General features: G+C 30.6%; 58 protein-coding genes (2 of these 58 running past the window's edge). 31 read left to right on the top strand and 27 right to left on the bottom strand.

What is annotated here, in order from left to right; all coding sequences use genetic code 11:
- Positions 1-535 carry the beginning of a Pycsar system effector family protein gene (locus MPF19_RS03560; protein WP_249986790.1) on the bottom strand. The gene continues 662 nt to the left of window position 1, outside the view, so the window shows 535 of its 1197 coding nt (coding positions 1-535); its start codon is at positions 533-535; its stop codon lies off the left edge, out of view.
- Between the two features lie 191 nt (positions 536-726).
- Here MPF19_RS03560 and msrB point away from each other — a divergent pair, with 191 nt between their 5' ends.
- The 15 genes from msrB (at position 727) to MPF19_RS03485 (ending at position 21339) form a co-directional block, all read left to right on the top strand.
- The gene (gene msrB, locus MPF19_RS03555) at positions 727-1173 is read left to right on the top strand and encodes a peptide-methionine (R)-S-oxide reductase MsrB (RefSeq protein WP_249986789.1); all 447 of its coding nucleotides are present in this window, start codon (positions 727-729) and stop codon (positions 1171-1173) included.
- A 95-nt stretch (positions 1174-1268) separates the two neighbouring features.
- Positions 1269-1805 carry a peptide-methionine (S)-S-oxide reductase MsrA gene (gene msrA, locus MPF19_RS03550; RefSeq protein WP_249986788.1) on the top strand — a complete coding sequence of 179 codons (537 nt, stop codon included), beginning with the start codon at positions 1269-1271 and terminating at the stop codon, positions 1803-1805.
- A 65-nt stretch (positions 1806-1870) separates the two neighbouring features.
- Positions 1871-3277: an FAD-dependent oxidoreductase gene (locus MPF19_RS03545; RefSeq protein ID WP_249986787.1), complete on the top strand. Its 1407-nt coding sequence runs from the start codon at positions 1871-1873 to the stop codon at positions 3275-3277.
- 1 nt (position 3278) lies between these two features.
- Complete coding sequence (locus MPF19_RS03540) at positions 3279-3515, top strand: glutaredoxin family protein (RefSeq protein WP_249986786.1); 237 nt, start codon at positions 3279-3281, stop codon at positions 3513-3515.
- The gene (locus MPF19_RS03535; RefSeq protein WP_249986807.1) at positions 3515-5071 is read left to right on the top strand and encodes a protein adenylyltransferase SelO; all 1557 of its coding nucleotides are present in this window, start codon (positions 3515-3517) and stop codon (positions 5069-5071) included. Before MPF19_RS03540 ends, MPF19_RS03535 begins: the two co-directional genes overlap by 1 nt.
- A 65-nt stretch (positions 5072-5136) precedes the next feature.
- Positions 5137-6081 carry an aldo/keto reductase gene (locus tag MPF19_RS03530; RefSeq protein WP_249986785.1) on the top strand — a complete coding sequence of 315 codons (945 nt, stop codon included), beginning with the start codon at positions 5137-5139 and terminating at the stop codon, positions 6079-6081.
- Positions 6072-6590: a peptide-methionine (S)-S-oxide reductase gene (locus tag MPF19_RS03525; RefSeq protein ID WP_249986784.1), complete on the top strand. Its 519-nt coding sequence runs from the start codon at positions 6072-6074 to the stop codon at positions 6588-6590. The genes MPF19_RS03530 and MPF19_RS03525 overlap by 10 nt, the downstream gene beginning before the upstream one ends.
- An 11-nt stretch (positions 6591-6601) precedes the next feature.
- Complete coding sequence (locus MPF19_RS03520) at positions 6602-7819, top strand: bifunctional alpha/beta hydrolase/OsmC family protein (RefSeq protein ID WP_249986783.1); 1218 nt, start codon at positions 6602-6604, stop codon at positions 7817-7819.
- A 16-nt stretch (positions 7820-7835) separates the two neighbouring features.
- Positions 7836-8105: a hypothetical protein gene (locus MPF19_RS03515; RefSeq protein ID WP_249986782.1), complete on the top strand. Its 270-nt coding sequence runs from the start codon at positions 7836-7838 to the stop codon at positions 8103-8105.
- A 225-nt stretch (positions 8106-8330) separates the two neighbouring features.
- Complete coding sequence (locus tag MPF19_RS03510) at positions 8331-13274, top strand: translocation/assembly module TamB domain-containing protein (RefSeq protein WP_249986781.1); 4944 nt, start codon at positions 8331-8333, stop codon at positions 13272-13274.
- A 7-nt stretch (positions 13275-13281) separates the two neighbouring features.
- Positions 13282-15570 carry a translocation and assembly module lipoprotein TamL gene (gene tamL, locus MPF19_RS03505; RefSeq protein ID WP_249986780.1) on the top strand — a complete coding sequence of 763 codons (2289 nt, stop codon included), beginning with the start codon at positions 13282-13284 and terminating at the stop codon, positions 15568-15570.
- Positions 15571-15631: 61 nt separating this feature from the next.
- A complete protein-coding gene (locus tag MPF19_RS03500) occupies positions 15632-16651 on the top strand; it encodes an XdhC family protein (RefSeq protein ID WP_249986779.1) in 1020 nt (339 codons plus the stop codon).
- A gap of 4 nt (positions 16652-16655) precedes the next feature.
- The gene (locus MPF19_RS03495; RefSeq protein ID WP_249986778.1) at positions 16656-17255 is read left to right on the top strand and encodes a nucleotidyltransferase family protein; all 600 of its coding nucleotides are present in this window, start codon (positions 16656-16658) and stop codon (positions 17253-17255) included.
- A gap of 14 nt (positions 17256-17269) precedes the next feature.
- On the top strand, positions 17270-20953 hold the full coding sequence (locus MPF19_RS03490; RefSeq protein ID WP_249986777.1) for a metallophosphoesterase: 3684 nt from the start codon (positions 17270-17272) through the stop codon (positions 20951-20953).
- Positions 20954-20958: 5 nt separating this feature from the next.
- Positions 20959-21339: a DUF423 domain-containing protein gene (locus tag MPF19_RS03485; RefSeq protein ID WP_203394302.1), complete on the top strand. Its 381-nt coding sequence runs from the start codon at positions 20959-20961 to the stop codon at positions 21337-21339.
- A gap of 53 nt (positions 21340-21392) precedes the next feature.
- Here the strand turns inward: MPF19_RS03485 and MPF19_RS03480 are convergent, their stop codons facing one another.
- The 3 genes from MPF19_RS03480 to MPF19_RS03470 are packed head-to-tail and all read right to left on the bottom strand — an operon-like array spanning position 21393 to position 22616.
- Positions 21393-21944 carry a 5-formyltetrahydrofolate cyclo-ligase gene (locus MPF19_RS03480; protein ID WP_249986776.1) on the bottom strand — a complete coding sequence of 184 codons (552 nt, stop codon included), beginning with the start codon at positions 21942-21944 and terminating at the stop codon, positions 21393-21395.
- Between the two features lie 52 nt (positions 21945-21996).
- Entirely contained in the window at positions 21997-22251 is a 255-nt protein-coding gene (locus MPF19_RS03475; protein ID WP_249986775.1) for a DUF3781 domain-containing protein, read from the bottom strand.
- The gene (locus MPF19_RS03470; protein ID WP_249986774.1) at positions 22248-22616 is read right to left on the bottom strand and encodes an MmcQ/YjbR family DNA-binding protein; all 369 of its coding nucleotides are present in this window, start codon (positions 22614-22616) and stop codon (positions 22248-22250) included. Before MPF19_RS03470 ends, MPF19_RS03475 begins: the two co-directional genes overlap by 4 nt.
- A 75-nt stretch (positions 22617-22691) precedes the next feature.
- On the opposite strand from MPF19_RS03470, the gene MPF19_RS03465 reads away from it, so the two are divergent.
- Complete coding sequence (locus tag MPF19_RS03465) at positions 22692-23675, top strand: CorA family divalent cation transporter (RefSeq protein ID WP_203394298.1); 984 nt, start codon at positions 22692-22694, stop codon at positions 23673-23675.
- 9 nt (positions 23676-23684) lie between these two features.
- Here MPF19_RS03465 and MPF19_RS03460 read toward each other — a convergent pair whose 3' ends face one another.
- The 4 genes from MPF19_RS03460 to ruvC form a co-directional block, all read right to left on the bottom strand.
- Positions 23685-24434: a cyclase family protein gene (locus MPF19_RS03460; RefSeq protein WP_249986773.1), complete on the bottom strand. Its 750-nt coding sequence runs from the start codon at positions 24432-24434 to the stop codon at positions 23685-23687.
- 126 nt (positions 24435-24560) lie between these two features.
- A complete protein-coding gene (hemW, locus tag MPF19_RS03455) occupies positions 24561-25688 on the bottom strand; it encodes a radical SAM family heme chaperone HemW (protein WP_249986772.1) in 1128 nt (375 codons plus the stop codon).
- A 36-nt stretch (positions 25689-25724) separates the two neighbouring features.
- Entirely contained in the window at positions 25725-26090 is a 366-nt protein-coding gene (locus MPF19_RS03450) for a four helix bundle protein (protein WP_249986771.1), read from the bottom strand.
- A gap of 87 nt (positions 26091-26177) precedes the next feature.
- The gene (gene ruvC, locus MPF19_RS03445; RefSeq protein ID WP_249986770.1) at positions 26178-26732 is read right to left on the bottom strand and encodes a crossover junction endodeoxyribonuclease RuvC; all 555 of its coding nucleotides are present in this window, start codon (positions 26730-26732) and stop codon (positions 26178-26180) included.
- 106 nt (positions 26733-26838) lie between these two features.
- On the opposite strand from ruvC, the gene MPF19_RS03440 reads away from it, so the two are divergent.
- Together MPF19_RS03440 and MPF19_RS03435 are read left to right on the top strand one after the other, a co-directional pair.
- Positions 26839-27756 carry a hypothetical protein gene (locus MPF19_RS03440; RefSeq protein WP_249986769.1) on the top strand — a complete coding sequence of 306 codons (918 nt, stop codon included), beginning with the start codon at positions 26839-26841 and terminating at the stop codon, positions 27754-27756.
- A complete protein-coding gene (locus MPF19_RS03435; protein ID WP_249986768.1) occupies positions 27753-28934 on the top strand; it encodes a glycosyltransferase in 1182 nt (393 codons plus the stop codon). The genes MPF19_RS03440 and MPF19_RS03435 overlap by 4 nt, the downstream gene beginning before the upstream one ends.
- A 163-nt stretch (positions 28935-29097) precedes the next feature.
- On the opposite strand, the gene MPF19_RS19310 is transcribed toward MPF19_RS03435, so the two are convergent.
- From MPF19_RS19310 to MPF19_RS03425, 3 genes are read right to left on the bottom strand one after another with little or no spacing between them, the layout of a single operon-like run.
- Positions 29098-29229: a hypothetical protein gene (locus MPF19_RS19310; RefSeq protein ID WP_284041359.1), complete on the bottom strand. Its 132-nt coding sequence runs from the start codon at positions 29227-29229 to the stop codon at positions 29098-29100.
- A gap of 21 nt (positions 29230-29250) precedes the next feature.
- Positions 29251-29916, bottom strand: coding sequence for a tRNA (5-methylaminomethyl-2-thiouridine)(34)-methyltransferase MnmC2 (gene mnmC2 / locus MPF19_RS03430; RefSeq protein WP_249986767.1), 666 nt, complete (start codon positions 29914-29916; stop codon positions 29251-29253).
- Positions 29917-29921: 5 nt separating this feature from the next.
- Complete coding sequence (locus tag MPF19_RS03425) at positions 29922-30434, bottom strand: DUF4920 domain-containing protein (protein WP_249986766.1); 513 nt, start codon at positions 30432-30434, stop codon at positions 29922-29924.
- A gap of 121 nt (positions 30435-30555) precedes the next feature.
- On the opposite strand from MPF19_RS03425, the gene MPF19_RS03420 reads away from it, so the two are divergent.
- The 11 genes from MPF19_RS03420 (at position 30556) to MPF19_RS03370 (ending at position 42683) form a co-directional block, all read left to right on the top strand.
- Complete coding sequence (locus tag MPF19_RS03420; protein WP_203394288.1) at positions 30556-31611, top strand: branched-chain amino acid aminotransferase; 1056 nt, start codon at positions 30556-30558, stop codon at positions 31609-31611.
- 411 nt (positions 31612-32022) lie between these two features.
- Positions 32023-32478 (top strand): 50S ribosomal protein L13, encoded by a 456-nt coding sequence (rplM, locus tag MPF19_RS03415; RefSeq protein ID WP_203394287.1) that lies wholly within the window; start codon positions 32023-32025, stop codon positions 32476-32478.
- Positions 32478-32864 (top strand): 30S ribosomal protein S9, encoded by a 387-nt coding sequence (rpsI, locus tag MPF19_RS03410; RefSeq protein ID WP_203394286.1) that lies wholly within the window; start codon positions 32478-32480, stop codon positions 32862-32864. The genes rplM and rpsI overlap by 1 nt, the downstream gene beginning before the upstream one ends.
- 145 nt (positions 32865-33009) lie before the next feature.
- On the top strand, positions 33010-33819 hold the full coding sequence (gene rpsB, locus MPF19_RS03405) for a 30S ribosomal protein S2 (protein ID WP_203394285.1): 810 nt from the start codon (positions 33010-33012) through the stop codon (positions 33817-33819).
- 24 nt (positions 33820-33843) lie between these two features.
- Positions 33844-34815, top strand: a complete 972-nt coding sequence (gene tsf / locus MPF19_RS03400; RefSeq protein ID WP_203394284.1) for a translation elongation factor Ts — start codon at positions 33844-33846, stop codon at positions 34813-34815.
- Between the two features lie 147 nt (positions 34816-34962).
- Positions 34963-35673 carry a UMP kinase gene (gene pyrH, locus MPF19_RS03395; protein WP_249986765.1) on the top strand — a complete coding sequence of 237 codons (711 nt, stop codon included), beginning with the start codon at positions 34963-34965 and terminating at the stop codon, positions 35671-35673.
- Positions 35674-35699: 26 nt separating this feature from the next.
- A complete protein-coding gene (frr, locus tag MPF19_RS03390) occupies positions 35700-36254 on the top strand; it encodes a ribosome recycling factor (RefSeq protein WP_203394282.1) in 555 nt (184 codons plus the stop codon).
- Positions 36255-36349: 95 nt separating this feature from the next.
- Positions 36350-38725: an efflux RND transporter permease subunit gene (locus MPF19_RS03385; RefSeq protein ID WP_249986764.1), complete on the top strand. Its 2376-nt coding sequence runs from the start codon at positions 36350-36352 to the stop codon at positions 38723-38725.
- A 379-nt stretch (positions 38726-39104) separates the two neighbouring features.
- Entirely contained in the window at positions 39105-40541 is a 1437-nt protein-coding gene (gene asnS, locus MPF19_RS03380; protein WP_203394280.1) for an asparagine--tRNA ligase, read from the top strand.
- Between the two features lie 85 nt (positions 40542-40626).
- Complete coding sequence (gene rpoN, locus MPF19_RS03375; RefSeq protein WP_203394279.1) at positions 40627-42084, top strand: RNA polymerase factor sigma-54; 1458 nt, start codon at positions 40627-40629, stop codon at positions 42082-42084.
- Positions 42084-42683: a hypothetical protein gene (locus tag MPF19_RS03370; RefSeq protein ID WP_249986763.1), complete on the top strand. Its 600-nt coding sequence runs from the start codon at positions 42084-42086 to the stop codon at positions 42681-42683. The genes rpoN and MPF19_RS03370 overlap by 1 nt, the downstream gene beginning before the upstream one ends.
- Here MPF19_RS03370 and MPF19_RS03365 read toward each other — a convergent pair.
- From MPF19_RS03365 to MPF19_RS03340, 6 genes are all read right to left on the bottom strand, one after another.
- Positions 42678-43355 carry a porin family protein gene (locus MPF19_RS03365; protein ID WP_249986762.1) on the bottom strand — a complete coding sequence of 226 codons (678 nt, stop codon included), beginning with the start codon at positions 43353-43355 and terminating at the stop codon, positions 42678-42680. The genes MPF19_RS03370 and MPF19_RS03365 overlap by 6 nt on opposite strands.
- 122 nt (positions 43356-43477) lie before the next feature.
- Positions 43478-43939, bottom strand: a complete 462-nt coding sequence (locus MPF19_RS03360; RefSeq protein WP_203394276.1) for an ExbD/TolR family protein — start codon at positions 43937-43939, stop codon at positions 43478-43480.
- A gap of 18 nt (positions 43940-43957) precedes the next feature.
- Complete coding sequence (locus MPF19_RS03355) at positions 43958-44578, bottom strand: ExbD/TolR family protein (protein WP_249986761.1); 621 nt, start codon at positions 44576-44578, stop codon at positions 43958-43960.
- Positions 44579-44582: 4 nt separating this feature from the next.
- The gene (locus MPF19_RS03350) at positions 44583-45038 is read right to left on the bottom strand and encodes a hypothetical protein (protein ID WP_203394274.1); all 456 of its coding nucleotides are present in this window, start codon (positions 45036-45038) and stop codon (positions 44583-44585) included.
- Positions 45039-45046: 8 nt separating this feature from the next.
- The gene (locus MPF19_RS03345) at positions 45047-45769 is read right to left on the bottom strand and encodes a MotA/TolQ/ExbB proton channel family protein (protein WP_203394273.1); all 723 of its coding nucleotides are present in this window, start codon (positions 45767-45769) and stop codon (positions 45047-45049) included.
- 212 nt (positions 45770-45981) lie between these two features.
- Entirely contained in the window at positions 45982-47028 is a 1047-nt protein-coding gene (locus MPF19_RS03340; protein WP_203394272.1) for an asparaginase, read from the bottom strand.
- A gap of 95 nt (positions 47029-47123) precedes the next feature.
- Here MPF19_RS03340 and MPF19_RS03335 point away from each other — a divergent pair, with 95 nt between their 5' ends.
- Positions 47124-47822, top strand: a complete 699-nt coding sequence (locus tag MPF19_RS03335; protein WP_249986760.1) for a zinc metallopeptidase — start codon at positions 47124-47126, stop codon at positions 47820-47822.
- Positions 47823-48172: 350 nt separating this feature from the next.
- Here MPF19_RS03335 and lepA read toward each other — a convergent pair whose 3' ends face one another.
- A complete protein-coding gene (gene lepA / locus MPF19_RS03330) occupies positions 48173-49969 on the bottom strand; it encodes a translation elongation factor 4 (RefSeq protein ID WP_203394267.1) in 1797 nt (598 codons plus the stop codon).
- A gap of 180 nt (positions 49970-50149) precedes the next feature.
- Positions 50150-50425 carry an EF-hand domain-containing protein gene (locus MPF19_RS03325; RefSeq protein ID WP_249986759.1) on the bottom strand — a complete coding sequence of 92 codons (276 nt, stop codon included), beginning with the start codon at positions 50423-50425 and terminating at the stop codon, positions 50150-50152.
- Between the two features lie 186 nt (positions 50426-50611).
- On the opposite strand from MPF19_RS03325, the gene dusB reads away from it, so the two are divergent.
- Positions 50612-51610 (top strand): tRNA dihydrouridine synthase DusB, encoded by a 999-nt coding sequence (dusB, locus tag MPF19_RS03320; protein ID WP_249986758.1) that lies wholly within the window; start codon positions 50612-50614, stop codon positions 51608-51610.
- Between the two features lie 42 nt (positions 51611-51652).
- On the opposite strand, the gene MPF19_RS03315 is transcribed toward dusB, so the two are convergent.
- The 8 genes from MPF19_RS03315 to atpD all read right to left on the bottom strand — a co-directional run.
- A complete protein-coding gene (locus MPF19_RS03315) occupies positions 51653-52855 on the bottom strand; it encodes an ABC transporter permease (RefSeq protein WP_249986757.1) in 1203 nt (400 codons plus the stop codon).
- 14 nt (positions 52856-52869) lie between these two features.
- Entirely contained in the window at positions 52870-53265 is a 396-nt protein-coding gene (rbfA, locus tag MPF19_RS03310) for a 30S ribosome-binding factor RbfA (protein WP_165734310.1), read from the bottom strand.
- A 20-nt stretch (positions 53266-53285) separates the two neighbouring features.
- Complete coding sequence (locus tag MPF19_RS03305) at positions 53286-53930, bottom strand: response regulator transcription factor (protein WP_203394263.1); 645 nt, start codon at positions 53928-53930, stop codon at positions 53286-53288.
- On the bottom strand, positions 53927-54679 hold the full coding sequence (locus MPF19_RS03300) for a sensor histidine kinase (RefSeq protein ID WP_249986756.1): 753 nt from the start codon (positions 54677-54679) through the stop codon (positions 53927-53929). The genes MPF19_RS03305 and MPF19_RS03300 overlap by 4 nt, the downstream gene beginning before the upstream one ends.
- A complete protein-coding gene (locus tag MPF19_RS03295; protein WP_215602580.1) occupies positions 54655-55281 on the bottom strand; it encodes a hypothetical protein in 627 nt (208 codons plus the stop codon). The genes MPF19_RS03300 and MPF19_RS03295 overlap by 25 nt, the downstream gene beginning before the upstream one ends.
- Before the next feature lie 8 nt (positions 55282-55289).
- Entirely contained in the window at positions 55290-55916 is a 627-nt protein-coding gene (locus MPF19_RS03290) for a hypothetical protein (RefSeq protein WP_203394260.1), read from the bottom strand.
- 334 nt (positions 55917-56250) lie between these two features.
- Complete coding sequence (locus MPF19_RS03285; RefSeq protein WP_203394259.1) at positions 56251-56544, bottom strand: FoF1 ATP synthase subunit delta/epsilon; 294 nt, start codon at positions 56542-56544, stop codon at positions 56251-56253.
- A gap of 79 nt (positions 56545-56623) precedes the next feature.
- A protein-coding gene (atpD, locus tag MPF19_RS03280) for a F0F1 ATP synthase subunit beta (RefSeq protein ID WP_203394258.1) crosses the window boundary here: on the bottom strand, positions 56624-57671 show its 3' portion. 461 nt of this gene lie beyond the right edge of the window; 1048 of the gene's 1509 nt are visible here — the last part of the coding sequence; its start codon lies beyond the right edge, outside the window; it ends in the stop codon at positions 56624-56626.

Raw genomic sequence — 57671 nt, 5'->3', positions numbered from 1 at the left:
TTTTTAATGCATAGGCTGTATAATAACGATGTCCTTGAGTTAAAAAATCGACATTTAATGTAATCCATTTTGTATCCGAAAACTTCTTATTTTCTATATTTTCCCATTCTTTTCTTAACAACTCTAATTTGTCTTCAAAACCTTTACTGCCTAAATGAGCACAATCTGCATCCATCATAATTCGCTCTAAATCATTATCAGGTTTATACCCCATTTTAGTAGCTAATATCAGCTTAGAAATCACCCTTACCCTTTCTGCTTCAATATTTTTATCTTTTAAAAAGTGTGTAAGAATTTTCACACTTTCTTCTTCATGATTTGTTGCTCCTTTTATAAAACCAGTATCATGAAACAATGCTGCAAGTTGTAAATTCTCTTTAGAAACTTCATCAACCTCTAAGTTTTCTGCAAGCTCTATAACATAAGCAACAACATTTTGCGTATGTGTAATATTATGATACACATAAGTAGCATCTAATTCTTTGTTTAATAAATTAAAAACGTGCTTTTCTGCAGCAACAATTAATGTTTTCATTGTAAAATTATTTTATAAATAAATAGGAAGAAATGATCATTCGTTCTGCTACTTTATCATTATTGGTCGTAAATTTATGTTTTGCTTTCAACGGGTTACAAATTAACAATTATTTGTAAGGTAACAAGTGTTTTTACGTCTAAAAAAACTGATAGCATTATAGTACTAATTTAAAAAGAAAGGAAACAAATATGCTTACTTGGAAAGAAATTATCAACTTTAGTGTAAAAGGAAATCCAACTCCAGATAAAAGAGTTGAGAAATCCGAAAAGGAATGGAGAGCTCAATTAACGGCAGAACAATTTAGAATTACAAGACAAAAAGGAACAGAAAGACCAAATTCTGGTGCTCTGTGTAGTATTTATGATGAAGGCCAATATAACTGTGTTTGTTGTAATACGCCTTTATTTGATTCTACCATAAAGTTCGATTCTAGTTCTGGATGGCCAAGTTTTACGCAACCTATTAAAGAAAATGCCATAAAATATTATAAAGATGTTTCTTTTGGTATGGTTAGAGTTGAAGTGATGTGCAATACGTGCGATGGACATTTAGGACACGTTTTCCCTGACGGACCAGAACCAAGCGGTTTACGTTATTGCATTAACTCTGAATCGATGGTTATTGATAAAAAATAATTTAATTTAAAAACAATCTAAGGTCATTCTAAACGAGGAGGAATCTCAAAATCATCGAGATTATTGGTATCGTCTAAATGACAAGGAACATATAAATGAATAAAAACTTACAAATAGCCACTGTAGGAGGTGGATGTTTTTGGTGTACAGAAGCTGTATTCCAAGAAGTAAAAGGCGTAGAAAAAGTAGTTTCTGGTTATGCTGGTGGTAATGCTCCAGGCAAACCAACCTATAGAGAAATTTGTTCTGGTTTAACGGGGCATGCAGAAGTTATTCAAATTACTTTTGATGCAGATATTATTTCTTACGAGGATATTTTGGTCGTTTTTATGACTACGCATGATCCTACAACAATGAACCAGCAAGGTGCAGATAGAGGAACTCAATATCGTTCTGTGATTTATTATCATGATGAAAATCAGCAAAAAATTGCAACAGAGGTGTTGAAACAAATTCAACCGTATTATACAGGTACTATTGTTACCGAATTAACTGCATTACCTATATTTTATGAAGCTGAAGATGCGCATCAAAATTATTATAGAGAAAACACACAACAAGGATACTGCAGTTTTGTTATTGAGCCAAAATTGGCTAAATTGAGAAAGTTACATGCCGATAAATTAAAATAATAAAAAAAGGTTCTTAGGTTATTTACTACTTAAGAACCTCTTTTTTAACCAACAACTTAATTAAAATGACTGAAATTTCACTATACGGCGCAGATTGGTGTCCAGATTGCAGAAGAGCAAAAACGTATTTAAATGAGAATAATATCGATTTTACGTTTGTTGATGTAGATTTAGATAAGGAAGCAACTGCAAAAGTAGAAGCTATTAACAACGGTAAACGTATTATTCCTACACTTATAATTAGAGGAAAATCATACACAAACCCTAACAACTTAGCATTGGCTTCCGTTTTAGGAATCAACGAAGTTGGTAACGTTCAGTTATTTGGTGCAGATTGGTGTCCAGATTGTAGAAGAGCAAAAAGCTTTTTAACAGATAATGGTATCAATTTCGATTTTGTGGATGTAGACAAATACGATTGGGCAACTAAAAAAGTAGAAGAAATTAACAACGGAAAACGCATTATTCCTACCGTTTTAATTGATGATGTACCATACACAAACCCAGATAATGTAGAATTAACAGAACTTCTTTCTATCAATGTAGAAAAGGAGCATAAAATCTTTGATACGATTATTATTGGTGGTGGAGCTGCAGGTTTAACAACTTCTATTTATGCACAAAGAGATCGTTTTGATACGTTAATTTTAGAGAAATCCACCATAGGAGGAAATGCTTTTTTAACAGAAAAAATTGAAAACTATCCTGGTTTTACTTCTATTTCTGGTCCTAAATTAATGGAAAAGATGGAAGAGCAAGCGAAAACATACGGAGCCGTTATTAAAACAGGTGAAGAAGTTGTCGGTATCGAAAAAAAGGATAATTTATTTTTAATAGAAACAAAAGGAACTACCTATTTAGGTAAATCGGTTGTTTTATCAACAGGTTCTACATATAGAAAACTAGGCATCCCTAATGAGGAAGAATTAGTTGGTTCTGGAATCCATTTTTGTGCAACCTGCGATGGCGCATTTTATAGAGACAAAGATATTATTGTAATTGGTGGAGGAAATTCTGCTTTAGAAGAAGGTATCTTTTTAGCTGGCTTTTGTAAAAGTGTAAAAATAGTGCACAGATCAGAACATTTTTCTGCATCAGAAACCTATGTAGAAAAATTAGCGAGTATTAATAATATTTCTACCTATATGAATAAAACTTCTTTAGAATTTATTTCTGATGAAAAAGAATTATTTAAGGCTTTAAAAGTTAAAGACAATGCAACCAACGAAGAGTCTTTATTAGAAGCAGATGGTGTATTTATTTTTATTGGATTGATACCAAACACACAATCTTTTAAAGGAATTGTAGATTTAGACAGAAGAGGTTTTATACAAACTACCGCATTGGCACAAACTTCTGTTGATGGAATTTTTGCTGCCGGAGATTGTAGAGAAGGTGCAATTGCTCAAGTAGCTGCTGCCACCGGAGAAGGTGTTTTAGCGAGTTACGGAATTAGAAGTTTTTTAAAATAAAATGATTAAATTATTTGGCACAGAAAGCTGCCATAAAACCCAATATTATAAAACATTCTTAGAAACGCGTAATTTAAATTACGCGTTTTTAGATGTAAAAAAGAATGAACTTTTTGCAGAAGAATTACGTAACTTGTATGAAAATAGAAAGCTAAATTTTCCTACAATTACTATTAATGATAAAAAACTAAGAAATCCTTCTGATAAAGACTTGATTAAATGGATTGACATATTATGATGAAATTAAATATAAAAGACACTTTTACTTCAACATTACCTTCAGATTCTAATTTAGAAAACTCAAGGAGGCAAGTAGAAAATGCTGCCTTTTCTTTTGCTAATCCTAAGAAAACAGCAAAACCACAAGTTTTACACGTATCACCAGAAATGGCTAATGAATTGGGTATTTCTGAAGAAGATTTAAAATCAGAATTTTTTAAAAACATCCTTACCGGAAATGAAATTTATCCGGACACAAAGCCTTTTGCTATGTGCTATGGCGGACATCAATTTGGCAATTGGGCAGGACAATTAGGAGACGGAAGAGCCATTAATTTATTTGAAGTTGAACATCAAAATAAGAACTGGAAAGTACAATTAAAAGGTGCAGGCGAAACTCCGTATTCTAGAACTGCAGATGGTTTGGCGGTTTTACGATCATCCGTAAGAGAATATTTATGTGCAGAAGCTATGTTTCATTTAAACGTACCAACCACAAGATCTTTGTCTTTAAGTTTATCTGGAGATCAAGTTTTGCGTGATGTTTTATACGATGGAAATCCGGCATATGAAAAAGGGGCAATTGTTTCTAGAATTTCGCCAAGTTTTTTACGTTTTGGAAGTTTTGAGATTTTTGCAGCTAGAAAAGACACAGAGAATTTAACGAAGTTAGTTGATTACACCATAAAACATCATTTTACGCATTTAGGAGCTCCATCAAAAGAAAGTTATATCAACTTTTTTAAAGAAGTTTCTGAGAGAACTTTAAAGATGATTATCGATTGGCAACGTGTGGGTTTTGTACACGGAGTAATGAATACGGACAATATGTCTATCTTAGGTTTAACCATAGATTTTGGACCTTACGGATGGTTGGAAGGTTTCGATTTTGGCTGGACACCAAATACAACCGATAGTCAACACAAACGCTACCGTTACGGAAATCAACCAAATATTGGTTTATGGAATTTGTATCAATTGGCCAATGCTTTGTATCCAATCATTGAAGAAGTAGCACCGTTAAATACAATCTTAGAGCAATATAAAATCGATTTTGAAATACAATCTTTACAGATGATGAAATCGAAGTTAGGTTTGGTCTCTTCGGATGAAGACGATTTAAAATTGATACAAGAATTAGAAGATACTTTGCAATTGGTAGAAACAGACATGACTATTTTCTTTAGAAATTTAAGTAATTTTACGGAGGAAAAATCAGGTTTCAAATTGATAGAAAATGCTTTTTACGATTTAGAAAATATTTCTGAAGAAGTAAAAAACAGATGGAATACTTGGTTTAAAAAATATGCTGATAGACTTGCTATAGAACACGTTTCATCCGAAGAAAGAAAAGAACAAATGGATTTGGTAAATCCTAAATATGTGTTACGTAATTACATGTCTCAAATGGCAATTGATGAAGCTGATAAAGGAAATTACACTTTAATAGATGAATTATTTCAACTCTTAAAAGAACCATATGCAGAACAACCAGCAAACGAAAAATGGTTTGCAAAAAGACCAGAATGGGCGAGAAACAAAGTAGGTTGCTCTATGTTATCTTGTAGCTCTTAAAACTATATACAATTAAGACCTCACAGGTTTTAAAAACCTGTGAGGTCTCTTAAAATAATACAAATATGAAATTAGGATTAGGAACCGCAGCTTTAGGAAGACCACAATACATTAATGTCCGAACAGAAAGCTGTGACAACTCCAACTTAGCTGAATTTAGAAAACACAGTTTTTCTGTATTAGAAGAAGCGTATAATTTAGGAATTCGATATTTTGATACCGCTCCTGGTTATGGTTTGGCAGAAGAATTATTATTAGAATGGGTGCAAACTAAAAACGACAACACTATTGAAATCGCCACAAAATGGGGCTATACCTACACGGCCAATTTTGATGTTAACGCAACGGTTCATGAAGTAAAAGAACATAGTTTGTCTAAGTTAAATGAGCAATGGGATTTTTCTAAACAACTCCTGCCCTATTTAAAAGTGTATCAAATTCATTCTGCAACTTTAGAAACTGGTGTTTTAGAAAATAAAGAAGTCTTAGAATATTTAGCTTATTTAAAAAAAGAATTCAACCTAAAAATAGGATTGACCACCACAGGAACCAACCAGGTTGAAGTAATTAAAAAAGCACTGAATGTTTTGGTTGATGGAGAGCAAGTATTTGATGTATTCCAAGTAACTTATAATTTCTTAGACCAAAGTTTACAAAAAGTAATTGCCGAATTAACTCGTCAGAATAAATCGATTGTCATTAAAGAAGCTTTGGCTAATGGACGAGTTTTTAAGAATGAAAGCTATCCGAATTACAATAAAATGTATGCAACTTTAGAAGGTTTAGCTAAAAAACACCAAGTTGGTGTTGATGCTATTTCTCTAAAATATTGCGAGCAAACAATTCCGGAAAGTATTGTTTTAAGTGGAGCAAGCACAACAGAACAACTAAAAGAAAATCTAAAACTGAATTATTTTACCTTGTCTGCTGATGAAATTGAAGTCTTAAATACTTTAAAAGTTGATCCAGAATCTTATTGGTCAGAAAGGAAACAACTGACATGGAATTAACCAAAATTGCTTTTGGTAGTGGTTGTCATTGGTGTACAGAAGCTGTTTTTCAAACTTTAATTGGAGTTGAAAAAGTGGAACAAGGTTGGGTTGCATCCATAGAAAAAAATAATACATTTTCTGAAGCTGTTATTGTTCATTTTGATCTTGAAAAAATCAATTTAAAAACATTGATTGAAATCCACTTATTAACGCATAAAAGTACAAGTAATCATTCTATGAGAACAAAATATCGTTCTGCCGTATATTATTTTACACATCAACAAAAAGAAAAAAGTTTAAAAATAATAGAAAAGTTACAAGTCAGTTTTAAAGATAAAATAATAACAAAAGTATTAACGTTTAAAGAGTTCAAACCGAATACCGCTGAATTTCAAAATTATTATCAATCAAATCCAGATAAACCTTTTTGTAAGAATTACATCAACCCAAAGTTGACATTCTTATTACAAAAATTCTCAAAGAACATTGACAAACGTAAAGTTAGTCACCTTATTCCGACTACCTAAAAAACAGAAGCATGAACACTATTAGATTAGAAATTGAAAATAAAAAAGGCTTAAAATTACAAGCGTATTTAGAATTACCTGCAAATGAAAAACCGAATCAATTTGCCATTTTTGCACATTGTTTTTCTTGCAATAGTAATTTTAATGCCGTAAAAAATATCAGTCGTTCTTTGTCTAATCATGGTTTTGGCGTTTTACGTTTCGATTTTACAGGACTAGGAAGAAGTGAAGGCGAATTTGCTGAAAGTCACTTTTCTGCCAATGTAGAAGACTTATTAGCGGTGAATGATTTTTTAGAAAAAAACTATAAAGCACCTTCTTTATTAGTCGGTCATTCTTTGGGTGGAGCAGCTGTTATTGTAGCAGCTTCAAAATTAGCAAACATAAAAGCGGTTGCCACTGTTGGCGCACCTGCAACTGTTGGGCATGTAACCCATTTATTTTCACATGGAACAGAAGAAATTCCAGAAAAAGGAGATGTTGAAGTAAAAATTGGAGGTCGTCCTTTTAAAATAAATCAAGAGTTTGTAAACGATTTTGGCAAAACCGATTTACCTAAAATCATTAAAAACTTACGCAAGCCAATTTTGGTAATGCACGCTCCTTTCGATAAAGTAGTCGGAATAGAAAATGCACATGAAATTTATCATAATGCCATGCACCCAAAGAGCTTTATAAGTTTAGACGATGCAGATCATTTATTGTCAAAACCATCTGACAGTATTTACGTTGGTAATATGATTGGTACTTGGGTGGAGCGCTATTTTGAACCTGAAGAGAACAATATGATTTCTACCGAAGGTGAACAGTTGGTTGGACATTTAAACTTATTAGAAGATAATTTCACAACATCAATTCAGACTAAAAAACACTCGTTTATTGCTGATGAACCTGCAAGTGTTGGTGGTGATGATTTTGGTCCTTCTCCGTATGACTTTTTAAGTGCAGGTTTGGCTGCTTGTACTGTAATGACCTTAAAAATGTATGCCGAACGTAAAAAATGGGATTTACAAGAGGTTTTTGTTTATATCACCTATTCTAAAAAACATAGTGACGATTTAAATATTGATGTAGAAAAACCAACTCATTTTGATCATTTAAAGAAGAAATTAAAGTTTGTTGGCAATCTAGATGATAAACAAAAGCAACGTTTAAAGGAGATTGCTGCTAAATGCCCTGTTCATAAAACCTTGTTAAGTGATATTATTATAGAAACAGAAATCGTATAACCAAAAACCACAATTTATGAGCATTCTAACAAATATTAAAAATTACTTTAACGATAAAGCGGAAGGAAATACTACAAAAAAAGCACCTGTTGGTCTTTGCCCAAATTGTTGGGAAAAACAAGAATGGGAAGGAGAATTCTACAAGCAAAATAAAGGAAACAAATTACTAGGAGATGATCAAACCTATAATAATTTTATAAATAAAATTGTAGAAAATAATATTAGTGGCATTACTATAAATAAAGACACGTATCAGTGTGAAACTTGTAAAATTGGCTATAAATAGCAGGTTAAAATATATTACCACCGTTTTAAAAGACCTATAATCGTTAAATTTTAGCAAAAGAGTTAAAAGTTTATGATATAAGGATAATTTGAATAGAAATAGCAAGTTACATTTGCTCAACTAAAATTGTATGTAACAGTGTCTAAAAAAATAAAGAATAAAAAATATCGCTTTTTAAGAAGATTCTTGCGAGTCCTTTCAGGCTTTTTTATTTTTATTACGCTATTGATTCTATTTATTAGAAGTCCGTGGGGACAAAGTATTATTGTTGATAAAGCAATAAACTATGTTACCGGTAAAACAAACACTAAAATTACTGTAGACAAACTATTTTTAACTTTTAAAGGTGGTTTGCAATTAGACGGTTTGTATGTGGAAGACACCAAAGGAGATACGTTGTTGTATTCTAAATCTTTAGAAGCAAACCTACCTCTTTGGGGAATGATTAAAGGAGGTGCTGTTGGTGTAGACAATTTAGAATGGAATGGTTTACGTGCCAATATTATAAGAAAAGACAGTCTTTCTGGGTACAACTTTCAGTTTCTAATAGATGCATTTGCATCAGAAGAACCAACTCCTGTTGTTGAAGAAACAACTTCGGAGCCTATAGATATTGTTCTTGGAAATATTAATTTATCAAAAATTAATGTTGTTTTTAAAGATGATGTAATAGGAATTGACAGTCATTTTAAAATTGGATATCTAACGGCCAATATGGATAAAGTTGATTTGCGAAAAATGATTTTTAATGCTGATGAAATTTCTCTTTCTGATACAAATATTAAACTAATTCAGAAAACAGTAGCTCAAGACACCACAACTACAGCATCTGTTTTACCTTTTTTATCAGCGAATAAAATTTCTTTAAATAAGGTAAAAGCGTATTACGAAAACCCTGATGATAAATTAATTGTTGATGTATATATTGATGACTTTTATACAGAAATCCCAGGAATTGATTTATCAACAAACAAGATTAACCTTACTACTTTACAACTAAAAAACGCTGATATTCTTTTAAAAACTGTTTCAACTAATTCGGCTGTTTCAGAAACAACTACAAATAATACTGATTTTGTTTGGCCAGATTTTGAGGTTCAAATAGACGATATTAATATAGAAAACAACAAGATTCAGTATTTTGTAAATAATGAAAAGGTTGTTAAAAACACTTTTAATCCGAATGCGATCGTTTTAGAAAACTTGACACTAAAAGTTGCTGATATTTTCTTAAAAGACAGAAAAGCAGGTTTACAATTAAATGCATTTAATTTTGAAGAAAAATCTGGATTCAATTTAAAAGAATTCGCATTAAACACAAAACTTAGTGACAACGAATTTGAAGTTTCAGATATAAATATTCAGATTGACAAAAATAAAATCTCTGGTTTTACAAAAGCAAATTACAAATCAATTTCGCAATTAATTTCATCACCAGAAAAAACAAATATTCAATTAAAAATACCATCGTTTAGTCTTTGGTTAGAAACTCTTTTTAAGTTTCAACCAACATTAAAAGAGAACGAATACATTAATAAACTAAGTAAAAGAAGCCTTACCGGAACTGTAAATATTGATGGTTCTTTGGCTGATGTAAACATTTCTAACACCAATATTAATTGGGGTAATTTCACAAAAATTTCTTTAGACGGAAACTTTAAAAACGTTACCGATACAGATAAATTACAACTGAACATTTCTAACTTTAAAGCAAAGACAAAACGAAATGATCTTTTACAAATTGTAGATGAAAAAGCATTAGGTATTCATTTACCGGAAGACATTTTAATAACGAGCAACATCAATGGTACTTTAAGTAATATTAGTACTAATACACAAATAAAGACATCGCAAGGTATTGCTACAATTAAAGGAAACTTTAAAAACGGAACTAAAATCAACTATACTACCGATATCCAAATTGAAAATTACAATGTTGGTACTCTTTTAATGAACCCTAAGTTTGGTGAATTAAGCATTACTCTAAACTCTAAAGGAAGTGGTAAGAATATTCAGGATTTGGACGCCACTTTAAAAACGACTATTTCTAAGTTTCAATTAGAAAACTATCCCCTTAAAGACCTAAATATAGAAGCCGAATTAAAAAACGGTAAAGGAACATTTTCTTCCAACTATAAAGATGATAATTTAAACTTAGACCTAAATGCGAATGTAAATTTAGATTCTATAAACACCAAAGCAACTGTAAATCTAAATCTAATTGGTGCAGATTTAGAGGCGCTTGGTATCATGCAGCGTAAGGTAAAGACCGGATTAAAACTTTCTTTAGATTTTAAAGGAAACGCCGAAAGTTACACGCTAAAAAGCAATATAAAAAATGGTGTGGCCGTCTATAATAATAGCACCTTTTTGGTAGGAGACTTCACTGCAAATACCTTTGTAGACAAAGACACAACAGCTGTTTCTATCAAAAATAAGATGATTGATTTAAATTTAGAATCAAACACAGACCCACAAACTTTTAGCACCGCTTTACAACGTCATGTTGCTAGTTATTTTTATAGAAATGTTACTGTTTCTGACACTATTAAAAGCCCTGTAAATTTAAAATTAAAAGCAAAAATTTCTCAAACGCCACTTTTAAGAGATGTCTTCTTGGTTAATTTAAAAGATTTAGACACCATAAATATTGATGTGGATTTTAAAGAGAAAGAAAGAAAACTGATTGCTAATATTACGGCTCCTCACATTAATTTTAGCGATAATGAACTAGACAGTTTGGCTTTTTCTATGCATACAGATAAAGAGGATTTCAACTTTAATTTAGGATTTAAGGAAATTACCGCAGGCCCTTTAAATGTGCCAAAAACTATAATTACCGGAACCCAAAAAGACAACGAATTATCTCTTAATTTTTTAGGTTTTTATAAGGGAGAAAAATTGATGAATGTAAACACGTCCATCACTGGAAATAGCGATAAATTAAAGTTTACCATAGACAAAGACAGTTTATTATTGAATAGCAATAATTGGAAAATCCCTAAAACCAATGCCATTATTTTTGAGAATGATAAACTAACATTTTCCGATTTTAAAATAAATCTTGGAAATCAATCTATAGAAATTACAGATGAAATTCCGCGTATTGCTAATGATCATATTGCCATCAATTATAAAAACTTTGAGATCAATGAAGTTTTCAATTATTTAAGTCCCGAAAAAGAAATTACAACCGGAGTTTTAAATGGCGATTTTATTTTAGAACAACCTTTTGGTGATACTGGTATTATTGCCAATCTAAGCATTAGTAAACTACAAGTTTTAAAAACAGACTTTGGTAAATTAAGTGTAGATGCAAAGTCTTTAGAAAACGGAAAATATGATTTTAACGCATCCTTAAAAGAAGGAACAGTAGATTTAGATTTAAAAGGTGACTATTTGGTAGAAAATAATGATGCTAGTTTAAATTTAGATTTACTAATTAACGATTTTAAAATGAAAGCTTTAAACACACTTTCATTAGGCGAAATTAAAGAAACTTCTGGTAGTTTTTCTGGAGATTTTAAAGTAACCGGAAAAACATCTGACCCAAAATATAAAGGAAGTTTACATTTTACAAATGCAGCTTTTAAAGTTGCAAAATTAAATGCAAAATTCAATTTAAAGGATGAAACTTTACAGGTAGATAACAGTGGTTTTAACATGTCTAATTTTACCATATTAGATGCAGAAAAAAACGCACTCGTAGTTTCTGGAGACATTAAAACCAAGAGTTTTATAAACCCTACATTTAATTTAGATATTAAAGCCAATAAATTTAGAGTGCTAAATGCAACAAAAGAAGACAACGAATCTCTTTACGGAAAAGTATCTTTTAATGTGGATGCAAAACTAACTGGAAATTTGCAAGTCCCTAAATTAAATGCAAAATTAGTAGTTGGCTCAGATACCGATGTTACTTATGTGTTGCCTTCTAGCTATACAAATATAGAAGAAAGAGAGGGGGTTGTTGCTTTTGTAAATAGAGAGAATCCTGATGCAATTTTAACACAAAAAGAAGAACAAACTGCAACCGTTACCGGGTTTGATGTAAAAGCATTCCTAAAGATTGATAAAAAAGCAGCCGTTAAAGTTATCATTGATAAAAATACTGGCGACAACTTTAAGGTTTCTGGTGATGGTGATTTCATCTTTCAAATGACGCCAAATGGGCGTTTGTCTTTAACAGGTGCTTATGAAGTTGCAAGCGGACACTATGAACTTAACTTATACAATGTTGTTGATAGAAAATTTGTTTTAGTTCCAGGAAGTAGAATTTCTTGGTCCGGAGATCCTTTTGATGCCAAGCTAGATATTCGTACAACGTATACTTTAAAAACCTCAGCGTCTGATATAATGGCCTCACAAATTTCAGGGGAAGATTCATCAACAAAAAATAAGTACAAACAAGTATTGCCTTTTAATGTGTATTTAAATATTGGTGGCGAATTGTTACAACCAAAAATATCTTTTAATTTAGACATGCCAGAAGAGCAACAAGGTGCCATTGGCGGTCAGGTTTACGAACGTGTGCAACAAGTTAATCAACAAGAAGACGAGTTAAATAAGCAAGTTTTTTCTTTACTTGTTTTAAGTAGATTTTACCCAGATACGAGTAGCGATGGTAGCTCGGGTGGTTTTGCTACAATTGCTAGAAATAATTTAAATGATGCTGTTTCAGGGCAATTAAATGCTTTTTCCGATAAAATTTTGGGAGGTTCTGGTATCGAATTAGATTTTGGATTAAATAGTTTTACAGATTACCAAGGAGACGCGCCAACAGATAGAACACAATTAGATGTTGCTGCTCAGAAAAAATTATTTAATGATCGTTTAACCGTAAGAGTTGGTAGCGAAGTAGACATACAAGGAAGTAGTTCTACGGAAGAGAAATCTCCATTAATTGGTAACGTGAGTTTAGAATACAAAATTACAGAAGACGGTAGATATAGACTTAAAGGTTTTAGAAAAAGTGAATTCGAAAATGTAATAGACGGCCAAATAATTGTAAACGGAATTGCCTTAATTTTCACCAAAGAATTTAATGAATTTCAGCAACTTTGGAATTCTATTTTACGTTCGAAAAAGGAAAAAGAGAACACAAATAAAAAGGAAAACAAAACAGCGCCAAAAACAAGTAACGCTGATAATTTAGAAAATAAAAAGTAACTAAATTTTGAAAGCATCCTATAAAAAATATAGCATTATATTAGTACTATTCGTGTTTATTTACGGTTGTGGTATTAAAAAGTACATACCAGAAAATAAACGTTTATACACGGGTGCTTCTATAGAGATTAAAGCAGATTCTACGGTACAGAAAATACCTGAATTAAAACAAGATTTATCTTCTGTATTAAGTCAGCAACCGAATACAAAATTCCTTGGCATGCACCTGGGGTTGTATTATTTCTATAAAAATCAGCAAGAAAAAACCAACTTTCTAAATAGATGGTTGTTTAAAAAATTCGGACAAAAACCAGTCTATCAGTCGGATATAAATCAGTTAGAGAATAAAGATATTTTAAGAAATAAATTAGAAAACTACGGCTTTTTCTACAGTTCCATTAACGCTACTTTTAAAGAAAAGGAAAAAGAAGCGTCTATAATATATCGTTTAAAAATACCGAAACCTTATAAAATGGCTACTTACAAAATTGACAGTATGGTTTCGCCAATTTATGAAGAGGTAAAAAACTTAACAACCTCCTCTCCTATCAAAAACGATTCGCGCTTCGATTTGGGAAGTTTAAAATTAGAACGACAACGATTAGATACCGAATTAAAAAACAAAGGATACTATAATTTTAATTCGGAATTTCTACTTTTTGAAGCTGATACGAATAGATATAAAAGTAAAAAATTCGATATATTTTTAAAATTAAAAGCCAACGTTCCTAAAAAAGCTACCGTTCCTTATCAAATTAAAAGCATCAATGTTTATCCCAATTATAATTTAAATGATTCTACAGATGTAAAAAATAATCGTTTTCAAGAAAAAACATATCATCAGGATACAGTGTTTTTTGAACCAAAATATTTAGATGAATTTATCACTTTAAAAGAAGGTGATTTATTTAATCCATTAACTTCTAAAAATACTGCTAGAAAACTCTCTTCCATTGGTGTATATAAATTTGTAAACATACAATACAAAGAAATAACAGACTCCCTAACAAATAACCTAGGTAGTTTAGAAGCTAATATATTTTTATCTCCATTAACAAAACGCGCCATACGTGCAGAACTACAAGCGGTTTCTAAATCTAACAATTTTGCTGGCCCAGAGTTATCGCTTACCTATAGTAATAGGAATTTATTTAAAGGCGGTGAAACTTTAAACATTAGCACCAATATTGGTTATGAGACGCAAATATTTAGCAGTAGTTCTGGATTAACTAGTTTAGAATTGGGCCTAAAAGGAGAACTTGTTTTCCCTAGAGTGATCGCTCCATTCTCTATAAATAAAGATTATTTTGATTATTCTATTCCGAAAACAAAAACTAGCTTAAGTGCCACGTATTTAAACAGAAGCGATTTGTATACACTGTTATCTGGTACAGGTCTTTTTGGTTATACTTGGAATGCAAATAAATACATCACCTACGAGTTTAATCCTATTTCGGTAAGTTATACTCGTTTATCAAATACTACCGATGCATTTCAAGAAATCTTAGACAACAACTCGTATTTAGAAAGCAGTTTTGATCAGCAATTTATAAGCGGACTTACATTTTCTTTTACCTATAATGAAATGTTGAGTGCAGCAAAAGAGCATCAATTTTATTTACAAACTACATTAGATGTTGCTGGTAACTCTATTAGTTTGTTTGATAAAAAAGCAAATGAAACGAATACATTTTTAGGTTTAGAATATGCACAATATGCAAAAGCAGATCTAGATGTAAGATATCATTATAATTTTGGTTCTAAAAAAGAACAAACAATCGCTACCAGATTCTTTGCCGGTTATGGGTATGCTTATGGCAATTCTGATGTTATTCCGTTTGTAAAACAATATTATTCTGGCGGACCTTATAGCGTAAGAGCATTTAGCACTAGATCTCTAGGTCCGGGAACTTATGACGGTAATAACACAGATGATGATAGTTCTTTTTTTGATAAAACAGGGAATGTTCGATTAGAAGCAAATTTAGAATATCGTTTTCCTATATATTCTATTCTAAAAGGGGCTGTTTTTGCAGATGCGGGAAATGTTTGGAATACTGTTTCAAATGCCGATTTTAATGATGCTGACGGTAATGTTACAGATAAATTTACGTCGAACTTTATAAATGAATTAGGTATGGGTGCAGGTTTTGGTTTGCGGGTAGATGTGCAAGGTTTTGTTATCCGTTTCGATTTAGCGGCTCCTTTTCATGATCCTTCTTTAGAAGAAGGGAAGCGTTGGGATTTTAGAGCAGACGAACCCGTTTTAAACTTTGCTATTGGATATTCTTTTTAGAATTACCAAAAATAGGTTGGTTAAAAGTTTTATATTTAAATTTCAAAATTAGTTTTTATCAATGAATCACGAACTCAAAGAAATCATCAAACAAGCAGCCATCAATCAACAAAAAGGGTTGAAAAATGTTTTGGCTACTGTAGTCCATTTAGAAGGATCTTCTTACAGAAAACCAGGTGTTAGAATGTTAATTTCTGAAGATTTAAGTTCTGTTGGTGCCGTAAGTGGTGGTTGTGTAGAAAAAGAAATTAAACACAGAGCAAAAAGTGTTTTTGCTGATAACAAACCAAAAATGATTACCTACGATGGTAGATACAAATTAGGCTGCGAAGGCATTTTATATGTTTTAATTGAACCCTTTTTAATTTCTGATGCATTTCTAAATCACTTTTCTAAAGTAAATGTAAACAGAGAAACTATAAAAATTGAGAGTCATTTTACTGCCGAAAATGAAGCTTTTGGTAATTTTGGTTCTGTAATAACTTTTGAAAGCAAAGAACAATTTATATTTTCAGAATCCTTCAATTATCAGCATAAAAAAGAGGTTGCCATTTTTTCTCAAATAATACAACCTAGTTTTAGGTTGATTATAATTGGAGGCGAACATGATGCTGTTAAACTCTGTAAAGTAGCCGCTACCTTAGGTTGGGAAATTGATGTGATTACTTGCGTAAAAGATAGTAAACAAATAAAAGATTTTCCGGGAGCAAATTCGGTAAATGGTGATTCTCCAGAATCCATTCAGTTTAAAAATATTGAAGAAAACACGGCTATTGTAATTATGAATCATAGTTACGTGCAAGATTTAAAATATGTTATAAAATTATCTGAATACAGACCTAAATATATTGGTATTCTAGGCGCACCAAACAGAAGAGAGCGTTTGTTTAATGAGCTTTTTGAGTTTGTCCCAGATCTTTCCGACGAATTTTTAGACAACATTTACACGCCAGCAGGTTTGCATATTGGTGCACAAACTCCAGAAGAAATTGCGGTTTCTATTGTTGCCGAGATTCTATCTGTTATCAGAAAAAAAGAACCCTTTTCTTTGAGAAATCTTACAGGAAAAATTCATAATTAAGTTGATGAAAAATATTGCGATTTTAGTTTTAGCTGCTGGAAAATCATCTAGAATGAATGGTATAAAACAGCTAGAAAAAATCAATAATAGAACACTTTTAGAGCTTACTTTAGAGAAAGTACAAACTATTTCTTCTTCAACTATATTTTGTGTCTTAGGCGCAAATGCGGATAAAATTAAATCGGAAACACTTTTAGAAAACGTTCAATTTATTGAGAACTCTAATTTTGAAGCTGGATTAAGTTCAAGCATTATTGCTGGAATCAATTATTTTAAAGAAAAGGAGTTAAATTTTGAGGGTATTTTTATTTTACTGGCAGATCAACCAGCTATTGATGTTACCTATTTAGAAGCCATGCTTCATCTGTTTCAACAAAATAAGGATAGGATTATCGCATCTAACTATGGAGAAAAATTAGGTGTTCCTGCTATTTTTCCTAAAAAATATTTTTCAGATTTACTATTGATAAAAGGAGACAAAGGCGCAAAAGAATTCATCAACAAAAAGAAAAAAGAAGTGCTTTCTCCTAAAGAAACTACCAATTTTTTTGACATCGATACGAAAGAAGATTTGCATCGGTATAAAAATTCAATTTTAAAATAGCTATTTTCGTACCTATGAAACTATTCAAATACACAGTATTTACCTTACTTTGTTTATTACTTTCTGCTTGCGCGACCATAAAGAAGCAAATTGCAGATAATCAACCTAATGTAATAAAAAAAGATAGTACTAAAATTGAACATACTTTTTATTTAATAGGCGATGCAGGAAACTCATCTCTTACAGAAGATTCTGCTGCTTTAAAATATTTAAAGAAGCAAATTAAAAATGCATCAGAAAATTCTACTTTACTTTTTTTAGGAGACAATGTATATGAAACCGGAATTCCGAAGAAAAAATCAAAAAAATATCCTTTAGCAAAAAGAAGAATTGAAGCGCAGACAGATGTTGCCAAAAAATTTAAAGGAAACTCAATATTTATTCCTGGAAACCATGATTGGTACCATGGTTTAGATGGCTTAAAACGAGAAGAAAAATTAGTAGAAAAAGCATTAGGAAAATCATCTTTTTTACCGAATAATGGCTGTCCGTTAGAGAAAGTAAACATATCTGATGACATTGTTTTAATTATTGTAGACACACATTGGTACTTAACAAACTGGGACAAGCACCCAACAATTAATGATGAATGTGAGATTAAAACAAGAACTAAATTCTTAGACGAGTTTGAAGGTTTGATAAAAAAAGCGCGCGGAAAAACAACTATTGTGGCACTGCATCACCCAATGTTTACAAACGGTTCTCATGGCGGAAAATATTCTTTAAAGAGCCACATGAATCCTTTACCTATTTTAGGTTCTCTAAAAAACTTAATTAGAGAAACATCAGGATTATCAAATACAGACATTCAAAATAAAAAATACAACGAGCTTAGAAAACGTATAATAACGTTATCTCAAGAAAATGATAAAACTATTTTTGTATCAGGTCACGATCATAATTTACAATATATTGTAGAAGATAACCTACCACAAATAGTTAGTGGTTCTGGCTCTAAAACCACACCAACTAAATTAACTGGAAAAGCAAAATTCACATACGGAACCCAAGGTTTTGCTAAATTAGACGTGTATAAAGACGGTTCGTCTAACGTGCGTTTTTATAGTGTAAAAGATGATAAAGTTGTTTATGAAACTGAAGTTTTACAAGCAAATGAGAAGAAATACTTTACTACGTTTCCTAAAAACACTAGTACAGAGAAAAAAGCTTCTATCTACACCAAAAAAGAGGTTACAAAAAATGGAGTTTACCGATTTTTATGGGGAGAACGTTATAGAAAATATTTTGGTACAGAAGTAAATGCGCCAACTGTAGATTTAGACACCCTTTTTGGAGGATTAAAACCGGAAAGAAAAGGTGGTGGACATCAATCTAAATCATTAAGGCTAGAAGATAAAGATGGACGCGAATACGTAATGCGTGCCTTGCGAAAAAATGCCGTTCAATATTTACAAGCCGTTGCTTTTCAAGACCAATATATAGAAGGACAATTTAATGATACGGCTACAGAAGATTTGTTAAGCGATGTTTTTACAGGCTCTCACCCTTACGCTCCATTTACTATTGGAAAATTGTCTGATGCTGTTGGTGTATTTCATACAAACCCCGTTTTATATTACATTCCTAAGCAGAATAGTTTAGGAAGTTTTAATGATGAATTTGGCGATGAATTGTATATGATTGAAGAACGGGCGGCTTCTGGTCATGGAGACAAAAAAAGTTTTGGTTTTGCAAACAAAATAATTAGTACAGACGACTTATTAAAGAGTTTAAGTAAAAACGAAAATCATGTTTTAGATGAAAAGGCATACATTAGAGCACGTTTGTTTGACATGCTAATTGGTGATTGGGATAGACATGAAGACCAATGGAGATGGGCTATTTTTAAAGATGGAGAACAAACAATTTACAAACCAGTTCCTAGAGATAGAGACCAAGCATTTTCTGTTTTTGGTGATGGGATTTTATTAAATATAGCTACAAGGATAATTCCAACCTTACGTTTAATGAAATCTTATGAAGAAGAATTAAAAAGCCCTAAATGGTTTAATTTAGAACCGTACCCTTTAGACATGGCATTAATTACTACAGCCAAAAAAAGCGATTGGGACGCACAAGTAAGCTTAATAACAACACAACTTACAGATGCAGTAATAGAAGATGCTTTTACTAATTTTCCGGAAGAAGTAAAAGACAAAACCGTCACTGAAATAAAAATAAAATTACAAGGTAGAAGACGAAATTTACAGAAAATTTCGGATTCTTATTTTCATCATATAAATAAATTCCAAGTTATAAAAGGAACTAATAAAGATGATTGGTTTGATATTGAAAGATTACCTAACGGAAACACAAAAGTTACAGGATATCGTATAATAAAAGGAGAAAAAGGGACTGTTTTTCATGAACGTACTTACAACAAATCTATAACCAAAGAAATTTGGATTTACGGTTTAGATGATAAAGATACTTTTGTTGTTAAAGGAGCAGATAAAGACCTCATTAAAGTGAGAATTATTGGTGGACAAAACAATGATACTTATAGTATTTTAAATGGTAAAAAGGTGAAATTATACGACTTTAAATCAAAGAAAAACACTTTTACAACTAATAAAGGACTTAAGAAATTAACGGATCATTACGAAACCAATGTGTATGATTATAAAAAGCTAAAAAACAATCAGTTTATGATAGCACCAACATTAGGTTTCAACCCAGATGATGGGGTAAAAGTTGGGGTTTCTAATGTATACACTGTCTATGGTTTTGAGAGAAACCCATTTAGTGCACAACATATTTTAAACGCTGCTTACTACTTTGAAACCAATGGTTTTGAACTGAATTACACTAGTGAATTTGCAAACGTTTTTAAAAGTTGGAATTTAGGAGTAAAAGCACGCTTTACAAGTCCTAATTTTGCAATGAACTATTTTGGGTTAGGCAATTACACTATTGACCCAAATAAGCATAATAATGAAAAAGAAGAAGAATATAATAGAGTCCGAATAAAAGAAGTTACCGTAGGTTCTTTTGTTCATTGGAAAGGAGATTTAGACGCCAAGTTTAAAGTAGGAGTAAATTTTCAAAACTATAAAGTAGAAAAAACACCTGATAGAATTGTAAGTAAACCATTGGTTACAAACAGTACTATTTTTAACAACCAACAATTTATTAATACAGAAGCAGGTTACCAATTCGAAAACACCGATAATGCAGCATTCCCTACAATAGGAATGAACACATCATTGAAAGTAGGATATACTTCAAACTTAAACAACAGCAATAATTTCGGGTATTTAATTCCGGCTATTTCATTTAATCATAAATTAATTTCTAGCGAAAAATTAGTATTTGCAACTAAAGTAAAAGGTCATTTTAATTTTGGTGATTCTTATGAATTTTATCAAGCTGCAAGCATTGGAGGAAATGATGGTTTAAGAGGATATAGAAATCAACGATTTACAGGCAAAAATTCTTTATATCAATCTACAGACATACGCCTACTTTTAACAAAAATTAAAACAAGTATTGTTCCTTTAAGCATTGGTATGTATGGTGGTTTTGATTACGGAACTGTTTGGGGGCAACAAAACACTACATTTAACAACACTAAATTTAATACGTCTATTGGTGGTGGCGTTTTCTTTAATGCGGCAAATATGTTAGTTGCAAACGTGGCTGTGTTTAACAGTAATGATGGAGTAAGAGCAACCGTTAATTTAGGATTCAACTTTTAATAAATATGGATAAAATAGCATTAATTTCAGGAGCAATATTTGGATTAACAGCCGTAATATTTGGCGCATTTGGGGCTCATTTATTAAAGAAAAAATTATCAACAGACCAACTACAAAGTTTTGAAACTGGTGTAAAATACCAAATGTATCATGCCATTGTATTGCTCGTTTTAGGTTTTCAATTAAACCATAAACTTACCATTGACAACTACATCGTTTATACATTTATTATTGGAATCCTTTTATTTTCATTTTCTATTTATGGCTTGGTAATTTCATCTGCCAATAATAAAAAACTAAAATTTTTAGGTCCAATTACACCATTAGGAGGTTTATTCTTAATAATAGGTTGGGGTCTGCTAATCTATAAGTTTGTGCAACTATAACTAATTAAATAACTGCATTACAGAAATATATTAATGCTGTTATTTCTAAAAAACTATTGCTTTGGATACATTACTTTATCTAAAGCAATATCATATTTATCTACATCCTGAATCATATCGATTGGCTTAAAAAAGTTTAAACCTATTAATTTTACATCCTTTCTACAATTAGCTAAAAAACGATCATAATAACCCTTTCCGTAACCTACTCGGTAATTTTTTGTGTCAGAAATTAACATGGGTACAAAAACTAAATCTAGCTCCTTTTCTAAAACTTCTTGTGCATTAATAGGTTCTGGAACGCCAAATTTATTCAGTTCTAATATGGTGTTTTCTTCTAAATAAAAATGAGATAAGGTATTGTCTTTAAAATTACATTTACTAACAACAACTCGTTTATTTTTATTTCTAAAATAGGCAATTAATGGTTTTGTATCTATTTCTTTAAACTTTTTTAAAGATAGAAATAAATGCACATTCTTAACTTTAGAGATATCCAAATCATAAACTTGTTGATAGATATTTTCTTGAAATTTCTGAATTTGATTTTCCGTTAAATCTTGGCGTTTTTGCTTATAACTAACTCTAAGGTCTTGCTTTTTCATGAATTAAAAATGTTTTAAATATATATCTTCCTAAAAAAAAGTGAAATACTTTTTATAATTTATCTACCGTGATTACGCTAAAAGTATTTGAATTAATGGTGATTTTTATATGATGTTCCTCGTTAGAAATATAAAAATTCTTTCCTTTTTTTATGTAATTTTCTAAAGGACTTTCTTCTAGTACTTTTTTGATGAGTGCCTCACTCTCCTCATTAGAAAAATAGCTTTTTAATTTTTTATTGATCCGTCCATAAACGAGTTTTGTATAGCAATGCTTTTTTACAATTTCATTTTTATTGATTATCATAAACTAGTCAGTTCTTCTTTTATTCTTTTAGTTAAACCACTCACCACCAAATCATAAGAATGATCTATCAATTCTTTTGCCAAATCATCTGAAACATCACTAGAATTTAGCAAAACAGTATTCCAATGTTTTTTATTCATATGAAAACCTGCAGAAATACCTTCGTATTCTTCACGTAATTCTTCTGCTTTTTCTGGGTTACATTTTAAATTGACTTTAGCCTCACTTTTTTCCCAAGAAGTTAAACCTGTTAATAAAAACATTTTGTTCATCACTTTAAAAACCAACGTTACATCATCAAAAGGAAAATGTTCTGTAACTCCTTTTTTAGAAATACAATAATCTCTTAATTGTTCTATATGCATAAACTCTTTATTTTAAAATTGATATTATTACAATTTAAAAAGTATCTTTATAAACCAAATTTACAACTATTTTATATGGAGGAAAATGATTTTTTAGACAATACCAATGTAATTAAGTATTCTAGTAATACTTATGAAAAATCTGATTTTTCTGACATTTCTCAAATTAAATTAACACAAGGAACAGAAATTATAGAATGGGTAAATACCTATGGAATTCATTACGAAAACGAATGTAAAAAGGTAATTAGTCAGAATAATTTAGATGATTTTTTAATTAAATTATTGAGTGATTCAGACCATCCTAACAAAGTAATTATACTAGAAAATATCTTATTTTTAACTACACGCGTTTTAATTACAACTGATAATAAGTTAGATTCTGAACAAATGATTTTTATAGTTTCGCCAGATTTTTTATGGTCTATTCAAGAAAGGTCTGGAGATTATTTTGGATGGATTAGAGAACGTTTGGAAGGTAATAAAGGTATTGTTAGAAAAAAGAATGCAGATTATTTACTCTTTTTAATCTTGGAGTCTATTGTAGACAATTACCAAGACACTTATTTAGAAAATGCAGAATTAAGCTCAGACAAATTAAGTTCTTCGAATATAAAACCAACACCAGAATTTACATCATTGGTTGAAAAAAGGAAACAAGAATTATTCAATTTTAAAAAAGCAACACTTACCTTAAGAGACACTATTATAAAATTGGAAAAAGTACATATTGAAGGTTTTAACATAAAGTATTTTAGCGAATTAAAAGAACAATCCAATAATTTAATTTCTAATATAGATTTTGAACTACAAGAATTAGAAAGTAAAATAAACTTAATTTTCAGTATTCAAGGACATCGATTAAATGAGGTAATGAAAACCTTAACTATTTTATCCGTCGTTTTTATTCCTCTTACTTTTTTAGCAGGAATTTACGGAATGAACTTTGAAAATATCCCTGAGTTAAAATATGAATATAGCTACTTTATTTTATTAGCTGCAATGGTTGTAATCACCATTTTTTCTGTATGGTATTTTAAACGTAAAAAGTGGTTTTAGACTTAAACTTTACTTTATAATTTTATACAAAATTGGCTTACTTGGCGTAGCATCATTTTCAAAAGGTGCAATCATTAAATTTAATAAATACTCACCATCAACAACATCATTTGGTACAAAAATAAATTCTGTAATGGTTGCATGCATTCTTAATTTCCCTGAAGTATTCCAAAATATGTTATGAACTTCTAATTTACCATCATCTTTTTCTTTATCTACCGAAGGCAAATCGATTAACAAATGTCTAATCCCTTTTTCTACTAAATAACTAGCTGCTTCATTAGATAAATACGCCGGATTGGTATTAAAATATCTCGTTTCTTTTTTGTCTGATAAATTTGGTAAAGTTCTAATTACAATAGCGTCTCTCTTTTTATTTCTTAACGCTGTTTTTAACTGTTTTTCAGAAATTACAAAATCACTTCCTATTTTTTCAGGAGCAACCGTAACCAATTCTGCCACAAAGAAATAATGTTTTAAATTCTGATTCACAGAATGCACTTTTTTGGTAATATGACCAACACATTCTGTATGTGTAATATGAGAATGTGGGTTAAATTGAATGTTATTAAAATTAACCACTGCACCATTAGCCACACTAACTTCGTAACCATCAAAAGATGCTGGTCCTATTTTAGGATCTTCAATTCCCCACGCATTTATATTATTTTTTGTAACATCTATAGGAATAGAAATATCTATAGGTTCCGATACATTTATCTCTATTTTTCTTGAATTGTATTCTATAACCGCTTTCATATTTGCCTTACTTATTTCAGTAAATTTTAGTTTTTACCACAGACTCAAATATAAGTTTTTAAATTTGTTTTCTCTATTTTTAGGTTGTTCAATCTTTACATTTAACAACAATTAACAGCCCTAAAACTAGTTGACCATAAATAAATCTGAAGAAATACCATCTGATAAAAACTTTCCTTTTTCTGTGGTTCTTAAAATTCTATTTTCGATGATTAACAGTTCTTGTTCTAAATATTTTTCGGCTTGTTTTTTAAGATACCATAGATGTTTTTCTCCAAAATCCTTTTCAATCTTTTCTAAGGAAACACCCCAAATGGTTCGTAAACCTGTCATAATATACTCATTATAACCATCTGTTTTTGTTAAAGTCTCTCTTTCTATAGGAAGTGTATTTTCTTGAATAGCTTTTATATATTTTGCATTATTTCTCACATTCCAACTTCGTTGGATACCATTAAAGGAATGTGCAGAAGGCCCAATACCTAAATACGATTTTCCTAACCAATAAGAAGAATTATTTTGACTAAAAAAACCTTCTTTACCAAAGTTAGACAACTCATAATGCACAAAATCTACCTTTTTTAATTCTTCTATTAAAATATGGAATTGCTCCTCTGCTTTTTCATCATCCACATTTTTAATTTTCCCTTTTTTTATCAACGTTGCTAATGCCGTTTTTGGCTCTACCGTTAACGCATAACTAGATATATGAGGAATTCCAAAACTCAATGCAGTTTGTATATTATCTCTCCATTCCTCATTTGTACAATCTGGAATTCCGTAAATTAAATCGACAGAAATATTACTAAAGTGGCGAATCGCTATAGATAGGCAGTTTTTTGCTTCCGACGAATTATGCGCACGATTCATCAGTTTTAAATCTTTCTCAAAAAAAGATTGCACTCCAATACTTAATCTATTGATGGGAGTTTTAGAAAGCTCTATTATTTTTTCTTCAGATAAATCATCTGGATTTGCCTCTAACGTAATTTCTGGATTCTCAACAACCGTATGATTTTGATAAACAGCATCAATCAATAATTGAATTTCATCTGTATTTAAAACAGAGGGCGTGCCACCACCAAAATAAATAGTTTCTATAACGGTGTTTTCTAACTCATCTTTTCTAATTTCTATCTCTTTTACAAGTGATGAAATCATATCCTCTTTCTTCTTTAAAGAAGTAGAAAAATGAAAATCGCAATAAAAACATGCTTGTTTACAAAATGGTATGTGAATGTAGATTCCGGACATAAATTAGTTCTCAGTTTACAGTATCAGTTGGCAGGCTCATTTAACACCGAACTTACCTGGGTTATTAATCATATAGTTTATTAGTTTCCCTACTTCTAAATTTTCTGCGGATAGATTATCAAATAAGTTTCTATCTAAATAATTACACTTAACGGCAAACATAAGCCAAGTTAACGTTTCAGAATTTTCGGCATCAGAATCACTTAATTTACTAACAAAATGTTTAGGATATTGTCTTTTTCTATATGCTTCAGAAATATTTGCAGAAACACTTCTAGAAGATCTTCTTAGTTGGTCTGTAAGTGAATATTTTTCTTCTTTTGGAAATGATTTTGAAATTTCAAAAATTTTCATTGCTAATGAAAATGATTTTTTAAATGCTAATAAATCTGTAAAACTCATAATTCCCATTTTTTTTTATGAATACCGTCACTGATCACTGCTACTGCTACTGCTACTGCTACTGCTACTGCTACTGAAAACTAAACATTATTTCTTAACCCGTTTCTCATTCTGTTTCACAAAACTAGCCCAACCTGTATAATTTTTCCCTCCAACTACTTTCCCTGAATTATAGAAATGACAAACTGCAGCGGCTAAACCATCTGTTGCATCTAAGTTTTTTGGCAATGTTTTTAAGTTTAAAAGAGATTTTAACATCAAAGCAACTTGTTCTTTACTGGCACTTCCGCTTCCGGTAACCGCCATTTTTATTTTCTTTGGTAAATATTCTGTAATCGGAATTTCTCTAGATAAACCTGCTGCCATGGCAACTCCTTGCGCCCTCCCTAACTTTAACATAGACTGCACATTCTTCCCAAAAAAAGGTGCTTCAATAGCAATTTCATCTGGGTGATAAGTATCAATTAGTTCAATTGTTCGTTCAAAAATGAGTTTTAATTTCAGATAATGGTCGTCGTATTTTTTTAACATTAATTCATTCATTTGAATAAATTCCATCTTTTTACCAACAACTTTTATCAATCCAAAACCCATAATAGTGGTTCCTGGATCAATGCCTAAAATAATTTTTTCTATCGCCAAAGTGGTAGATTGTTTTTGTATACATCATCAAATATACTGATGATTATTTGTTACTTTGCAAACCATGTATAATTCGCTTTCATACAAATCTAAACAATTCTTTTGGTTGATAATAAAACTATCGATTGTAATTGGTTGCGGATATTTTATTTACACAAAACTGATTGATAATGAACAACTAAAATTTTCTGTTTTTTATGATAATTTAGTTAAAAATGAAGTTTTTTCAATCAAAAACCTCTTATTTCTGCTACTTTTTACATTTTTAAACTGGCTTTTAGAAATTATAAAATGGAAATCTCTTGTCGGTTTTGTAAAACAAATTTCATTTTTTGAGGCTACAAAGCAATCCTTAGCTTCTTTAACAACTTCTTTAATTACACCCAACAGAATTGGAGAATACGGAGCAAAAGCACTGTATTTTAACAAGAACCATAGAAAGCAAATATTAGGTTTAAATTTAGTAGGAAACTTTTATCAGATGTTTATGACCCTATTTTTTGGCTGTATAGGTTTCAGTTATTTTGTGTTTTATCATAGGATTGAAATTGATTTTTATGGTATTTTAAAAGTTTTACTCATTGGAATCAGTATAATTTCTATTCTATTTTTGGTACTAAAAAAAATAAATGTTAAAGGATTCACTTTTGATAAAGCCAGTAATTTTATCAAGAAAATTCCGTTAAATTTAAACGTAAAAGTAGGTGTTTTATCAATGCTTCGGTTTGTAGTTTTCTCGCATCAGTTTTACTTTTTATTACTCATTTTTAAAGTTGATATTTCTTATATCGATGCTATTTCTGCCATTACTTCTATCTATTTAATTGCTTCTATAATACCAATGTTATCTTTATTTGATGTTGTTTTAAAAGGATCTGTAGCTATTTGGGTATTTTCTTTTTTCAATATAGAACCTCTTATCATTTTATCTACAACCACCTTAATGTGGATTTTAAATTTTGTATTACCTGCAATTATTGGCAGTTATTTTGTGTTAACTTTTAAACCTAGTTTTGCAAAATGATTTGGTTGCTCATTTTTATAGTTACTTTTTATGCTATTCTAATTGTTTGGTTGGCAGTTGGATTTAAAAAGGTTGATACATTTAAGGAAATAGTAACAGTAAATAAAACCTCATTTTCAGTAATTATTCCTTTTAGAAATGAAGCTGAAAACCTACCTATTTTATTAAAATCAATCGCAGAGTTAAATTACCCAAAAGAATTGGTAGAATTTATTTTGGTTGATGATGCTTCTACAGATAATTCGGTTGAAATAATTAATAGTTTTGTCATTTCGAACGAGGAACGAGGAGAAATCTCAGGAGACCAACAAGTTCTCGATACAATTTTGCGAAAAAGCGAAATCACTCGAACTGACATTTGTTTTATTAATAATATAAGAACTTCTAACTCTCCAAAAAAAGACGCTATTACAACCGCAATTTCGGTCGCAAAATACAACTGGATTGTTACTACGGATGCAGATTGTATTTTACCTGAAAATTGGTTACAAAGCATAGATAGCTTTATTCAAAACACAAACCCCAAAATGGTAGTTGCTCCTGTTAATTATAAAGCTAAAAACAACTTTTTAGAGCAGTTTCAATTATTAGATTTTATGAGCATGCAAGGAACTACTATTGGTGGTTTTGGTATGGGTTTTCCTTTTTTATGTAACGGAGCAAACTTAGCTTATAAAAAAGAAGATTTTATACTACTTAATGGCTTTAATGGCAATAACAATATTGCCAGCGGAGATGATATTTTTCTATTTGAAAAGTTTATAAAAGCTGATAAAAAAAGTGTTGGTTATTTAAAATCTTCTGACGCCATTGTAACTACGTTCCCTGTAAAAACTTGGATTGACTTAATAAACCAAAGAACAAGATGGGCTGCAAAGACAGGTAATTTTAGTTCTTTAAAGGTAAAATTAATTGGTTTGTTAGTTTTACTTACCAACTTTGTTGTTGTTTATTATTTATTGTTTGGAAGCCTAAAAATGCTTTTTATTCCCTTTGTGTTAAAAATAATTATTGATTTGTTTTTATTCTTGCCAACAATTCAGTTTTTTAAGATAAAAAGTAATTTTTATAAATGGTACATTTTTGCTAGTTTTTTATATCCCTTTTTTAGCCTTCTTGTTATTTTCAAATCGCTCTTTTTTAAATATCATTGGAAAGGAAGACGTTTTAAAAAATAATTTCTATTTCAGGTAAATGAATTTAGAGTGCAAACAAGTTTAGCCCTGATTGAACCTTTCGACTTCGCTCAAGACAGGCTATTTGTTTGAGCTCTTTTTTATCCTTTTTCAGGATAAAAAAAGCGAGCAGTGAAAGCAGGAAATAGCTGCTAAAAAATTGTATCTAAAACAAAGCATTCATAATATCTTCTGCTTTAAACCAAAGGATTAAAACGAAGGCTAAAACCACAATTAAAAAAAGTCCTTTTGTTGGTTTGGTTTGCTTTTGCCTTCCAAATTTTCTTTTAAATTGCATTTGAAAATAAATTTTAAGTGGTTAGTTTTTATTGGTAATTTTTGTTGCTCTTAGCATTTCTCTTTTTCCAGGAGGTCCTGGCAAACGCTCTACAACAAACCCGACTTCTTGCATAGCTCTTCTAACACTTCCTTTTGCAGAATAGGTTACTAAAATTCCGTTTTCTTTTAGTGAGTCATACATTTTCTGAAAAATCTCTACCGTCCATAATTGCGGTTGTACACGAGCACCAAAAGCATCAAAATAAATTAAGTTAAAGGCGTCTTTATCTTCAATATCTTCAAAGAATTGTTTTCTTTTGGTTAATGAAAATGTGTCTGAAATTTGATGTTTTTCTTCCCAAGAAACGGTATGCATTTTTTTAAAGGTTTCACTTTCCTTTTCTGCCTCTAAGACAGCTATAAAATTCATTTTTCCTACTTCTTCTGGCGTAACAGGATACGCTTCTACACCAACATAATCGATGTCTTTTCTAGCTTCTAAATAGGTAATAAAACAATTTAAACCTGTACCAAAACCAATTTCTAAAATAGCAACCTTGTCTTCTGTAACTTGCCTTAATCCGCTGTTTATAAAAACATGATAGGTTTCATTAATAGACCCGTTTTTAGAATGATATTGCTCATTCCAATCTGGTAAATGAATGGTAGATGAACCATCTGAAGTTATTAAAATTTCTCTTTTCAAAATATTTAGATTGATTTTTTTATTAAAACACCATCTGCCTCAAAAGTAAATTCTTTTTTAGGTTGGGTAATTTTTGCTATTTCTTCTTTACTTTTTCCTGCATCTTCTGCATAATGCTGTAATTCTTTAACAGAAGTTTCTTGTACAAATGCTTTACCATTTAAAACCACTTCTCTTCCTTTAGCATCTAATGGCATAAAAAAACCGTAGTCTTTAAAACGTACCATAGTTTCTGCTTCTTTATCTAAAGGCAACTTCATCCAACATCCTTTCTTAGAACAAACTTCTTTAATGGTAGAACCAAATTTTACATTAATTGTATCACCAGTTTTCATGGTTTTAAATTTAGCTAGTAATTGTTCTGAACTAATTGCATTGTCTAAATCTATTTTGGTGCCAAAAGAATCATAATTAACTTCTTGTTTTTGTTCTGCTATTTTATTCGCTGATTTTTTTCCGTCTTTACACGCCGTAAATACAAACAAAATAACTAAAAAAAATTGTATCAAATATTTCATAAATTCAAAATTAATTGTGAATTCAACAAAAGTACATATTATAATGAGCAAAAGCAATGATTAGTTATATTGTCCGATGAATATTTTATGTACATTTGTGTTTCAATTCAATTAAAATAGAATGAAATCTAATATAGAAATTCAACGTATAGAAAAATCGAAGATCGATTCTGTAGATTTTAATAATCTACCATTTGGTAGTGTATATTCTGACCACATGTTAGAATGTGATTTTATAAATGGCGAATGGCAAACACCAGTTATTAAACCATATGCTCCCATATCTTTAGATCCGTCAGCAAAGATTTTCCATTATGGACAATCCATTTTTGAAGGCATGAAAGCTTACAAAGATGCAGAAGGAAACACCATGTTATTTAGACCTTTAGAGAACTGTAAGCGTTTAAATAAATCTGCAGAACGTTTGGTCATTCCAAATATTCCAGAAGACATTTTTATGGATGGTTTAAAGAAATTATTAGAAGTTGATAATAAATGGATACCAACAAACGAAGGTAGCTCTCTATATATTAGACCTTTTATGTTTGCTTCTGGAATAGGATTTCATGCGTCACCTGCTGATGCTTACAAATTTATAATTTGTACAGCTCCTTCTGGTGCGTACTTTTCTGGTAAAGTAAAGGTTTTAATTGAAGAAAAATATGCTCGTGCAGCAAATGGAGGTGTTGGTTTTGCAAAAGCTGGAGGTAATTATGCCGCACAGTTTTACCCTACACAATTAGCTATAGACAAAGGTTATAATCAAGTAATTTGGACGGATGACAATACGCACGAATATATTGAAGAAGCTGGCGCGATGAATATTTTTATCAGAATAAATGACACTTTAATTACAAGTCCTACTAGCGATAGAATTTTAAATGGAATTACACGTAAAAGTGTTATTCAAATTGCTGAAGACATGAATATTGATGTTGAAGTTAGAAAAATTACTGTTTCTGAAGTAATTGCCGCAGCGCAAAGTGGTCGTTTAAAAGAAATGTTTGGAGCAGGAACTGCTGCTGTTATTTCTCCAATTTCTACTTTTGGTTACCAAGGTACCGATTATGATTTACCTGAATTAGAGACTTCTTTTGCAGAAACTCTAAAAAAGGCTATTACAGATATTCAAACAAACAAAGCGAAAGATCCTTACGGATGGAGAGTAATGATTTAGTAAACAGTTGGCCATTAGTGCCATTTTAAACTTAAAAACAGAAAATACCAAAGCATCAATTAATTTTGATGCTTTTTTTTATCTATCAATACTAGGCTTAAACCATTAATACTTCATACCAATATTTGCCTTTTCCATCTTCTTTACACGTCAAAAAAAAAGGAAAATTTAGAGAGAGAAAAATTCAAAGGAACAGGTTTTAAAGAAACAATTAGAAAGGACAATTACAAACTTTAAAACCAATTACTTAGCTTTTATACTATCAAAAAAACAAAAACTTATTTTAGTAAGATATAACAATCTTAAAATAAATCTAAAGCACTATTTGTCAATCAAATAAAATACAGTACATTTGCACTCCTTTTTTAAGGAAAATTAAATTATTAATAAACAAAAACTAATAGTGTAATTATGAACACATTAAGTTACAAAACAGTATCAGCAAACAGCGCTACCGTAAACAAGGAGTGGGTTTTAGTTGATGCAGACGGGCAAACGTTGGGTCGTCTAGCTTCTAAAGTAGCAAAGCTAATTAGAGGTAAAAACAAACCAAATTTTACTCCTCACGTAGATTGTGGAGATAACGTGGTTATCATCAACGCAGAAAAAATTGTTTTAACTGGTAACAAATGGAGAGACAAATCTTACATTCGTCACACAGGGTATCCAGGAGGACAAAGATCGTTAACTGCAACAGAAATGTTTGAGAAAGATCCTACAAGATTAATCGAAAAAGCAGTAAAAGGAATGTTACCTAAAAATATTTTAGGAGCAGCACTTTACAGAAACTTGTATGTATATGCAGGTACAGAGCACAAACACGCAGGTCAAGCACCTAAAGCTATTAACCTTAACGATCTTAAATAATGGATATAGTACATAAAATCGGTAGAAGAAAAACAGCTGTTGCTCGTATTTACCTTTCTGAAGGAACAGGAAACATTACAGTAAACAAAAAAGATTACAAAAGCTACTTTACTACTGGAACTTTACAGTATAAAGTACAACAACCTTTAATGTTAACAGAAAACTTAGAATCTTATGATATCAAAGTTAATGTTTACGGTGGTGGTGTAACAGGACAAGCAGAAGCTATTCGTTTAGCAATTACAAGAGCTTTAGTTCATATTGATGCAGAGCACAGGTTAGTATTGAAACCAGAAGGTTTATTAACTCGTGATCCAAGAATGGTTGAACGTAAGAAATTCGGTCAGAAAAAAGCACGTAAAAAATTCCAATTCTCGAAACGTTAATATTATTCAGAATTTATTCTGGACTATATTATATCGAGAACTGTTATTATATTTTAATATTAAACAGTTTAGCATCTAAATAGTTAGGACTCGAAAGACTACCTAACTATTGATTTCAAAACAGAAAGTAAACACATTTAAGAAAATGGCAAACGTAAACATTCAAGAATTATTAGATAGTGGTGTACACTTTGGACACTTAACTAGAAAATGGAACCCAAACATGGCTCCATACATTTATACAGAACGTAATGGTGTACACATCATCGATTTGTATAAAACAGCAGCAAAAATAGAAGAAACTTCAGAAGCTTTAAAAAAGATCGCTAACTCTGGACGTAAAATTTTATTTGTAGCTACTAAAAAGCAAGCAAAAGATATTGTTGCAGAAAAAGCAAAAGCAGTAAACATGCCTTTCATTACAGAAAGATGGCCAGGTGGTATGTTAACTAACTTTGTAACTATTAGAAAAGCTGTTAAGAAAATGGCTCATATTGATAGAATGAAGTTAGATGGTTCTTTTGATGCATTATCTAAAAGAGAAAAATTACAAATCAATCGTCAGAGAGAAAAATTAGAAAAGAATTTAGGTTCTATTTCTGATATGACTCGTTTACCTGGTGCATTATTTGTAGTAGATATTAAAAAAGAGCACATTGCTGTAGCAGAAGCTCAAAAATTAAGCATTCCAATTTTTGCAATGGTTGATACAAACTCTGATCCTAGATTAGTAGATTTTATCATTCCAGCAAATGATGATGCTTCTAAGTCTATAGACAAAGTATTATCTTTTGTAACTGATGCAATTGCAGAAGGTTTATCAGATAGAAAAGCAGACAAAGAGAAAGTAAAAGAAACTAAAGAAGTTGCAGCTCCAAAGGCAGAAAAAGCAGCTCCTGTAGTTGAAGAAGCGAAAGCTGAAGTTACTGAAACTCCTGCTGAAGAAAAAAAATAAGTATAACTTAAAAATATAAATAACATGGAAACAGTAAAGATTAGTGCTGCTGATGTTAAAAAATTAAGAGAAGCAACTGGAGCTGGAATGATGGACTGTAAAAAGGCATTAGTAGAGTCTGTTGGTGATTTTGATAAAGCAATTGATATTTTACGTAAAAAAGGTCAAAAAATTGCTGCAAAAAGAGCGGATAGAGAATCTAGCGAAGGTGTTGCAGTAACTAAAATCAATGCTGATAATACTGCTGGTGTAGCAATTGTATTAGCTTGTGAAACTGATTTTGTTGGTAAAAACGATGCTTTTGTAGCTTTAGGAGCTCAATTTGCTGAAATCGCATTAAACTGCGTAGATAAAGAAGCTTTTTTAGCTGCTGATTTTGGTGGAATGACTGTTGCTGATAAATTAATTGAGCAAACTGGTGTTATTGGAGAAAAGTTAGAGATAACAGCTTTTGAGAAAATCGAAGCTGCTTATGTTGGTGCTTATACTCACATTGGTAAAATTGCTGCTTTAGTTGGTTTAACTGCTGCTGTAGATAATGCAGATGTTTTATCTAAAGACGTAGCTATGCAAGTAGCTTCTATGGGTGCAACATCTCTATCTTACAAAGATTTTGATCCTGCATTTGTTGCTGCTGAAACAGAAGCAAGAATTGCTGTGATTGAAAAAGATAATATTGAATTAGGAAGATTAGGAAAAACGTTGAAAAACGTTCCTCAATTTATTTCTATGTCTCAATTATCTGAAGAAGTTTTAGCAAAAGCTGAAGAAGCTGCAAAAGCAGAATTAGCTGCAGAAGGAAAACCAGAAAAAATCTGGGATAGAATTTTACCTGGAAAAATGGAAAGATTCATTTCTGATAACACAACTTTAGATTTAGAGCAATGTCTTTTAGACCAAGCTTTTATTAAAGATGAAAAGAAAAATGTTGCACAATATGTTAAAACATATGGTGATGTTGAAGTAAGTGGATTCAAAAGAGTTACTTTAGGATAAACATTTATCTACTATTCTTGTGAAGACAAGAATTTAAATATTTAAAACCTCGCATTCTATAATTTTAGAATTGCGAGGTTTTTTTGTATCTCAAAAAAACAAAACTCAAAAAAAAAGCTTAATTTTGCACAACTTTCAAAATAAACTATGCAATACAAAAGAATTCTTTTAAAATTAAGTGGAGAAGCTTTAATGGGCGACAGACAATACGGAATTGATCCTAAACGTTTAGCTGAATACGCAAAAGAAATTAAAGAAGTAGTAGAAAAAGGAATAGAAGTTGCCATTGTAATTGGCGGTGGAAATATCTTTAGAGGTGTTGCTGGTGCTGCAAATGGTATGGATCGCGTACAAGGAGACCACATGGGTATGTTAGCAACCTGTATTAACGGCTTAGCCTTGCAAAGTGCCTTAGAAGATGAAGATGTTCATACGCGTTTGCAAACAGCTTTAGAAATTAAAGAAGTTGCAGAACCTTATATTAAAAGAAAAGCAATTCGTCACTTAGAAAAAGGAAGAGTTGTAATCTTTGGAGCCGGAACAGGAAACCCATACTTTACAACAGATACAGCTGCAGTTCTTAGAGCTATAGAAATAGACGCAGATGCTATCTTAAAAGGAACCCGTGTAGACGGAATCTATGATGTAGATCCAGAAAAAAATAAAGATGCTATCAAATTTGAAAATATTACATTTAAAGATGTCATTAAAAAAGGCCTTAAAGTAATGGATATGACAGCATTTACATTAAGTGAAGAAAATAAATTACCAATAATTGTTTTTGATATGAATACATACGGAAACCTATTAAAATTAGTTTCTGGTGAAAAAATTGGTACGATAGTTAATACTCAATAATAGCATTTTTTAAATATTTACTGACCATGAACGAAGAAATTGAATTTATTCTTGATAGCGCTAAAGAAGCGATGAATAATGCTATTGAGCATTTAGTTAAAGAATTACGTACTATTAGAGCTGGTAAGGCTACACCTGCAATGTTAGCAAACGTAATGGTAGATTATTATGGAGCTCAAACTCCATTAAGTCAAATTGCAAATGTTACTACACCAGATCCAAGAACAATAGCTGTACAACCTTGGGAAAAAAACATGTTACAACCTATAGAGAAAGCCATAATGGTTGCTAATCTTGGTTTTAACCCAATGAACAATGGAGACATTATTATGATTAATGTACCACCGTTAACAGAAGAAAGAAGAATCGGTTTAGCAAAACAAGCAAAAGCCGAGGCAGAACATGCTAAAGTTGGTATTAGAAATGCTCGTAAAGATGCCAATAATGACATCAAAAAAACTGATGTTTCTGATGATTTAAAAAAAGTATCTGAAGATGATATCCAAAACCTAACTAATACTTTTGTTAAACAGATAGAAGAAAAACTAGCTGTTAAAGAAGTAGAAATAATGAAGGTTTAAAAAAAACCTAACCAATAAAAAGAGAGTGTTTCTTAGCACTCTCTTTTTATTTACAACAATATACAATTTAACTACATTTTCGTAAATTTTACTAAATGAATTTTTGGACAAAAGTTGCTGGCCTTATCTTAAGAAACCGTTATATAGTTTTACTAGGTATTGCAATCATTACAGGCTTATTAGCATCACAAATGAAGTATATGAAATTCTCATATACAGAAGCCAATTTATTACCCGAAGATCATGAAGCCAATTTACAATACAATAAGTTTCTAAAAATTTTTGGTGAAGAAGGTAACTTAGTTATTTTAGGAGTTAAAGACGCTACTGTTTTTACTCCAAAAAAGTTTAATGCTTGGAATAACTTAGTACAAAAATTTGATAGTTTAGACGAAATAGATTTCACCATTTCTATTGCAGATATTAAAAAATTAAAAGCAGATAGAAAAAAAAGAAAATTTATATTAGAGCCTTTATACGAAACCGAACCTACTACCAAAGAAGAAGTTAACAACATAAAAAAACAGCTTTTCGAAAAACTACCTTTCTACGATAATCTACTATATAACAAAGAAACAGGTACACTACAAACCGCTATTTATATAAAGAAATCTATTATAAATACACCCAAACGTAGAGATTTCATTTTTAATATTTTAGTACCCACAATTAAAAAATTTGAGAAAGAAAATAACCTAGACGTACGTGTTTCTGGAATGCCCTATATTAGAACACTAAATGCTCAAAATATACAAGATGAAATTTTACTCTTTGTAGCTGGTGCCTTAGGTATTACCGCTATTATTTTCTTCTTTTTCTTCCGTTCTTTTAGAGCTACTTTTATTACACTATTGGTAGTGATGATTGGTGTTGTTTGGGCCTTTGGTTTTATAGGATGGTTCGGTTATGAAATAACAGTATTGTCTGCATTAATACCTCCATTAATTATTGTAATTGGAGTACCTAATGCAGTATTTTTAATTAATAAATATCAACAAGAAATAAAAAAACACGGTCAACAGGCAAAAGCATTACAACGTGTAATTTCTAAAGTAGGTAATGCTACTTTAATGACCAATATTACAACTGCATCTGGTTTTGCTACCTTTGTTTTTGTAAAAAGTAGTTTGCTTCGCGAATTCGGAATCTTAGCCTCTGTAAACATCATTAGTATTTTTATTTTGGCCTTATTAATTATACCTATTTTGTATAGTTTTATGCCACTTCCTAAGAAGAAACATTTAAATCATCTTGAAACCAAGTGGATTGAAAATGTAGTGAATTGGATGGAAAAAACAGTGAAAAACAAAAGAATTACTATTTATTTTGCCACAGTTATTGTTATAATTACTGCAATTATAGGCGTTTATAAGATAAAGGTATCTGGTAGTTTAATTGAAGATATGCCCAAAAGTTTAGAATTTTATCAAGATATAAAATTCTTTGAAACTGAGTTTGGAGGTATCATGCCTTTAGAAATTTTAGTGGATACTAAAAAAGAAAAAGGTGTTATGAATTTATCCACCTTAAAAAAGATGGAAAAGATAAACGAAGCCATAGAAACTTTTCCAGAGCTTTCTAAACCAATTTCTATCACTAATGTAGTAAAGTACTCTAAACAAGCGTACTACAACGGAAATCCGAAGTATTATCAATTACCAACAAGTCAAGAGCAAAGTTACATTTTAGCCTATACAAAAAACTCAAATAGTGAAGCTGGCATGCTTAAAAACTTTGTAGATTCTACAGGGCGTTATGCTAGAATAACTACTTTTATGAAAGATATTGGTACAGAAAAGATGAACGTAATTCAAGAACGTTTAAAAGACGTTATTGCTAAAGAATTTCCATCAGACAAATATGATGTTTCCATTACCGGAAAAGCCTTAGTTTTTATAAAAGGAACCAATTATTTAATACATAATCTAGTTATTTCATTATCCTTAGCAATTTTCTTAATTGCCATTTTTATGGCTTGGATGTTTAGATCTCCACCAATGATCCTTATATCTTTAATACCAAATATATTACCATTACTTATTACGGCTGGATTAATGGGTTTCATTGGTATTCCTATTAAACCATCAACTATTTTAGTATTTAGTATTGCTTTTGGTATTTCTGTAGATGATACCATCCACTTTTTAGCCAAATATCGTCAAGAATTAATAGCTAATAACTGGCGTGTAAAACATTCTGTTTATGCGGCTCTTAGAGAAACAGGAGTAAGTATGTTCTATACTTCTATTGTTTTATTTTTTGGGTTTTTAACTTTTACGCTTTCTAGTTTTGGAGGTACCATTGCATTAGGAGGTTTGGTTTCTATCACATTATTATTAGCAATGGTTTCTAACTTGTTATTATTACCTTCTTTGTTATTAACTTTTGAAAAGAAAATAGCCAACAAAAAAGTATTTAAAGAACCATCAATAAGAATTATTCCTCCAGAGGAGGATAAAATAGATGAGTAAGTATTTAGATTTATAAGATCTTTACCCTATTTAAAAATCGGATGTTATATTACATCCGATTTTTAGTAAAAGAAAATAGCCCTAATTTTATATTGATTTTATAATAAAAAAATTACACTATTTTACAGAGAACTTCCTAAAAATCAAAAATAAACTACTTAAAAATTCATTGCTCATCTTATATCAAAAAAGTATCTTTACTCTTTAATAAAAATAGTTTTGTATATTCTAAATTCATTCTATGAATAAGAATGTAGTTTTTTAAAAGATATACCAAAAAAAGATTTTTACTTTATAATTAGTTTTTTTAAAAGACTAAAAATCAAGGTTATACAATTAATTATTAACATATATTTATATCACTTTTATTTATAAGAATATGATAAACAGCAACGTTGCCGAGCTTTTAAAGTCGGAAGGATTATTACTACAAGAAGTACAACTAAAAGGATGGGTAAGAACTTTTAGAAGCAATCGTTTTATTGCACTAAACGATGGTACTACTATTAACAATATACAATGTGTTATCGATTTTGAAAACACAGATGAAGAAACACTAAAAAGAATTACAACTGGTGCCGCTATTTGTATAAAAGGTACTTTGGCAGCAAGCCAAGGTAAAGGTCAGTCTGTAGAAATTCAGGTTTCAGAAATTGAAATTTTGGGAGATTCTAATCCAGATGAATACCCAATTCAGCCTAAAAAACACAGTTTCGAATTTTTAAGAGAAAATGCACACTTACGTGTAAGAACAAACACTTTTAGCGCTGTAATGCGTGTACGTTCTAAATTGTCTTTTGCTGTGCATCAGTATTTTCAAGAGAGAGATTTTAACTACGTAAACACTCCAATTGTTACGGGTTCTGATGCGGAAGGAGCAGGAGAAATGTTTAGAGTTACTACATTTAAAGACAATGAAGCACCCGTTACAGAAGATGGTAAAATTGACTATACTAAAGATTTTTTTGGTAAGGAAACCAACTTAACCGTTTCTGGTCAGTTAGAAGCAGAAACTTTTGCAATGGCATTAGGAAAAGCATATACATTTGGACCAACATTTAGAGCAGAAAACTCGAACACAACTCGCCATTTAGCAGAGTTTTGGATGATAGAACCAGAGGTTGCCTTTATGGATCTAGATGGTAATATGGATTTAGCAGAAGACTTTATTAAATATGTTATCAACTATGTTTTAGATAAGTGTGAAGATGATTTAGCTTTTCTAGATCAACGGTTAACACAAGAAGAAAAAAGCAAGCCGCAAGCACAAAGAAGCGAAATGTGTTTGTTAGATAAATTAAAGTTTGTAGTAGATAATAACTTTAAAAGAGTTTCTTATACTGAGGCAATTGATATTTTACGTAATTCAAAACCAAATAAAAAGAAAAAATTTCAGTTCCCAATTAATGAATGGGGAGCAGATTTACAGTCTGAGCACGAACGTTTCTTAGTAGAAAAACACTTTAAATGTCCTGTTATATTGTTTGATTACCCTGCAGACATCAAAGCTTTTTACATGCGTTTAAATGATGACGGTAAAACAGTAAGAGCTATGGATGTATTATTTCCTGGAATTGGAGAAATAGTTGGAGGATCTCAAAGAGAAGAGCGTTATGATGTTTTAGTTGATAAAATGAAAGCTCTAGGTATCGAAGAAAAAGAATTGTGGTGGTATTTAGATTTAAGAAAATTTGGAACAGCAGTGCACTCTGGTTTTGGATTAGGTTTTGAAAGACTAGTACAATTTACAACAGGAATGAATAATATAAGAGATGTAATTCCGTTTCCTAGAACTCCACAAAATGCTGAATTTTAAATAAATTATATAAATTTAAAGAACTAAACGTCATTCCTCACAGAATGACGTTTTTTATTTTAACCTATTTCATATATTTGTATATATGCTAAAACAAAGTTTACAATACAAGCTATTACAAAAATTATCTCCTCAACAAATACAGTTGATGAAGTTAATTCAATTGCCTACGCAAGCTTTTGAGGAACGACTAAAGCAAGAAATAGAAGAAAACCCTGCTTTAGATACAGGTAAAGACGAATCTGACACCATAGATGATGATTTATCTAATGAATATGATGATGCTGGAACAGAAAAAATTGAAGCAGAAGACATAAATATTGATGATTACTTGAGTGATGATGAAATACCTAGCTACAAAACTCAAGCTAACAATTACTCTGCAGATGATGAAGAAAAGAATGTACCTTATGCCGCAGGAACAAGTTTTCATCAATCCTTAAAAAATCAATTAAGCACCTATAGCTTTAATGATGAAGAACTTGCTATAGCAGAATTTTTGGTTGGCAGTATAGATGACAGTGGTTATATTAGAAGAGAAATAATAGACTTAGTAGACGACTTAGCTTTTACAGAAAATGTATTTACAACAGAAGAAAAAGTAATATCTATATTAAAAAGAGTGGTTCATACTTTAGATCCTATTGGTGTTGGTGCCAGAGATTTAAAAGAATGTTTAATTATACAACTTAAAAGAAAAGGAAGTAACAAAATTAGAAGCTTAGCTATTGAGATTTTAGAGACGGCTTTTGATCATTTTGTAAAAAAACACTATAAAAAACTACAAGAAAAGTTTAATATTTCTGAAGAAGAATTAAAAGAAATAAATAAAGAAATTTCTAAACTAAACCCAAAACCCGGAAGTTCTTATGCCGGTAATAACAAAATTGCAGAACAAATAGTTCCAGACTTTTCTATAAAATTAGTTGATGGTGAATTAGATTTAGTTTTAAACTCTAGAAATGCACCTGAATTGCATATTTCTAGAGAGTATAATAATATGCTAAAAGGATATCAAGAAGCAACTGTTAAAAGTAAATCTCAAAAAGATGCAGTATTCTTTATCAAACAAAAATTAGATTCTGCAAAATGGTTTATTGACGCTATTAAACAACGTCAGCAAACTCTTTTAGTTACTATGAATACTATTATGCAGTATCAGTATGACTATTTCTTAACAGGTGATGAGCGCAAGTTAAAACCTATGATTTTAAAAGATATTGCCGATAAAATTAATATGGATGTTTCTACCGTATCTAGAGTTGCCAATAGTAAGTATGTTTCTACACCTTATGGTACAAAATTAATCAAAGAATTCTTCTCTGAATCTATGAAAAATGACCAAGGAGAAGATGTTTCTACTAAAGAGATTAAAAAAATACTGGAAACTGTAGTACTAGAAGAAAATAAGAAAAAACCTCTAACAGACGAAAAACTAGCTGCAATTTTAAAAGAAAAAGGATATCCTATTGCTAGAAGAACTATTGCAAAGTATAGAGAACAGTTAGGTTTACCTGTAGCACGACTAAGAAAAGAAATTTAGTGAAATTTCATAAATTTATATCTGTAATACTGCACCCAATTGTAATACCTACAATTGGAATACTCTTATATTTTATTTTAATACAAAGTAATTTTAACAGTAACCAAAAATTTGCAGTATTAGGTCTAATTTTTGTAACTACCTATTTTATTCCATTACTTATACTCATTCTTTTTAAAAGGTTTAAACTTATAAAATCTTTTAAGGCCGATAGCATACAGGAAAGAAAAATACCAATTGCCATGATGATTGTATTATTCTATTTATTAGGTAATACATTATACGGAGTAACGAACTTAAGAGATTTAGGCATCCTTTTTTATGCTACTACATTAGGTTTGGTATTTATTTATATATTATTTGCATTTAAAATAAAAACGAGTATTCATTTAATGTCGCTAGGTATTACTTCAGGTTTCTTCTTTATATTAAACCTTATCTATAACCAAAATTTAACAATAGTTATAGCCTGCTCTTTACTACTATCTGGTATCCTTGCTAGTGCAAGATTACATTTAAAAGCACATACGCTACAGGAAGTTTATTTAGGATTTCTGTTAGGTTTCTTATCACCTATAATAGTCTTCTATTTTTTATAGAATATAAAAAATTAAACCAAATTTTAATACTTTAGAATTTATTACTTCCTCGTTAATAGTACTATTATTAAAAATTGGGGTTAGACCATAATATAGGTTTATATTAAATTCATCATAGCCCGTAGAAAGTGTTAAACCGTACTGAAATTTATTGTAATTAGAAACATCTGAATACTTAAAAGTAGTTCCTGTAGCATCCTCAAATTGAAATGTATTAGATAAATTATATAAGAATTTAATACCTGCATATACTCTCCAAAAACTATACTTATTCGCTGTAGAAGTTCTCCATCTTAATTCTAACGGAAATTCTAAGTTATGAGATTTAAACAAATTTGCACTAATCTCATCATCACTAGTAAAAGCTGTCGTATTATTCATTTCTGTTACTTTTAACTTATGATTAAAAAAATCGAATCCATACCCTACACCAGCAGCTACAGATATACTACCTTGTTTATTTAAAATTAGATCTTTTAGAAACCCTAGAGATAGTGAATAAGAAAAATTACTTTTAGAAATTTCTGTTGGTTGGTCAAAAAACTGAGCGTAAGAAACTGTAACATAAATTTGATCATCTGCATATCTATTCCCTAGTTCTAAGGAATCTTTCTGAGCAAAAGATCCAATTACATTCAATAACAATAAAAGTAAAGTAAGCGTTGTTTTCATACACAAATTAAACGTATCATAAAGATACAAAATTTCATTAATAGTTTTGTTTTCTAAAAAAAAGGATAAAAAAAAAGGATAATTCAAATGAATTATCCTTTAGTAAAGTTATATTATATTGATTACTCAGTCTTTTTTGAAGCAGAATAACTAATTTTAAGAGCACCTACGTCTCTTAATTTTAATCTAATATCAGTAATTGTACCTACACTAGATTCTTTATCTGCTTTAATAGAAGTTGTCATAAATGGCACTTCTGCTTCAGAAACCTTAGATCTTGCATTTATAATAAAAGCAGGAACATCATCAGCAGAACCAATTTTGTCATTTAATTGAATTCTATTATAACTGGTTCCATATTTAGTATCTTTTGCTTTACCAACGTAAATGGTAGTTACCAAACTTTTATGTTCCAATTTTTTCACTTCTGTAGCAGAAGGCAATCTTGGAGCATCAATCTGTAAAGAAGTTTCTCTCATTGTAGTAGTTACCATGAAAAAGAACAACAACATAAATACAATATCTGGTAAAGCAGCAGTATTTACTGCTGGCATTCCTTTTTTCTTTTTTCTAAATTTAGACATACGGTTAAATTTTAAAAATTATTTTGTTGGTTCTTGATCTGATATAATTTGAGGATAAGCAGTTTTAATAAACTCAACCTTTTTCTTCAAATTCTCGTTAGTCATATTGTCTTTATACTCTTTTTCAAGCTCTTCAAAAGGTACTTTATATTTCTCAACACTTAACCTATTTCTTAAAAAACTATATGCTTTTAACAATTGATCTTGAACTGTTAAATACGTTCCATACTCTGTTAATCTATCACTTTGCACCGAAATAATTGCTTTGTTAGGATGATCTGAAGAAGACTCACTTCTTTCACCTTTACAATAATTACATGGTCCACTAGCAACACCATTCTCAACTTTACCGTCACCTCCACCATTATCGATAAATTCGATAGCGGCTTCTTTAAGGTCTTTAATTTCCATTCTTTCGCCTTCAACTAAAAGCTCATTATTTCTATTAATGTTTACCTCAAAAATGTTCTTCTCTTTAATAATCGGTGGTACGTAATCTGCTGGCGGCTTTTCAGAAAGTTTTTTAGAAACTCCTGAATCCACATTCATTGTTGTTGTTACTAAGAAAAAGATTAACAGCAAGAAGGCAATATCTGCCATAGAACCTGCATTAATTTCTGGATTCTCTCTTCTTGCCATATTATTATGATTTTATTAATCCTTTTAGTAAATCGTATACAAAAAACAAACTAGCAACAAGTCCTAAACAAATGCTGTACCAGATACCTGTTCCAACCCATTGGTTTAATGATGTTCCCGCTTCTCCACCTTCTAATACTTTACCTTGTGTATCTAAAACAGCATTATTATCTGCTAAAAAGTAAGCAAAAACTAATACTACACCCAAAACAGCTAGCCCTAATAAAGTCTTTTTTAAATTTTCAATATTTGTAAAAAGACTAATTAAAGAAAGAATTAAAGTTGCACCAACTGCAAAGTACAGTAATATAGTAGAAAAAGTTACAATACTACCCACAGCCCCACTTAAGGCTCCTGAATCTCCTTCATCAGTCATAAAAATTCTGATGAAGAGAAAAGCTCCTATTACAGCTATTACAGCTATAAATATATTTAAAATTTTTGATAAATTATTTTTCATAATATATCTTATTTTTTATATTTCACTAATAAATCTATCAATTGAATAGATGCATCTTCCATGTTATTTACAATACTATCGATTTTAGAAACGATATAATTATAAAAAATTTGAAGAATAATAGCCACAACTAAACCAAATACAGTTGTTAATAAAGCTACTTTAATACCTACAGCTACAACACCAGGAGAAATATCATTTGCTACTGCAATCATATCAAAGGCCTGAATCATACCAATTACCGTACCCATAAACCCAAGCATCGGTGCTAAAGCAATAAATAAAGATAACCAAGAAATATTTTTCTCTAATAATCCCATTTGTACTCCACCATAAGAAACTACAGCTTTTTCTGCAGCATCAACTCCTTCATCTACTCTATCTAATCCTTGGTAAAAGATAGATGCAACTGGTCCTTTAGAGTTTCTACAAACTTCTTTAGCAGCTTCTATACCACCAGAACTTAAAGCATCATCTACACTTGCTACTAATTTCTTAGTATTAGTTGTTGCCATGTTTAAATAAATAATTCTTTCAATTGCAATTGCTAAACCTAATATTAAGGCTACTAATACAATTCCCATAAATTCTGGGCCACCCTCAATAAAACGTTGTTTTAATTCTTGGTGGAAAGTTTTTGACTCTTCAGCTGCTTCTTGTGCGAAAGTTGATTGAATAGCTCCAAAAAACATAAATCCTGTTACGGATAGGACATTTACTACTTTTTTCATCTTTGTTATAATTAATTTTTAATAGTTAACGGGTTAAAGATATTGATTTTCATCTCAAAAAAATAATATCAAAGACAATTTAACTAAAATAATTAGAAAGAATTAATCTTCACTATCCTTTTGAGACTGCCAAGTAACAAAAAATTATTGAACATTTAAAAAAAAATTCAATCTATTTATCGTTAAAAAGGTGATTTTACCTAATAATATATTTAAAAATGATAATTATCAGTTAATTCACCTCTTAATGATTTTTCAAAAAAATGTTTGAACTCATTCGCTGATAAGTTTTTATCTAATAAGTACATTAACTTGCCTATAGCAGACTCTGTAGTAATGTCTCTACCATTAATAACACCTATCTCCTTAAGCAACAAACTGGTATCATAATGTCCCATCATCACTCTACCACTTTTACATTGGGTAACATTTATAATTTTGACTCCTTTACCTATAGCTTCTTTAAGTAAAGCTATAAATTTATCAGAATTTGGCGCATTTCCAGAACCATAGGTTTCTAAAACTACTCCTTTTAAATTAGGTATATTTAAAATACTTTCTACTACCAAATTTGATATTCCAGGAAATAATTTTAAAATAACAACCTCATCAACTAAATTTTTTCTAACAATTAAATCCGTTTCTTCTGTTTCTAATTGATGGATTAAATGCTCATTAAATTTAAGATGCACGCCACTTTCTGCTAATGGAGGTAAATTTAGAGAAGTAAACGCTTCAAATAATTCTGAACTTATTTTAGTTGTTCTATTGGCTCTATATAATTTATATTCGAAATACAAACAAACTTCAGAAACTATTGGCTTTCCATTTTTATAGGCACATGCAACCTCTATAGAAGTAATTAAATTTTCTTTTGCATCGGTTCTTAAATCTCCTATAGGCAATTGAGATCCTGTAAAAATAATTGGCTTTTGTAAATTCTCTAACATAAAACTGATAGCAGAAGATGTGTATGCCATTGTATCGGAACCTGTCAAGACTACAAAACCATCAAATTTCTTATAATTTTCTTCAATAATTTCTACTATATCTATATAATAACGAGTATTCATGTTTGATGAATCTATAGGTTCTTCAAAAGAAATACTTTCTATATTACAATTTAACTGTTGCAACTCGGGTATCTTTTCTACTATCTGACTAAAATCAAATGCTTTTAATGCATTTGTTTTATAGTCTTTCATCATACCAATTGTTCCTCCTGTATATATCAGTAATATGTTCGGTTTTGTAGTCATTTTGTCATTTTTATTCTATAAACAATAAATTGGAATACTTTATGTTGTAAATTTATCAAACAAAAATGATATAAAAATTTTAAACGATATAATTTATGATAGGATTCTATATTTTAATTGGCGCTATAGCTTTGGCAAGTTGGTTGGTTAGTAACACTTTAAAAAACAAGTTTAAGAAATATTCTAAAATTCAGCTTAGAAACGGAATGAGTGGTGCAGAAATTGCCACAAAAATGTTGGCGGATAACGGCATTTTTGACGTAAAAGTAATTTCTACTCCTGGTAGATTAACAGACCATTACAATCCTGCAGATAAAACGGTTAATTTAAGTGAATCTGTGTACAACCAGAGAAATGCGGCTGCGGCTGCAGTTGCTGCGCATGAGTGCGGACACGCCGTACAACATGCAAAAGCGTATAGTTATTTAACAATGCGATCTCAGTTAGTACCAATTGTAAGTGTTACTTCTAAATTCTCTCAATGGTTGGTAATTGGTGGTTTAATTATGGGAGCAGCTTCTGGAGCTACCGGAATCGGTTTTTACATTGCCATCGCTGGTTTAATTTTTATGGGTTTTGCAACACTTTTTAGTTTTATTACTTTACCTGTGGAATATGATGCTAGTAATAGAGCATTAGCTTGGTTAGAAAACAAAAACATGGTTTCTCAAGAAGAATTGGCTGGTGCTACAGATGCTTTAAAATGGGCTGCAAGAACGTATTTAGTAGCCGCTTTAGGTTCTTTAGCATCTTTATTATATTGGGGTTTACAAATTTTAGGAGGAAGAGATTAGCATCGCGGATGCTTATTGTATTTTACTCTTATGTTATAAAATTAATTTAAAACACTTTTGATTCATTTCAAAAGTGTTTTTTTTGATCTATATTGATTGAAAAACTTCTGTAAAAGCAACTTTATCATTACTGCCTCACAGGATAAAAGTTAAGCTGCCAAACAAGTTTAGCCTAGGTTGAAACCTTTCGACTTCGCTCAAGACAGGCTTTATCCTTTTTTGAGAGACGAAAAAAAGATATAGTGAAAAGCTGGAAATAGCTTCAAAAAAAAACCTTCTTGATTTCTCAAAAAGGTTTCTATATTATTTATTTAGTCTTGATTCTTAATTCTAAAAATCTTAATACTAACTTAATCATTCAACTTTAAAACAGCCATAAATGCTTCTTGTGGAATTTCTACGTTACCTACCTGACGCATTCTCTTTTTCCCTTTTTTCTGCTTTTCTAACAACTTACGTTTACGCGAAATATCTCCACCATAACATTTTGCAGTAACATCTTTACGCAATGCTTTGGTAGTTTCACGGGCAATAATTTTTGCTCCGATTGCTGCCTGAATAGGAATATCGAACTGTTGACGAGGAATTAATTCTTTTAATTTCTCTACAATTTTCTTACCAATCGTATACGCATTATCTGCGTGTAATAACGCAGAAAGTGCATCTACTCCAGAACCGTTTAATAAAATATCTACTCTTACTAATTTCGATTCTCTCATACCAATTGGCGAATAATCGAAAGAAGCATATCCTTTAGAAACCGTTTTTAAACGATCGTAAAAATCGAAAACAATTTCTGCCAAAGGCATATCGAAAATCAATTCTACTCTTTCTGTGGTTAAGTAGGTCTGATTTACAATTTCGCCACGTTTTTCGATACACAAACTCATTACTTGTCCAACAAAATCTGACTTTGTAATAATACTTGCTTTAATAAAAGGCTCTTCTACTCTATCTAATCTCGATGGATCTGGTAAATCTGTAGGATTATTTAAAAGTAATATTTCGTTCGGGTTTTTCTTGGTATACGCATGGTAAGAAACGTTGGGAACGGTTGTAATAACCGTCATATTAAACTCACGTTCTAAACGTTCTTGAATAATTTCCATGTGTAACATTCCTAAGAATCCACAACGGAAACCAAAACCTAAAGCGGCAGAACTTTCTGGTACAAAAACCAAAGAAGCATCATTTAATTGCAGTTTTTCCATAGAATAACGCAATTCTTCAAAATCTTCTGTGTCTACCGGATAAATCCCTGCAAAAACCATTGGTTTTACATCTTCGAAACCATCAATTATTTCTTGAGTTGGGTTTATTGCATCTGTAATTGTATCTCCTACTTTTACTTCTTTTGCTGTTTTAATTCCTGTTATTAAATAACCTACATCACCTGTTTTAACAGATTTTCTTACAACTTGTTCTAGCTTTAAAGTACCAACTTCATCGGCAAAATAATTTTTACCCGTAGCCATAAACTTAATTTGTTGTCCTTTTTTAATTTCTCCGTTTAAAACACGGAAATAAGTTTCAATTCCACGATAAGAATTGTAAACAGAATCGAAAATTAAGGCTTGTAAAGGCGCATCTGGATCTCCTTTTGGAGCAGGAACTCTATCAATAATTGCAGCTAAAATATTTTCGACTCCAAAACCTGTTTTTCCACTTGCGTGAATCACTTCTTCTGGGTCGCAACCTAATAGGTCTACAATATCGTCTGTTACTTCTTCTGGATTTGCAGAAGGTAAATCTACTTTATTTAAAATAGGAATAATTTCTAAATCGTTCTCTAAAGCTAGATATAAATTAGAAATTGTTTGTGCTTGTATGCTTTGTGCAGCATCTACAATTAGCAATGCGCCTTCACAAGCGGCAATTGATCTAGAAACTTCGTATGAGAAATCTACGTGACCAGGAGTGTCAATTAAATTTAAGACATATTGTTCTCCATTATGGGTATAATCCATTTGGATAGCGTGCGATTTTATGGTAATTCCGCGTTCGCGTTCTAAATCCATATTATCTAGTAACTGATCTTTCTTTTCACGATCTGTTACAGCACCTGTGTACTCTAATAATCTATCTGCTAACGTACTTTTACCATGATCTATATGTGCGATAATGCAAAAGTTTCTAATGTTTTTCATACTTCGTTTTCTAACTGCGTTCAACTGACAAAGATAGGTAAATAAGTTTGTGAATTAAATAACTATAAGTGCCTTAATTTTTGCTGCTCACAGCTATTTTTATGCAGTTTACAAGAAAAGCTTTTTTAAAACCTTGTTAAGTGCATCCTTTTAGGGTATCTCTAAAAAATTAGAAAATATTTACAAATCTCTTTCTAATTCTGCAATGGCAACCTTAAATTCATCTAGGCTTATACATTCATCACCAGATTTGTCATATCCTTTTATCAATTCACCGGCTACAATTCCTCTAAAAAAACCACTGATATCAGCATCCTTTAGTAAATCTTTTACTTCACCTTTGTTTAATTTTCCGTCTTTATCTTTATCAAAAAAAAGAAAAGCTTCTGCTGGACTTTGAAATTTATCAGTAATTAAAAAACTAATTTTTTTTAAAATATCTTCTTTTGCTCCCATAATTTAAAATGATTCTTTTATACTGTAATATATAATTTTTATTTTAAAAGTACAACGCTTTTCATATTTCTAAGAGCAAATGAACAGCATAAATACAAAAGCTATTTTCTGGTTCAAATATTGAAGAAAATATTTTTCATCTTAAAGGTTGAAAAAATCACTAAATTTGCAAAAAATTAAATCGTTTTGATTAAAATTGGCAACATAGAATTACCAGACTTTCCTTTATTACTTGCTCCAATGGAGGATGTATCGGACCCACCATTTAGAGCCTTATGCAAAGAACAAGGAGCAGATGTGGTATATACCGAGTTTATTTCTTCTGAAGGATTGATTCGTGATGCGGCAAAAAGCATTATGAAATTAGATATCTATGAAAAAGAACGTCCGGTTGGAATCCAGATTTTTGGTGCCAATTTAGAATCGATGTTAAAAACGGTGGAGATTGTAGAAAAATCGAACCCAGATATTATTGATATCAACTTTGGTTGCCCTGTTAAAAAAGTAGTTTCTAAAGGCGCAGGAGCAGGAATTTTAAAAGACATAGATTTAATGGTTTCATTAACTGAAGCGATGGTAAAACATACTAATTTACCTATTACAGTTAAAACTCGCCTTGGTTGGGATCATGATTCTATTAGAATTGTAGAAGTTGCAGAACGTTTGCAAGATGTGGGTTGTAAAGCAATTTCTATTCATGGTAGAACACGTGCCCAAATGTATAAAGGTGAGGCAGATTGGAAACCAATTGCCGATGTAAAAAACAACCAAAGAATGCACATTCCTGTTTTTGGAAATGGAGATGTAACTTCTCCAGAAAAAGCGATGGAAATGAGAGATTCTTATGGTTTGGATGGTTGTATGATTGGTAGAGCAGCTATTGGGTATCCTTGGTTTTTTAACGAAGTAAAACATTTTTTTAACACTGGAGAACATTTAGCAAAACCAACAATTGCACAACGTGTAGAAATGGCAAGAAGGCATTTGCAAATGGCCATTGACTGGAAAGGACCTGTTTTAGGAGTTTTTGAAACTAGAAGACATTACACTAATTACTTTAAAGGAATTCCGCATTTTAAAGAATACAGAATGAAAATGGTAACTTCTGACGATGCAAAAGATGTGTTTGCTACGTTTGATGAAGTGGAAGCTAAGTTTGGGAATACCATTATTCCGCAGTTTTAAATAAATACCTACAAGGTTTTTGAAACCTTGCAGGTAAAATTTTTATCTTTCTACAAACTCTTTAGAAATTCTACTACTGGCAATTTTAGAGGCAATAAAACCTAAAACCGTAATAGTAGCGATTACAACAAAAAGATTCGAAAATCTAAATTCTACCGGGTAAGCAAAGTTTTGGGTAATCATAAATATGCCAAATTCTTTCTGAATAAAAACAATTATAATACCCAATGTTAAACCGATAATCATTCCTAAAAAGGTTAAAAGAAAACCTTGTAAAATAAATATTTTTTTAATCTCTTTTATAGAAGCGCCTAAACTGAACAGGGTTTTTAAATTCGATTTTTTATCAATAATCATCATTATAATTGCACCAATAACATTAAACAATGCTATAATTACAATCAACGTAAATATAAGATATGATACAAAATTCTCTGTGTTAATTACCTTATAGAAAACCTCATTTAATTGCTGTTTGGTTTGCACTTTAAATTGATTGCCTAACTGCTCTTGCAATTGTTCTGCAAACAAGTCTGCATCTACATTGTCTTTTAATTTAATTTCAACCCCTGTAATTTGATTGTCTTTAAACTTCAATAATTTCTTTGCATCGTTAATAGACACAAAAACAAATTTACTCTCAAACTCCTCTGTCCCAGAATACAAACCAACGATTTGCACCTCCAATTTATTAAAGGCATTATTCGGATTGATAAAACCCACTCCTGGTTTAGGAACCATTATTGATAAAGGCGCTCCAAAATTTAAAACTCCTAAGGATAGTTTTCTAGAAATACCATTACCAACAACTGCTGTATTTGGCTGTTCTTCATCTAACCAACTCCCTAAACTGATAACAGAATCTATATGCGTTATCGAGGTATAACTTTCTTCAACTCCCTTTATATATGCAATTTCATTTTTATCATTGTATTCTAAAAAAACACGTTCTTCTATAACTTTAGAAGTTGTTTTAATTGAAGTATTACTTATTAAAGCTTGATGAACATTGTCTGTATATAAAAAAGTTTTTCCTTTATTAGAGGTGATTTTAATATCAGGATCTGAAACATCTAATAAACTGTAACTAAATGTACGTAAACCAGAAAATCCAGATAAAATAATAAACAAGGCTAAAGAGCCTACAATCACTCCAAAAGAAGCAATAATTGTAATAATATTGATAGCATTATTACCTGTTTTAGTAAATAAATATCTTTTAGCTATGTATAAGGGAAAGTTCAAATGAAAAAATTAATTTAACTTCTTTTACGTCTTGGTAAAACGCTAGGATCTTTAATTGGGTTGTCATCTTCACCTTTTAAAGATTTATCAATTTCTTCTATATAATCTAACGTGTCATCTCCAAAAAACAATAATTCTGGCATTCTACGTAATTGATGTTTTGTTCTTTTTGCCATTTCATGGCGAATTAAAACCGTGTTAGATTGCACACCTTTAATAATTTCTTCTCTATTGCTAGAAGGAAAAACACTTAAGTAAACTTTTGCTACTCCTAAATCTGAAGTTACATGAACTTTAGAAACGGAAATAATTATCCCCTTCATACCATCTTGTGCTGCCTTTTGCAAAACATCTACCAAATCCTTTTGCAGCACTCCTGCAATTTTACGTTGTCTGTTCGTTTCTTCCATGCTGCAAATTTACACTTTTTTTATGGAGTGTAAATTTTATTTTTAATCGCATACATTACCAAACCTACTCTATTCTTTACATTTAATTTTGTAAACAAAACGTCTCTATAGCCATCAATAGTTTTTGGACTTAAACACATAATGTCTGCTATTTCTTTATAGGTTAGTTCAGAACAAGCATGCCTCATAAATGTTATTTCTCTTTCTTTTAGATGAATTTCTGCAACGCCGTTTCCAGAGAGTGATTTCATCAATAAATTTGTTACATTTTTAGTATGATAAAATCCATTTTCGGCTATTTCTACTAAGGCTTTTTCTAAAACTATTTTTTCTGTATCTTTTAATAAATAACCAATAGCACCAACTTTTAACATTTTTAAAATAGTAGCATCTTCATCTTCCACAGAAAGCGCCATTACATGTACTTCATTATGGTTTTTAGAGATCCATTCCGTAGTTTCAATTCCATTCATTATGGGCATATTAATATCCATTAAAACAACGTCTGGAATAAATTCTGGTGATTTAGAAAATTTATCAATTAATTCTTGTCCATTTTTACAAGTATATAACACCTTAAATTTAGTAAAAGTATTTACCATAGCTGCAATTGCTTGAGAAAGCAATGTATGATCATCTACAATAACAACTGAATATTTCATCATAACTTATATAGAATTTTTAAGGAAGTCCCTTTATTTACTTCGGAAGTAAAAATTGCAGAAGCTCCAATTAATTTTGCTCTATTCTTAATATTTTCTAGTCCTATTCCTTTCGATTTATTTTCTAATGATGAAAAACCAACTCCGTCATCCTTTGCGTTAATTTCTAACTCATTTTCGCCAAAATTTAGTTCAACCCATAAATTAGAAGCTTTGGAATGTTTTATCGTATTTGAAAAAAATTCTTGTAAAATTCTAAAAATAATAATGCTCGCTTTTTTATTAATTACTTGACCTTTTCCAGTAATTTTTAATTCTGAATTGATAAAATGCAATCTGTTAAATCGATCTATCTCTAATTGTACAGCCTCTCTTAATTTTATATTCTTTATAGCTTCAGGATTTATTAATTTTGATAAGGCCCTTACTTCTGTTAGACCTTTACTTATGGTTTCTGATACTTCATGAATATTTTCTGGAGAAGCACTTTGTAATTGAATCTTAGCCAAGGTTAGTAATTGCCCTATATTATCGTGCAATTCCCAACTAATATTTCTTAAAGTTTCTTCTCTAATTTCTATTTGTGTTTCAGCTATTTCTCTTTCAAATCGTTTTTTTGATTCTTCTTTATCAATTAATAAAACTTTCTTTTTTTTTTGAAATACAACAAACAACAAAACTAATGCAACCGTAATTAAACCAATAACTATAGTAGAAATTATAAAAATTAAATCTTCTCCTTTGTTCCCCATATTAAACCTCCAATAAAACAAACATGTGTTAAAATTATAATTATTTGCTGCGAAGTAAATAAAATTATACTATCACTTTTAGATTCTATACCAATAACATAAAGCGCCGTATAAAATGGTATTGTAGTTAAATAATACAACAAAAAACCAATAGTTATCCAAAAAGGTAAACTATTTTGAAAATTGATAATTTGATCAGATTGTAATAATTCTTTTAAATAAAAGAACATAAACAAGCAGACAATTACCGCACCCAAAAGAACCGTATAATTTTGTATTGGTATAAATATAAAACTTAAAATATAGATAAGGTTAAATAAAACCATCAAATATTTAATCCATTTATGAGAAACCAATTCTACTGTTAACTTAAAATAAATTAATGCTACTATATTATATTCAAAAAAAGTATATATATTATAAATATCTTTAGTTTGATAACCATAAAAGTAAGCTAACTGAACTATATATTCAAAAACAACAACTACTATAGCGTAACTTACAAAAAATTTAAAATAAGGCAATGTATACCTTTTAATTAAAGTCACTGCAACAATAGCTGTTGACATATAAAGAAGTAAAATAGGTATACTTAAATCCATCGATAAAATTAATATGGTGGTGTTACCAATAATCTATTTGCCCCAGAACTATTAAGATCTTCTTTAACTCCGATAAAAGATAAAAAAGAAGCCCTTATAACATTCTTAGTTTCATCACTACTATATTCATCTAAAAACTTTGTAAAAGGAATTGCTTCTCCGTTTTTAGAATACAACGGTTCATAAGCTACATTTTTCTTTTCTTTTGTATCTGCAGTAGGCATAAAAATTAGGGTTTGTCTCCCTCTTAAACGTTCATCTGAATAATCTTTTGGATACGATGCCGAAAAAATTCTTATACCAGTAAGGGTAATATTTTTTTCTTTAGATAGCCTTTCTACATAAGCAATATATTGCTTTAATTGATTAATCTCATAAAAGTGAGAAATACTTTCGATTTCTGTAGCATCATTTGTAAACTCTTGTCTATATTTATCTAAAACAGGTTTCTGCCCAACATCATATTGATGAAACATATCGGCCATTTCTTTGTAGGTAATTGCATTTGAAGGTCTACTATCATTAATTTCTTCAGACGCATTGCCATCACCTTCATTATCCTGTTTTTCAGACTCACAACTAAACAGAAGTATAGATAAAATAAATATTTGAGAAAATTTAAAAAGTGTTTTCATATTATATAAGTTAGGTTAATATTCATCAAAGTACAATTTTAATTATAATATAAAAAGTATAAAAACAAATAACCACATTATCAACTATAGATCAAACACTTAGGCGTTAAAAAACCTAATAACACTATTACAAAAAGGGTGTTTTCCCTGTATAATTATAATGGTTTACACTTACAAATTATTCTAAAATATTTACCAATTTTGACGTATGAAAAAAAGAAAAATAAAGGGGGAAATTGCAAAAAGTATTTAATACTTTTTAAAAGGTATTAAAATTAAAAAAGTCTCAAAACTTACGTTTTGAGACTTTTAATTTTATAATTATTTTAGGATTTTAATCTGCTAAAATAATAGCTTTATTATCATTTAATTCTAAAGTACCAGAATTAATTAGTAATGTTAAAATCTTTTCATCAGCTACATCAGGCACTAATTTTCCATTTAATTCATTTAAGTCTAAATTAGACTGAGAATGAATATGAATTTTAATCGTTCCTTCTTTTAAATTAGAAACAACAGGTGCGTGATTATTTAGCATTTGAAACTCTCCATTAACACCAGGAACTGACAATGAGTCGATTTCTGATGAAAACAATATAGCTTCTGGTGTTACAATTTCTAAAAACATATATATTTTAGTTTTCAGTATTCAGTAACAGCATTCAGTAGCACAATTGCAAACTGAAACTGTATACCGCATACTAGTTTTAAGCTTCAGCTAACATTTTCTCTCCAGCATCAATTGCATCTTGAATTGAACCTCTTAAGTTAAATGCTGCTTCTGGATATTTATCTAATTCACCATCCATAATCATATTAAAACCTTTTATAGTGTCTTTAATATCAACTAGAACTCCTGGTATACCTGTAAATTGTTCAGCTACGTGGAAAGGTTGAGATAAGAAACGTTGTACACGTCTAGCTCTATGAACTACTAATTTATCTTCTTCAGATAATTCTTCCATACCTAAAATTGCGATAATATCTTGTAATTCTTTATAACGTTGTAAAATTTCTTTTACAGCTGTTGCAGTGTTATAATGTTCATCACCTAAAATTGCTGCAGATAAAATTCTTGAAGTAGAATCTAAAGGATCTACCGCTGGATAAATACCTAATTCTGCAATTTTACGAGATAATACTGTTGTTGCATCTAAATGCGCAAACGTTGTTGCTGGTGCTGGATCTGTTAAATCATCTGCAGGTACATAAACTGCTTGTACAGATGTAATAGAACCTTTTTTAGTTGAAGTAATACGCTCTTGCATTGCACCCATTTCAGTTGCCAATGTTGGTTGGTAACCTACTGCAGATGGCATACGTCCTAAAAGTGCTGACACTTCAGAACCTGCTTGTGTAAAACGGAAAATATTATCTACAAAGAAAAGTACATCTTTACCTTGTGCTTCTCCTGCTCCATCTCTAAAATATTCAGCTATTGTTAAACCAGATAAGGCAACACGTGCACGTGCTCCAGGTGGCTCATTCATTTGTCCGAATACGAAAGTAGCTTTAGAATCTTTCATTCCAGGTTTATCAACTTTAGATAAATCCCATCCTCCTTCTTCCATAGAATGCATAAAGTCATCACCATATTTGATAATTCCAGATTCTAACATTTCACGAAGTAAATCGTTTCCTTCACGAGTTCTTTCTCCAACTCCTGCAAAAACTGATAAACCACCATGTCCTTTTGCAATATTGTTAATTAACTCTTGAATTAAAACAGTTTTACCTACTCCTGCTCCTCCAAAT

This window comes from Polaribacter sp. Z014 (genome assembly GCF_023555435.1).
In the GTDB taxonomy this organism is placed as follows: Bacteria; Bacteroidota; Bacteroidia; order Flavobacteriales; family Flavobacteriaceae; genus Polaribacter.
Note: the sequence above shows the minus strand (reverse complement) of the source record. Positions and strands in the feature narration are given on the sequence as shown.

What these genes read in the sequence shown, in the direction of transcription:
- rplM (WP_203394287.1), top strand. Translation starts at nt 32,023, where the DNA reads ATGAACACATTAAGTTACAAAACAGTATCAGCAAACAGCGCTACCGTA.
- MPF19_RS03345 (WP_203394273.1), bottom strand. Translation starts at nt 45,769, where the DNA reads ATGAAAAAAGTAGTAAATGTCCTATCCGTAACAGGATTTATGTTTTTT.
- MPF19_RS03385 (WP_249986764.1), top strand. Translation starts at nt 36,350, where the DNA reads ATGAATTTTTGGACAAAAGTTGCTGGCCTTATCTTAAGAAACCGTTAT.
- MPF19_RS03545 (WP_249986787.1), top strand. Translation starts at nt 1,871, where the DNA reads ATGACTGAAATTTCACTATACGGCGCAGATTGGTGTCCAGATTGCAGA.
- MPF19_RS03500 (WP_249986779.1), top strand. Translation starts at nt 15,632, where the DNA reads ATGAATCACGAACTCAAAGAAATCATCAAACAAGCAGCCATCAATCAA.
- MPF19_RS03470 (WP_249986774.1), bottom strand. Translation starts at nt 22,616, where the DNA reads ATGCATATAGAACAATTAAGAGATTATTGTATTTCTAAAAAAGGAGTT.
- hemW (WP_249986772.1), bottom strand. Translation starts at nt 25,688, where the DNA reads ATGTCCGGAATCTACATTCACATACCATTTTGTAAACAAGCATGTTTT.
- MPF19_RS03305 (WP_203394263.1), bottom strand. Translation starts at nt 53,930, where the DNA reads ATGATGAAATATTCAGTTGTTATTGTAGATGATCATACATTGCTTTCT.
- MPF19_RS03350 (WP_203394274.1), bottom strand. Translation starts at nt 45,038, where the DNA reads ATGAAAAATAATTTATCAAAAATTTTAAATATATTTATAGCTGTAATA.
- rpsB (WP_203394285.1), top strand. Translation starts at nt 33,010, where the DNA reads ATGGCAAACGTAAACATTCAAGAATTATTAGATAGTGGTGTACACTTT.
- MPF19_RS03460 (WP_249986773.1), bottom strand. Translation starts at nt 24,434, where the DNA reads ATGAAAGCGGTTATAGAATACAATTCAAGAAAAATAGAGATAAATGTA.
- MPF19_RS03360 (WP_203394276.1), bottom strand. Translation starts at nt 43,939, where the DNA reads ATGTCTAAATTTAGAAAAAAGAAAAAAGGAATGCCAGCAGTAAATACT.
- MPF19_RS03420 (WP_203394288.1), top strand. Translation starts at nt 30,556, where the DNA reads ATGAAATCTAATATAGAAATTCAACGTATAGAAAAATCGAAGATCGAT.
- MPF19_RS03365 (WP_249986762.1), bottom strand. Translation starts at nt 43,355, where the DNA reads ATGAAAACAACGCTTACTTTACTTTTATTGTTATTGAATGTAATTGGA.
- rbfA (WP_165734310.1), bottom strand. Translation starts at nt 53,265, where the DNA reads ATGGAAGAAACGAACAGACAACGTAAAATTGCAGGAGTGCTGCAAAAG.
- pyrH (WP_249986765.1), top strand. Translation starts at nt 34,963, where the DNA reads ATGCAATACAAAAGAATTCTTTTAAAATTAAGTGGAGAAGCTTTAATG.
- asnS (WP_203394280.1), top strand. Translation starts at nt 39,105, where the DNA reads ATGATAAACAGCAACGTTGCCGAGCTTTTAAAGTCGGAAGGATTATTA.
- MPF19_RS03300 (WP_249986756.1), bottom strand. Translation starts at nt 54,679, where the DNA reads ATGGGGAACAAAGGAGAAGATTTAATTTTTATAATTTCTACTATAGTT.
- MPF19_RS03480 (WP_249986776.1), bottom strand. Translation starts at nt 21,944, where the DNA reads ATGAAAAAGCAAGACCTTAGAGTTAGTTATAAGCAAAAACGCCAAGAT.
- MPF19_RS03325 (WP_249986759.1), bottom strand. Translation starts at nt 50,425, where the DNA reads ATGGGAGCAAAAGAAGATATTTTAAAAAAAATTAGTTTTTTAATTACT.
- MPF19_RS03355 (WP_249986761.1), bottom strand. Translation starts at nt 44,578, where the DNA reads ATGGCAAGAAGAGAGAATCCAGAAATTAATGCAGGTTCTATGGCAGAT.
- MPF19_RS03450 (WP_249986771.1), bottom strand. Translation starts at nt 26,090, where the DNA reads ATGAGTTTTACAGATTTATTAGCATTTAAAAAATCATTTTCATTAGCA.
- MPF19_RS03290 (WP_203394260.1), bottom strand. Translation starts at nt 55,916, where the DNA reads ATGAAAACACTTTTTAAATTTTCTCAAATATTTATTTTATCTATACTT.
- MPF19_RS03425 (WP_249986766.1), bottom strand. Translation starts at nt 30,434, where the DNA reads ATGAAATATTTGATACAATTTTTTTTAGTTATTTTGTTTGTATTTACG.
- rpoN (WP_203394279.1), top strand. Translation starts at nt 40,627, where the DNA reads ATGCTAAAACAAAGTTTACAATACAAGCTATTACAAAAATTATCTCCT.
- MPF19_RS03295 (WP_215602580.1), bottom strand. Translation starts at nt 55,281, where the DNA reads ATGGATTTAAGTATACCTATTTTACTTCTTTATATGTCAACAGCTATT.
- MPF19_RS03340 (WP_203394272.1), bottom strand. Translation starts at nt 47,028, where the DNA reads ATGACTACAAAACCGAACATATTACTGATATATACAGGAGGAACAATT.
- MPF19_RS03520 (WP_249986783.1), top strand. Translation starts at nt 6,602, where the DNA reads ATGAACACTATTAGATTAGAAATTGAAAATAAAAAAGGCTTAAAATTA.
- MPF19_RS19310 (WP_284041359.1), bottom strand. Translation starts at nt 29,229, where the DNA reads ATGCAATTTAAAAGAAAATTTGGAAGGCAAAAGCAAACCAAACCAACA.
- msrA (WP_249986788.1), top strand. Translation starts at nt 1,269, where the DNA reads ATGAATAAAAACTTACAAATAGCCACTGTAGGAGGTGGATGTTTTTGG.
- MPF19_RS03535 (WP_249986807.1), top strand. Translation starts at nt 3,515, where the DNA reads ATGAAATTAAATATAAAAGACACTTTTACTTCAACATTACCTTCAGAT.
- MPF19_RS03515 (WP_249986782.1), top strand. Translation starts at nt 7,836, where the DNA reads ATGAGCATTCTAACAAATATTAAAAATTACTTTAACGATAAAGCGGAA.
- MPF19_RS03540 (WP_249986786.1), top strand. Translation starts at nt 3,279, where the DNA reads ATGATTAAATTATTTGGCACAGAAAGCTGCCATAAAACCCAATATTAT.
- MPF19_RS03435 (WP_249986768.1), top strand. Translation starts at nt 27,753, where the DNA reads ATGATTTGGTTGCTCATTTTTATAGTTACTTTTTATGCTATTCTAATT.
- MPF19_RS03285 (WP_203394259.1), bottom strand. Translation starts at nt 56,544, where the DNA reads ATGTTTTTAGAAATTGTAACACCAGAAGCTATATTGTTTTCATCAGAA.
- MPF19_RS03530 (WP_249986785.1), top strand. Translation starts at nt 5,137, where the DNA reads ATGAAATTAGGATTAGGAACCGCAGCTTTAGGAAGACCACAATACATT.
- tsf (WP_203394284.1), top strand. Translation starts at nt 33,844, where the DNA reads ATGGAAACAGTAAAGATTAGTGCTGCTGATGTTAAAAAATTAAGAGAA.
- frr (WP_203394282.1), top strand. Translation starts at nt 35,700, where the DNA reads ATGAACGAAGAAATTGAATTTATTCTTGATAGCGCTAAAGAAGCGATG.
- MPF19_RS03495 (WP_249986778.1), top strand. Translation starts at nt 16,656, where the DNA reads ATGAAAAATATTGCGATTTTAGTTTTAGCTGCTGGAAAATCATCTAGA.
- MPF19_RS03475 (WP_249986775.1), bottom strand. Translation starts at nt 22,251, where the DNA reads ATGATAATCAATAAAAATGAAATTGTAAAAAAGCATTGCTATACAAAA.
- lepA (WP_203394267.1), bottom strand. Translation starts at nt 49,969, where the DNA reads ATGAAAAACATTAGAAACTTTTGCATTATCGCACATATAGATCATGGT.
- MPF19_RS03485 (WP_203394302.1), top strand. Translation starts at nt 20,959, where the DNA reads ATGGATAAAATAGCATTAATTTCAGGAGCAATATTTGGATTAACAGCC.
- msrB (WP_249986789.1), top strand. Translation starts at nt 727, where the DNA reads ATGCTTACTTGGAAAGAAATTATCAACTTTAGTGTAAAAGGAAATCCA.
- MPF19_RS03490 (WP_249986777.1), top strand. Translation starts at nt 17,270, where the DNA reads ATGAAACTATTCAAATACACAGTATTTACCTTACTTTGTTTATTACTT.
- MPF19_RS03335 (WP_249986760.1), top strand. Translation starts at nt 47,124, where the DNA reads ATGATAGGATTCTATATTTTAATTGGCGCTATAGCTTTGGCAAGTTGG.
- MPF19_RS03525 (WP_249986784.1), top strand. Translation starts at nt 6,072, where the DNA reads ATGGAATTAACCAAAATTGCTTTTGGTAGTGGTTGTCATTGGTGTACA.
- MPF19_RS03465 (WP_203394298.1), top strand. Translation starts at nt 22,692, where the DNA reads ATGGAGGAAAATGATTTTTTAGACAATACCAATGTAATTAAGTATTCT.
- rpsI (WP_203394286.1), top strand. Translation starts at nt 32,478, where the DNA reads ATGGATATAGTACATAAAATCGGTAGAAGAAAAACAGCTGTTGCTCGT.